This window comes from Kitasatospora sp. NPDC048545 (genome assembly GCF_040651155.1).
Classification (GTDB): Bacteria; Actinomycetota; Actinomycetes; order Streptomycetales; family Streptomycetaceae; genus Kitasatospora.
Genome location: NZ_JBEZIQ010000025.1, coordinates 63933 through 116363, shown reverse-complemented (window position 1 = coordinate 116363; position 52431 = coordinate 63933). Strand labels below are relative to the sequence as shown.

At 74.3% G+C, this 52431-nt stretch carries 40 protein-coding genes and 1 tRNA gene (1 of these 41 cut by a window edge); 28 read left to right on the top strand and 13 right to left on the bottom strand.

Annotation, left to right across the window (positions count from 1 at the left end; translation table 11 throughout):
* Window positions 1-1751 (bottom strand): DEAD/DEAH box helicase (locus AB0D10_RS23610; protein ID WP_360259649.1); only part of this gene is annotated, 1751 nt, incomplete at its 3' end.
* A 696-nt stretch (window positions 1752-2447) separates the two neighbouring features.
* On the opposite strand from AB0D10_RS23610, the gene AB0D10_RS23605 reads away from it, so the two are divergent.
* A complete protein-coding gene (locus AB0D10_RS23605) occupies window positions 2448-3176 on the top strand; it encodes a ferritin-like fold-containing protein (protein WP_360259584.1) in 729 nt (242 codons plus the stop codon).
* A 21-nt stretch (window positions 3177-3197) separates the two neighbouring features.
* On the opposite strand, the gene AB0D10_RS23600 is transcribed toward AB0D10_RS23605, so the two are convergent.
* The 3 genes from AB0D10_RS23600 to AB0D10_RS23590 form a co-directional block, all read right to left on the bottom strand.
* The gene (locus AB0D10_RS23600) at window positions 3198-3524 is read right to left on the bottom strand and encodes a hypothetical protein (RefSeq protein WP_360259581.1); all 327 of its coding nucleotides are present in this window, start codon (window positions 3522-3524) and stop codon (window positions 3198-3200) included.
* A gap of 136 nt (window positions 3525-3660) precedes the next feature.
* Window positions 3661-3888, bottom strand: coding sequence for a DUF3107 domain-containing protein (locus AB0D10_RS23595; RefSeq protein WP_360259579.1), 228 nt, complete (start codon window positions 3886-3888; stop codon window positions 3661-3663).
* Between the two features lie 131 nt (window positions 3889-4019).
* The gene (locus tag AB0D10_RS23590) at window positions 4020-4679 is read right to left on the bottom strand and encodes a TetR/AcrR family transcriptional regulator (RefSeq protein WP_360259576.1); all 660 of its coding nucleotides are present in this window, start codon (window positions 4677-4679) and stop codon (window positions 4020-4022) included.
* Between the two features lie 220 nt (window positions 4680-4899).
* Here AB0D10_RS23590 and AB0D10_RS23585 point away from each other — a divergent pair, with 220 nt between their 5' ends.
* The 5 genes from AB0D10_RS23585 (at window position 4900) to moeZ (ending at window position 11513) form a co-directional block, all read left to right on the top strand.
* Window positions 4900-5802 carry an alpha/beta fold hydrolase gene (locus AB0D10_RS23585; protein ID WP_360259573.1) on the top strand — a complete coding sequence of 301 codons (903 nt, stop codon included), beginning with the start codon at window positions 4900-4902 and terminating at the stop codon, window positions 5800-5802.
* Between the two features lie 418 nt (window positions 5803-6220).
* Window positions 6221-7825 carry a DUF3492 domain-containing protein gene (locus AB0D10_RS23580; protein WP_360259571.1) on the top strand — a complete coding sequence of 535 codons (1605 nt, stop codon included), beginning with the start codon at window positions 6221-6223 and terminating at the stop codon, window positions 7823-7825.
* On the top strand, window positions 7825-8934 hold the full coding sequence (locus tag AB0D10_RS23575) for a hypothetical protein (protein WP_360259569.1): 1110 nt from the start codon (window positions 7825-7827) through the stop codon (window positions 8932-8934). Before AB0D10_RS23580 ends, AB0D10_RS23575 begins: the two co-directional genes overlap by 1 nt.
* Before the next feature lie 156 nt (window positions 8935-9090).
* Window positions 9091-10101, top strand: coding sequence for an NAD-dependent epimerase/dehydratase family protein (locus AB0D10_RS23570; protein WP_360259567.1), 1011 nt, complete (start codon window positions 9091-9093; stop codon window positions 10099-10101).
* Window positions 10102-10334: 233 nt separating this feature from the next.
* Complete coding sequence (moeZ, locus tag AB0D10_RS23565; RefSeq protein ID WP_360259564.1) at window positions 10335-11513, top strand: adenylyltransferase/sulfurtransferase MoeZ; 1179 nt, start codon at window positions 10335-10337, stop codon at window positions 11511-11513.
* A gap of 77 nt (window positions 11514-11590) precedes the next feature.
* Here moeZ and AB0D10_RS23560 read toward each other — a convergent pair whose 3' ends face one another.
* Complete coding sequence (locus AB0D10_RS23560) at window positions 11591-14350, bottom strand: flippase-like domain-containing protein (RefSeq protein WP_360259562.1); 2760 nt, start codon at window positions 14348-14350, stop codon at window positions 11591-11593.
* Window positions 14351-14493: 143 nt separating this feature from the next.
* On the opposite strand from AB0D10_RS23560, the gene AB0D10_RS23555 reads away from it, so the two are divergent.
* The 4 genes from AB0D10_RS23555 to AB0D10_RS23540 all read left to right on the top strand — a co-directional run bounded on the left by AB0D10_RS23555 (window position 14494) and on the right by AB0D10_RS23540 (window position 23083).
* Window positions 14494-14862 (top strand): MGMT family protein, encoded by a 369-nt coding sequence (locus AB0D10_RS23555; RefSeq protein WP_360259560.1) that lies wholly within the window; start codon window positions 14494-14496, stop codon window positions 14860-14862.
* Between the two features lie 53 nt (window positions 14863-14915).
* Window positions 14916-18290: an ATP-dependent DNA helicase gene (locus AB0D10_RS23550; protein WP_360259558.1), complete on the top strand. Its 3375-nt coding sequence runs from the start codon at window positions 14916-14918 to the stop codon at window positions 18288-18290.
* 156 nt (window positions 18291-18446) lie between these two features.
* Window positions 18447-21704, top strand: coding sequence for a UvrD-helicase domain-containing protein (locus AB0D10_RS23545; RefSeq protein WP_360259555.1), 3258 nt, complete (start codon window positions 18447-18449; stop codon window positions 21702-21704).
* Window positions 21705-21898: 194 nt separating this feature from the next.
* A complete protein-coding gene (locus tag AB0D10_RS23540; protein WP_360259553.1) occupies window positions 21899-23083 on the top strand; it encodes a PP2C family protein-serine/threonine phosphatase in 1185 nt (394 codons plus the stop codon).
* A gap of 4 nt (window positions 23084-23087) precedes the next feature.
* Here the strand turns inward: AB0D10_RS23540 and AB0D10_RS23535 are convergent, their stop codons facing one another.
* Window positions 23088-24059: an endonuclease/exonuclease/phosphatase family protein gene (locus tag AB0D10_RS23535; protein WP_360259551.1), complete on the bottom strand. Its 972-nt coding sequence runs from the start codon at window positions 24057-24059 to the stop codon at window positions 23088-23090.
* A 79-nt stretch (window positions 24060-24138) separates the two neighbouring features.
* Here AB0D10_RS23535 and AB0D10_RS23530 point away from each other — a divergent pair, with 79 nt between their 5' ends.
* The 6 genes from AB0D10_RS23530 to AB0D10_RS23505 all read left to right on the top strand — a co-directional run bounded on the left by AB0D10_RS23530 (window position 24139) and on the right by AB0D10_RS23505 (window position 32088).
* Window positions 24139-24765, top strand: a complete 627-nt coding sequence (locus AB0D10_RS23530; protein ID WP_360259549.1) for a PadR family transcriptional regulator — start codon at window positions 24139-24141, stop codon at window positions 24763-24765.
* Between the two features lie 68 nt (window positions 24766-24833).
* Entirely contained in the window at window positions 24834-25598 is a 765-nt protein-coding gene (locus tag AB0D10_RS23525) for an ABC transporter ATP-binding protein (protein WP_360259546.1), read from the top strand.
* A complete protein-coding gene (locus AB0D10_RS23520; protein ID WP_360259544.1) occupies window positions 25595-28462 on the top strand; it encodes an ABC transporter permease in 2868 nt (955 codons plus the stop codon). Before AB0D10_RS23525 ends, AB0D10_RS23520 begins: the two co-directional genes overlap by 4 nt.
* A 133-nt stretch (window positions 28463-28595) precedes the next feature.
* Window positions 28596-29999, top strand: a complete 1404-nt coding sequence (locus AB0D10_RS23515; protein WP_360259542.1) for a dipeptidase — start codon at window positions 28596-28598, stop codon at window positions 29997-29999.
* A 69-nt stretch (window positions 30000-30068) separates the two neighbouring features.
* The gene (nudC, locus tag AB0D10_RS23510) at window positions 30069-31010 is read left to right on the top strand and encodes an NAD(+) diphosphatase (protein WP_360259540.1); all 942 of its coding nucleotides are present in this window, start codon (window positions 30069-30071) and stop codon (window positions 31008-31010) included.
* A gap of 238 nt (window positions 31011-31248) precedes the next feature.
* The gene (locus tag AB0D10_RS23505) at window positions 31249-32088 is read left to right on the top strand and encodes a GntR family transcriptional regulator (protein ID WP_360259538.1); all 840 of its coding nucleotides are present in this window, start codon (window positions 31249-31251) and stop codon (window positions 32086-32088) included.
* A gap of 29 nt (window positions 32089-32117) precedes the next feature.
* Here AB0D10_RS23505 and AB0D10_RS23500 read toward each other — a convergent pair whose 3' ends face one another.
* Window positions 32118-32375: a mycoredoxin gene (locus AB0D10_RS23500; RefSeq protein ID WP_030236313.1), complete on the bottom strand. Its 258-nt coding sequence runs from the start codon at window positions 32373-32375 to the stop codon at window positions 32118-32120.
* A 263-nt stretch (window positions 32376-32638) separates the two neighbouring features.
* Here AB0D10_RS23500 and AB0D10_RS23495 point away from each other — a divergent pair, with 263 nt between their 5' ends.
* The 4 genes from AB0D10_RS23495 (at window position 32639) to AB0D10_RS23480 (ending at window position 36458) form a co-directional block, all read left to right on the top strand.
* Window positions 32639-34807, top strand: coding sequence for an ATP-dependent DNA helicase UvrD2 (locus AB0D10_RS23495; RefSeq protein ID WP_360259646.1), 2169 nt, complete (start codon window positions 32639-32641; stop codon window positions 34805-34807).
* A 261-nt stretch (window positions 34808-35068) separates the two neighbouring features.
* Window positions 35069-35527 carry a hypothetical protein gene (locus tag AB0D10_RS23490; RefSeq protein WP_360259535.1) on the top strand — a complete coding sequence of 153 codons (459 nt, stop codon included), beginning with the start codon at window positions 35069-35071 and terminating at the stop codon, window positions 35525-35527.
* 218 nt (window positions 35528-35745) lie between these two features.
* Window positions 35746-36063, top strand: a complete 318-nt coding sequence (locus AB0D10_RS23485; RefSeq protein WP_360259644.1) for a WhiB family transcriptional regulator — start codon at window positions 35746-35748, stop codon at window positions 36061-36063.
* Window positions 36060-36458, top strand: coding sequence for a hypothetical protein (locus AB0D10_RS23480; protein WP_360259533.1), 399 nt, complete (start codon window positions 36060-36062; stop codon window positions 36456-36458). Before AB0D10_RS23485 ends, AB0D10_RS23480 begins: the two co-directional genes overlap by 4 nt.
* Window positions 36459-36586: 128 nt before the next feature.
* On the opposite strand, the gene AB0D10_RS23475 is transcribed toward AB0D10_RS23480, so the two are convergent.
* Both AB0D10_RS23475 and AB0D10_RS23470 read right to left on the bottom strand, forming a co-directional pair.
* On the bottom strand, window positions 36587-38017 hold the full coding sequence (locus AB0D10_RS23475; RefSeq protein ID WP_360259531.1) for an AarF/ABC1/UbiB kinase family protein: 1431 nt from the start codon (window positions 38015-38017) through the stop codon (window positions 36587-36589).
* 159 nt (window positions 38018-38176) lie between these two features.
* On the bottom strand, window positions 38177-38899 hold the full coding sequence (locus AB0D10_RS23470; RefSeq protein ID WP_360259529.1) for a TetR/AcrR family transcriptional regulator: 723 nt from the start codon (window positions 38897-38899) through the stop codon (window positions 38177-38179).
* A 156-nt stretch (window positions 38900-39055) separates the two neighbouring features.
* On the opposite strand from AB0D10_RS23470, the gene AB0D10_RS23465 reads away from it, so the two are divergent.
* Entirely contained in the window at window positions 39056-40606 is a 1551-nt protein-coding gene (locus AB0D10_RS23465; RefSeq protein ID WP_360259527.1) for an MFS transporter, read from the top strand.
* Window positions 40607-40716: 110 nt separating this feature from the next.
* Here the strand turns inward: AB0D10_RS23465 and AB0D10_RS23460 are convergent, their stop codons facing one another.
* Complete coding sequence (locus AB0D10_RS23460) at window positions 40717-41811, bottom strand: TOMM precursor leader peptide-binding protein (protein ID WP_360259525.1); 1095 nt, start codon at window positions 41809-41811, stop codon at window positions 40717-40719.
* Window positions 41812-42066: 255 nt separating this feature from the next.
* Here AB0D10_RS23460 and AB0D10_RS23455 point away from each other — a divergent pair, with 255 nt between their 5' ends.
* Complete coding sequence (locus AB0D10_RS23455) at window positions 42067-42804, top strand: YgjP-like metallopeptidase domain-containing protein (protein ID WP_360259523.1); 738 nt, start codon at window positions 42067-42069, stop codon at window positions 42802-42804.
* Window positions 42805-42942: 138 nt separating this feature from the next.
* On the opposite strand, the gene AB0D10_RS23450 is transcribed toward AB0D10_RS23455, so the two are convergent.
* Window positions 42943-43530: an NUDIX domain-containing protein gene (locus tag AB0D10_RS23450; protein ID WP_360259520.1), complete on the bottom strand. Its 588-nt coding sequence runs from the start codon at window positions 43528-43530 to the stop codon at window positions 42943-42945.
* Window positions 43527-45074: a zinc-dependent metalloprotease gene (locus AB0D10_RS23445; protein ID WP_360259518.1), complete on the bottom strand. Its 1548-nt coding sequence runs from the start codon at window positions 45072-45074 to the stop codon at window positions 43527-43529. The genes AB0D10_RS23450 and AB0D10_RS23445 overlap by 4 nt, the downstream gene beginning before the upstream one ends.
* A gap of 297 nt (window positions 45075-45371) precedes the next feature.
* On the opposite strand from AB0D10_RS23445, the gene AB0D10_RS23440 reads away from it, so the two are divergent.
* The 4 genes from AB0D10_RS23440 (at window position 45372) to AB0D10_RS23425 (ending at window position 48530) form a co-directional block, all read left to right on the top strand.
* Window positions 45372-46421 carry an NAD-dependent epimerase/dehydratase family protein gene (locus AB0D10_RS23440; protein ID WP_360259642.1) on the top strand — a complete coding sequence of 350 codons (1050 nt, stop codon included), beginning with the start codon at window positions 45372-45374 and terminating at the stop codon, window positions 46419-46421.
* A gap of 108 nt (window positions 46422-46529) precedes the next feature.
* The gene (locus tag AB0D10_RS23435) at window positions 46530-46970 is read left to right on the top strand and encodes a molybdenum cofactor biosynthesis protein MoaE (protein ID WP_360259515.1); all 441 of its coding nucleotides are present in this window, start codon (window positions 46530-46532) and stop codon (window positions 46968-46970) included.
* A 213-nt stretch (window positions 46971-47183) separates the two neighbouring features.
* Window positions 47184-47375 carry a hypothetical protein gene (locus AB0D10_RS23430; protein ID WP_360259512.1) on the top strand — a complete coding sequence of 64 codons (192 nt, stop codon included), beginning with the start codon at window positions 47184-47186 and terminating at the stop codon, window positions 47373-47375.
* 42 nt (window positions 47376-47417) lie between these two features.
* Window positions 47418-48530, top strand: coding sequence for a PDZ domain-containing protein (locus AB0D10_RS23425; RefSeq protein WP_360259510.1), 1113 nt, complete (start codon window positions 47418-47420; stop codon window positions 48528-48530).
* Window positions 48531-48559: 29 nt separating this feature from the next.
* Here the strand turns inward: AB0D10_RS23425 and AB0D10_RS23420 are convergent, their stop codons facing one another.
* On the bottom strand, window positions 48560-49132 hold the full coding sequence (locus tag AB0D10_RS23420; RefSeq protein ID WP_360259507.1) for a PPA1309 family protein: 573 nt from the start codon (window positions 49130-49132) through the stop codon (window positions 48560-48562).
* Window positions 49133-49311: 179 nt separating this feature from the next.
* Here AB0D10_RS23420 and AB0D10_RS23415 point away from each other — a divergent pair, with 179 nt between their 5' ends.
* Together AB0D10_RS23415 and AB0D10_RS23410 are read left to right on the top strand one after the other, a co-directional pair.
* Complete coding sequence (locus tag AB0D10_RS23415; protein WP_360259505.1) at window positions 49312-52296, top strand: UPF0182 family protein; 2985 nt, start codon at window positions 49312-49314, stop codon at window positions 52294-52296.
* 114 nt (window positions 52297-52410) lie between these two features.
* A tRNA-Met gene (locus AB0D10_RS23410) sits at window positions 52411-52431 on the top strand (it continues 153 nt past the right edge of the window).

The following is a 52431-nucleotide window of genomic DNA, read 5'->3' as shown; positions in this document are numbered from 1 at the left end:
ACCTCGGCAACAGCCTCGACGGCCTCGGCCTTCGGCTTGCGGGTGCGCTTGCGCGGGGCGGGCTTCTCCTCGGCCGGAGCCTCGGCGACGACGGCCTCGGCAACAGCCTCGGTGACGACGACCTCGGCAACAGCCTCGACGGCCTCGGCCTTCGGCTTGCGGGTGCGCTTGCGCGGGGCGGGCTTCTCCTCGGCCGGAGCCTCGGCGACGACGGCCGCGACGGCCTCGGCGACGACCGCCTCGGCGGCCTCCACGACCTCGACGGCCGCAGCCGCCTCGCCGGCGGCGCCACCGCGCGAGCGGCGACGGCGGCGGCGCGGGGCGGCCTCGCCCTCGGTGCCCTCGACGGCCGGGGCCGGAGCCGCGGCGGCGTCGGTCACGGTGACCGCGGCCGCGCCCTCGCCGACCGCCGAGCCCCGACGGGTGCGGCGGCGCTCACGGGTGCGGCGCGGCTTCTGCTCCTCGGCCTCGGCCTCGGCCGGGGCGGCGGCCGGACGGCCGGGGCCGCCCTGCGCGGGGCGACCGCGGCCGGCCCGGCCGGAGCGGCTGCCGCGTCCGCCGGTCTCGCCGAGGTCCTCGACCTCCTCCGCGTTGAGGCCCGCGCGGGTGCGCTCCGAGCGCGGCAGGACACCCTTGGTGCCCGGCGCGATCTTCAGCAGCTCGTACAGGTGCGGCGAGGTGGAGTAGGTCTCCTCCGGGTCGTTGAACGGCAGGTCCAGCGCCTTGTTGATCAGCTGCCAGCGCGGGATGTCGTCCCAGTCGACCAGGGTGACGGCGGTGCCGGAGGCACCGGCCCGGCCGGTGCGGCCGATCCGGTGCAGGTAGGTCTTCTCGTCCTCGGGGCACTGGTAGTTGATGACGTGCGTGACGCCCTCGACGTCGATGCCGCGGGCGGCGACGTCGGTGCAGACGAGCACGTCCACCTTGCCGTTGCGGAAGGCCCGCAGGGCCTGCTCGCGGGCGCCCTGGCCGAGGTCGCCGTGGACCGCGCCGGCCGCGAAGCCGCGCTGGGTCAGCTGGTCGGAGACGTCGGCGGCGGTGCGCTTGGTGCGGCAGAAGATCATCGCCAGCCCGCGGCCGTCGGCCTGCAGGATGCGCGAGACCATCTCGACCTTGTCGAGCGAGTGCGCACGGAAGATGTGCTGCTCGATGTTGGCGACGGTGGTGCCGGTGTCGTCCGGGGCGGTGGCCCGGATGTGGGTCGGCTGGCTCATGTACCGGCGGGCGAGGTTGATGACCTGGCCCGGCATGGTGGCCGAGAACAGCAGGGTCTGCCGCTTGGCCGGCAGCATGGTGATGATCTTCTCGACGTCCGGCAGGAAGCCGAGGTCGAGCATCTCGTCGGCCTCGTCGAGGACCAGCGAGCGGACCTGGGACAGGTTCAGCTTCTTCTGTCCGGCCAGGTCGAGCAGTCGGCCCGGGGTGCCGACCACGATGTCGACGCCCTTGGTGAGCGCCTCCACCTGCGGTTCGTACGCCCGGCCGCCGTAGACGGCGAGGACGCGCACGTTGCGGACCTTGCCGGCGGTCTGCAGGTCGTTGGTGACCTGGGTGCAGAGCTCGCGGGTCGGGACGACGATCAGCGCCTGCGGGAAGTCGGTGAGCTGCTCCTCGGTGGCCCGGCCGGCGTCCACGTCGGCGCGCACGGTGACGCGCTCGATCAGCGGCAGACCGAAACCGAGGGTCTTGCCGGTGCCGGTCTTGGCCTGGCCGATGACGTCGTGGCCGGTCAGCGCGACCGGGAGGGTCATCTCCTGGATGGGGAAGGGGTGGACGATGCCGACGGACTCGAGGGCCTCGGCGGTCTCCGGGAGGATCCCCAGGTCCCGGAAGGTCGTCTTGATGGGTTCAGCGGTGGTGGACAGGGTGCTGCCTCTTCCGTGTGGAGGGGCCGAGAGCGAGCGGCGGGCGGGCAGCCGCGCGGCTGCGTACGGGCCTGTGCGGCCCCGAATACAGCTGCGCGGACGCACAACCGCGCCGGTCCCTGCGGCCGGCCGGTGCGCGCTGCCCCGGTGCGGGGGCGCGTCGCCGGCGGCGTCGGGGAGGATTCCCGTGAGGGACCTGCGCGGGACCTCCGCCAGGGGGCGTGGTCTCGGCGGCCCTCGCTCGGCCACTGATGCGGTGCCAAGGCTTGAAGTCCAAGCCATGGTCGGAGCCGATCGGCTCTCCGACCGGGCATCCGCGTACGTGAGTACCCGTGCCTCCGGTGCGGACACGTCCGGCTGGACGGTGCCGCTTGGGAGCGGGCTTGCGCGGGTACCGAGACGGCGGTCACACCGTGCGAGCACGACGGGGCTCCGTACCACCATACAGTCAGGCGACGACTCGAACACGTGACGCGTCTGACATTGCCCCCGGCGACGACCGCGGGATCGGGCGATCCGGCCGGTCACCGGGCTGCGGCGGGTGGTGGGGGCGGCGGCCGTGCGGGACTAAGCTGGCAGGTCATGGAGACCCATGGTGAGACGCAGGACACCGCGGCCGGCTCGATCGGCGACTGGGCCGCGTGCTCGGCCGACCCCGGCTACCGGGCGGCGGTGCTGGATCTGCTCGGCGCGCTCGCCTACGGCGAGCTGAGCGCCTTCGAGCGGCTCGCCGAGGACGCCAAGCTGGCGCCAGACCTCGCCGACAAGGCGGCCCTGGCCCGGATGGCCTCCGCCGAGTTCCAGCACTACCAGCGCCTGCACGACCGGCTCGCCGAGATCGGCGCCGACCCGCAGGAGGCGATGCGGCCGTTCGTCGAGCCGCTGGAGCTCTTCCACCGGATGACGGCGCCCTCGGACTGGCTGGAGGGCCTGGTCAAGGCCTACGTCGGCGACGCCATTGCGACCGACTTCTACCGCGAGGTGGCCGTCCGGCTGGACGACGACACCCGCGACCTGGTGCTCGGCGTCATGTCCGACACCGGCCACGCCCAGTTCGCCGTCGACAAGGTGCGCGAGGCGATCGAGGCCGACCCGCGGTCCGGCGGCCGGCTCGCGCTGTGGGGCCGGCGGCTGATGGGCGAGGCGCTCAGCCAGGCGCAGCGGGTGGTCGCCGAGCGTGACGCGCTGTCCAACCTGCTGGTCGGCGGCGTCCGGGTGCAGGGCTTCGACCTGGTCGAGGTCGGCAAGATGTTCAACCGGATCACCGAGGCGCACACCAAGCGGATGGCCGCCCTGGGCCTGGCCAGCTGACCGGCCGCGCCCCGACGACGGCTACGCCGGCCGGTGCCGCCGCGGCGCGCGGTGGGCGCCGGTCCGGTGCGGGTGGTGCCGGTGCGCCGGGGCCCGCCCGTCGGCGAGGTCCGGCCGGGCCAGCAGCGAGGTGAGCACGCCGGAGGTCAGCGCCGAGGCCGCCACGGACACCGCGGGGTGGCGCCCGTCCAGGCAGAAGTGCGCCACCACCCCGCCGAACAGGGCGGAGGCCAGTGCGGTGCCGACCGTCAGCGCGCGGGCGGCCCGGTAGTACGAGGGCAGGGCCAGCAGTGCGGCGCCGGCCGTGGCCAGGCCGATCAGGGTGAAGACGATCGACTCGACCAGCAAGACTGCCTCCCCGGGGGACGGGCCGCGGCGCCGGTGCCGCACCTGTCGCCGTACCCCGCCCCACCCGGCCGTACACGCAGCGGTGCCCCGCTCCCTCGCGGGAACGGGGCACCGGAACGCGTGCTCGGGCGGCGCCTCAGAGGGTGCCGAAGCCGACCTTGCGGACGGCCTGCTCGCCGATCTCCACGTACGCCAGGCGCTCGGCCGGGACGATGACGCGGCGGCCGTGCTCGTCGGTCAGGGTGAGGAGCTTCTCGGGGCCCTCCAGCGCCTTCGCGACCGCGCTCTGGACCTCATCGGCAGTCTGCGAGCTCTCGATCACGATCTCGCGCGGCGCGTTCTGCACGCCGATCTTGACCTCCACGGCTTCCGTCCCTCCGGGGTTGCAGCCTCCACGCGCGGGCACCAGACCGCCTGGAACAGGCGTTCGCGGCGACCGCGCCGTACGGCTTCACCATAGAGCACCGGATCACCGCCCAGGCGAAGGTCGCCGGATCACCCTTGGTGGGCACCCTCGCCGGGCTGGTCGCCCGGGTGCATCGGGAAGCCCTTCAGACCGCGCCAGGACAGGCTGGCGACCAGGCGAACCGCCTCGTCGCGGGGGATCTCAAGACCCTGCGACAGCCAGTACCGGGCGGTGATCTGGGCCAGGCCGCAGACCCCGGCGGCGAGCAGCTTGGACTCCGCCTCCGGCAGGTCGGTGTCCTCCTGGATCACCTTGCTGACCAGGGTCGCGCTCGCCTCGGAGGCCCGCTCGACGCGCTCGCGCACGGCCGGCTCGTTGGTCAGGTCCGACTCGAAGACCAGCCGGAAGGCGCCCGACTCGCTGGAGACGTAGTTGAAGTACGCCTCCATGGTGTTGGCCACGCGCTGCTTGTTGTCGGTGGTCGTCGACAGCGCGTGGCGGGTCGACTCGACCAGGGCGTCGCAGTGCTTGTCCAGCAGCGCCAGGTAGAGGTCCAGCTTCCCGGGGAAGTGCTGGTAGAGCACCGGCTTGCTGACCCCGGCGCGGTCGGCGATGTCGTCCATGGCGGCCGCGTGGTAGCCCTGCGCGACGAACACCTCCTGGGCGGCACCGAGCAGTTGTTCACGGCGGGCGCTTCGCGGCAGGCGGGCACCGCGCGGGCGCTCCTGCGCCTCCTGGATGGCCGTCACGGCGCTCCTCACTTCGGGTCTGTTCGGGGCTGGCAAGATGGCCGATTCTACTTTTCGGTAACCGCGCCCGCGTTCGGCGAAGGCGAGAAAAGACGGTCGGCCTTGTTGTCAGGAGCCCACAATACGGCGCTGACCTCGGCCTCGGCAGTGGTGCGACAGAGGCAAGGAACGGCCGACCGTCCCGGGTGCTCCGGCCCTCGGCTCACTACCATCGTCCACCATGAGCAGCGCTGAGCAGCAGGTACGTACGGTCGAGGTCCCCGGGGCGGTGCTCGCGGTGCACCGCCCCGCCGACGACGGGCCCGCCGGCGGGCGCGAACCCGGCTTCTTCGTGCACGGGCTCGGCGGCTCGGCCGCCAACTGGACGGCCCTGATGGACCGGCTCTCCGGCCTGGTCGACGGCGAGGCCGTGGACCTGCCCGGCTTCGGCCGCTCCCACCCGCCCACCGACGGCAACCTCACCCTCTCCGGCCACGTCCGCGCGGTGATCGGCTGCCTGGAGGCCGCCGACCGCGGCCCGGTCCACCTGTTCGGCAACTCCCTCGGCGGCGCGGTCGCCGTGCGGCTCGCCGCGCTCCGCCCGGACCTGGTGCGCAGCCTCACCCTGGTCTCGCCGGCCCTGCCCGAACTCCCCCCGCAGCGCTCCGCCTGGCCGACCGGCCTGCTCGCGGTGCCCGGGGTGCCCGCGGTGCTGCGCCGGCTGGCCGCCAACGGGCGCGACATCGAGGCCGCCACCGAGGACCTGCTGCGGCTGGTCTACGGCGACCCGACCGGCCTGAGCCCGGCCGCCCGGGCCGAGGCCGTCGCCGAGTACCGGCGCCGGCTGGAGGTGCCGCACGCGATGCCGGCGCTGATCGGCTCGGCCCGCGGCATCGTCTCGGCGTACACCGAGCGCGGCGACCAGGCGCTGTGGCGGCAGGCCGAGCAGGTGAGGGTGCCGGTGCTGCTGGTGTACGGGCTGCGCGACAAGCTGGTCTCCTACCGCTCGGCCCGCCGTGCCTGCGCGGCCTTCGCGGACGCCCGGCTGCTGGTGCTGCCGGAGTCGGGGCACGTGGCGATGATGGAGCACCCCGACGAGGTCGCCCGCGCCGTGCGGGAGCTGATCGCGCACGCCGCCGGCTGAGCCCGCCGGGAGCGGGTATCACGGGCGGCCGCGCGTACCGCCCGGTAACGGCCCGGTTCGGGTCGAGGTCACGGCGTTTCACTCGTTCAGGTGGCAGCCAGGCATGTGACCGATGGATTGCCCGGGGCCGGTCCTACCTTTCTGCTGTCGGACCGAACAGGTGTGGGGGAACCGCGGCCGCCGGAGAAACCGGAGGGCGGCCGCGGCCGGGTTCCGGCGGGGCTCCCCAGGCCGCCGGAGCAGGCGGGCGCCCGGGGGAGCGGACCGCGGCACGGCCGCGGCCGCGCCGTCGGACCGCCGCGGCACCGGCCCGGCCGACCGGCTCCCCGGTCGCCGCGCGGGGGCGCCCCGGCCGCTCGGCCGTCCGTCGATCCGTCCGTGATCCGCCCGCGAATCCACTCTGCCCTGGAGGTCTCCCGTGCGCGTTGCCCTGCTCACCGAGGGTGCCCGTCCGTATTCCCAGCGTGGCGCCGGAGGCTGGTGCGACCGGCTGGCCCGGGGCCTGCCGGAGCACGACTTCGCGCTGTACCGGCTCAGCGGGGAACGGGGCCCGGGCGCCGTCGAGCGGCCGTCGCCGCTGTGGCGCGACGCCCGCGACCTGTCGATGTGGGGGCCCCGGCCGGCCGGGCGGGCGCCCGGTGCGCTGCGCAGACGCCGGTACGCCGGGGCGTACGAGGAGCTGGTGCGGGCACTGGTGCTGCCGGGGGAGCGGGCCGGCTTCGGCCCCGGGCTGTACCGGCTGGCGGTGCTGTCCGGCGAGGACGGCACGCTGCCCGCCTTCCTGGCCTCCGGGCACGCCCGCCGGATCCTGGAGCGGTCCTGGCGGCTGCCCGGCGCGGACACCTCGGCCGGACAGCCGCTGGTGTGCGACGTGCTGGTCGCGGCCGACCTGCTGGAGCAGTTCCTGCGGCCGCTGTCCGCGCCCTGGTACGGCACCGGCCCGGGCGGCCTCGGCGCGGCCGACCTGTGCCACGTGGTCGGCGGCGGGCTCGCCGCGCTGCCCGCGCTGGTCGCCCGGCACCTGCACGGGGTGCCGTTCGCCGTCACCGAGCACGGGCTGCACCTGCGCGAGCAGTACCTCGGCTACCGCGAGGCGCCCTACCGGTGGCCGGTGCGGGCGCTGCTGCTGTCCTTCTTCCGGGCGCTCACCGAGGAGACCTACCGGCAGGCGGCCGTGCTGACCCCCGGCAGCGTCCACGACCGGCAGTGGCAGCGCCGCTGCGGGGCCGACCCGGCGCGCACCCGGGTGGTGTACGAGGGGACGCCGGCGGTGGACCGCCCGGCCGCCGGGCCGGAGCCGGCCGCGCCGACCCTGGTGTGGGCGGGCGCGCTGGAGCCCGGCCGGCACCCCGAGCTGGCGCTGCACGCCTTCGCCCGGGTCCGCGAGGAACTGCCCGGTGTCCGCCTGGTCCTGTACGGCGAGGAGACGGCGCCCGGCTACCGGGCGTACTGCGCCGCGCTGGCCGAGCGGCTGGGGGTGGCCGCGGCGGTGGACTTCGCCGGGCGGCCGGCGTCGCTCGCGCAGGCCTGGGAGTCCGGCACGGTGGTCGTCTTCTCGGCGCTCTCCCAGCGCGCCCCCCGGCTGCTCGCGGACGCGATGCTCAGCGGCCGGGCGGTGGTGTCCACCGACGTCGGGGTGGCCCGCGAGGTGGTCGGGCCGACCGGTCTGCTGGTGCCCGCCCGCGATCTGCGCGCCCTGGCGGGCGCCTGCCTGGCGTTGCTGCGCGACGAGGAGCGGCGGGCCCGGCTCGGGCTGGCCGGGCGACTGCGGGCACAGGAACGCTTCGCCGTCGAGCCGGTCATAGGCGCCTTCCGGGAGATCTACCTGGAGCTGGTCTCGCAGTACCCGGCCTTCCCCGGCGGCGGGGGCGGCGGCGAGGGCGGTCCGGTGCCGCGGCCGTTCGCCCGCCCCGCCGAGTACTGGCTGGCGGGCGGACGGGCGGGCGCCCCCGGCGACGACGGGGACTCCGGCGCGCGGCAGCCGGCCGAGCGGGAGCCCGCCGCGCTCGCGGAGGCCGTCTGATGTCCGGCGCCGCGGCGCCCGGCAGCAGCGCGGACCCGGTGCGCGAGGTCATGACGGAGCACCGCGAGCTGTGCGAGCGCGCCGTCGACCCGCTGGAGATCGCCGCCGGGCTGGAGGAGGCCGGGCTCGGCCCGGACGCCGCCGCCCGTTGCCGGCATGCCGACCTGTTCTCGCTCGCCGACGAGCTGTACGCCCGGGTGCCCCGCCGCCCGCCGGAGCCCGGGCCGGTCCGGCCGGGGCGGCGCGGGACCGCGGGCCGGGCGGCGCTGACCGCCGCCGCGCTGGCCGCGCTGCCCTGCGCGGGGGTGGCCGCGCTCGGTGCGCGCTGGCCGGTGCTGCTGCCCGCCGCCGTGCCGCTGGTGCTGCTGCCCGCGCTGACCACGCTGACCACGCCGCGGGACGAGCCGGGACCGCCGTCCGCCGGGCCGTTCCGTCCGGCGGACGTGCTCGGGCCGGCGCCGCAGCCGGGCGGGCCGGCCGGCTCCCGCAGGGGACCGGCCGCGCCGGGACACGGGTCGGGACGGGGACTGGGGCTGGCCGGGCTGCTGCTGCTCCCGCCGGCCGTACCGGGCGGGGACCGGCCGTTGACCGTCGCGCTGGTGCTCGCGGCGGCGGTGTCGGCCGGGTCGGCCGAGTGGGCGGCCCGCTGGTACCGGCAGGTTGGCCGCGGTCACCTCGGCACGGCGGGGACGCTGGCGGAGTTCCGGTCCCGGATGCGGCCGGTGCTGCCGGTCGCGGTCGCCCTGCACCTGGCGGTGCTCGCGGTGCTGACCTTCGCCGCCCTGGCCGTGCTGGCCGTCGTCGCACCGCGCCCGGGGCCGGGGCACGACGGCGGGCTGCTGCACCTGGCGGCCGAGCGGGCCGGCCCCGCGCCGTGGGCGGCGCAGGGCGTGCTGGGCCTGCTGCTGGTGCTGCCCGCGCTGCTGGCGCGCTGCGACCGGCCGGCGGCGGCAGCGGTGGGCGCGCTGGCCGGGCCCGCCGCGACGCTCGGGCTGCTCGCCCTGGGCCGCTCGCTGCCGTCGGCCCTCCTGCTCGGCGGCGGTGCCGTCGCGGCGGCGCTGCTGGCGTACGCCTGGGCGGTGCTCGGCCGGGCCGGCGCGCACCGCTGACCCGCCGCGTCGTCCGCGGCCCCGATCCGTTCGGCGACCCCGGTCCGCTCCGTGGTCCCGGTCCCGAACTCCGATCCCCGATCTGCGTTTCGTCCGTTCGTTGATTTCAGTCCGCCAGGTCGTCTCCCGACCTCGCTTCGTGGAAGGACACCCCCGATGAGGGTGCTGCTGCTGGGCGCCGACGGCTTCATCGGCCGCCGGGTCACCGACCGTCTGCTGATGGACCAGGAGTTGCAGGTGACGGTGCTCGGCCGGCGCGACTCGGCCGACATCCGCTTCGACCTGACCGCCGGGAGCCCGGGTGCGCTGGCCCGCTTCCTGGACGCGGTCGCGCCACAGGTGGTGATCAACTGCGCGGGCGCCACCTACGGCAGCTCGCGCACCCTGATCCGGTCGAACACGCTGGCCGTCGCGACGGTCTGCGAGGCGATCCGGCGCAGCCGGGAGCCGGCCCGGCTGGTGCACGTCGGTTCGGCCGCCGAGTACGGGCCGGTGCCCGGCGGGGTGCCGGTGTCGGAGCAGGCCGAGCCGCGGCCGGTCGGCCCGTACGGGGTGTCCAAGCTGGCCGGGACGGAGCTGGTGCTGGCCTCCGGGCTGGATGCGGCGGTGCTGCGGGTGTTCGACGTGGTGGGGCCCGGCGCGCCGACCGCCTCGCTGTTCGGACGGCTGGCCGAGGGGCTGCGGCGGGCGCTGGAGCGGGACGAGAACCAGGTGCGGATGCCGGACCTGTCCGGATACCGGGATTTCGTGGACGTGCGGGACGTCGCGCGGGCCATCCAGGCGGCGGCGGTGTCGGCCGCGACCGGGGTGGTCAACATCGGCAGCGGGCACGCCGTCCGGGCCCGGGACGCGGCCCAGCTGCTGGTGCGGGCCTCGGGCTTCGAGGGGTCGATCGTCGAGGAGAACCGGCAGGTCCTGCTGCCCGCGCAGGCGGTCGGCGCGGGCGGCGACCACCTGTCCGGCCACCATCACCACCAGCCCGGCCCGTACCTGCCGGGCCACCGGGCGGAGGGTCAGCGGCCGGAGGGCCGGGCGGTGCCGGGCGAGCCGGTGCCGTGGCGGCAGGCGGACGTCCGCACCGCCCGGGACCGTCTCGGATGGCGGACGCAGGTGCCGCTGGAGGAGTCGCTGGGGGACGTCTGGCTGGAGACGGCCTGCCGGGTCTGAGTGGTGCCGCGGGGATGTCCCGGGCCCCGGAAACACAGGCTCGGGGCGTCTGCGGGGGGTGCGGTGACCGGTCCCACGATCCGGCGCCGCCCGTCTCGCCCATCGGACGAGCTGTCTCGGAATACCGGTCGGGCGTGACACTGTTGGCCTAGACAGCCACCCGAGTGGCGGCGCAACAACCCCACACCGCGGCTGGCCCCGGCCACCCGAACAAGACACCCATCGGAGTCCCCGTGTCGTTGCCACCCCTGGTCGAGCCGGCCGACGAGCTCACCGTCGATGAGGTCCACCGGTACTCCCGCCACCTGATCATCCCCGACGTGGGCATGGCCGGGCAGAAGCGGCTGAAGAACGCCAAGGTGCTCTGTGTCGGTGCCGGCGGCCTCGGTTCGCCCGCCCTGCTGTACCTGGCCGCGGCCGGTGTCGGCACGCTGGGCATCGTCGAGTTCGACGTGGTGGACGAGTCGAACCTGCAGCGCCAGATCATCCACGGTCAGTCGGACGTCGGCCGCTCCAAGGCGGAGTCGGCGCGCGACTCGGTCAAGGAGATCAACCCCTACGTCGACGTGGTGCTGCACGAGGAGCGCCTCGACAACTCCAACGTCATGGAGATCTTCTCCGGCTACGACCTGATCGTGGACGGCACCGACAACTTCGCCACCCGGTACCTGGTGAACGACGCCGCGGTGCTGCTCGGCAAGCCGTACGTGTGGGGCTCGATCTACCGCTTCGACGGCCAGGCCAGCGTCTTCTGGGCCGAGCACGGCCCCTGCTACCGCTGCCTGTACCCGGAGGCCCCGCCGGCGGGCATGGTCCCCTCCTGCGCGGAGGGCGGCGTGCTGGGCGTGCTGTGCGCGTCCATCGGCTCGATCCAGGTCAACGAGGCGATCAAGCTGCTCGCGGGCATCGGCGACCCGCTGGTCGGCCGGCTGATGATCTACGACGCCCTGGAGATGAACTACCGCCAGGTGAAGGTCCGCAAGGACCCGAACTGCGCGGTCTGCGGGGAGAACCCGACGGTCACCGAGCTGATCGACTACGAGGCCTTCTGCGGCGTCGTGTCGGACGAGGCGCAGGCCGCCGCCATCGGCTCGACCGTCACCTCGCAGCAGCTGAAGCAGTGGCAGGACGACGAGGAGGACATCTACCTCATCGACGTCCGCGAGCCCGGCGAGTACGAGATCGTCAACATCCCCGGCGCGGTGCTGATCCCCAAGAACGAGTTCCTGATGGGCAACGCGCTGGAGAAGCTGCCGCAGGACAAGAAGATCGTGCTGCACTGCAAGTCGGGCGTGCGCTCGGCCGAGGTGCTGGCCGTGGTGAAGGCGGCGGGCTTCGCCAACGCCGTCCACCTCGGCGGCGGCGTGCTCGGCTGGGTGAACCAGATCGAGCCGCACAAGCCGGTCTACTAGGCCGCGCACGCGTAGGACGTGTACACGACGGAGGGCCCTGCCGATCGGCAGGGCCCTCCGTCGTGCGCCGGGGACCTTCAGAGCGCGTTCCTGCGCTGCAGCACGTTGTAGGCGATCCAACCCGGCAGGACCGGCAGCCAGAAGGTCAGCGCCCGGTAGAGGAAGACCGCCGGGGTGGCGACCGCGGGGGACACGTCCGCGACGGTGAGGGCGCCGATCAGGGCGACCTCGACCGGGCCGATGCCGCCCGGCGTGGGGATCGCCGAGCCGGCCGCGTTGGCGGTCAGGAAGACCACCGCGACCGCCGAGAAGCTGATGGTGCCGCCGAAGGCCTGCACCGAGAAGTCCAGGCAGGCGGTGAAGGAGAGGGTCAGCAGCAGGATGCCGCCGAAGCCGGTGACCAGTTTGCTGGGCGTCTGCATCAGGTCGAGCATCCGCGGCACCACGCCGAAGAACAGCGAGCGCAGCCGGCCGAGGACGAACCGGCGCAGCGGGGCGACGGCGGCCACCACCAGGGCGAGCACGGCGGCGCTCAGCACACCGATGATCACCGCGCGGGAGGCGGAGAGGTCGCCGTTGGTCTGGCTGCCGGTGATCAGGCCGAAGCTGAACAGCAGCAGCAGGTGCCCGGCCAGGCCCGCCAGCTGGGAGGCGCCGACCGAGGCGACCGCCTGGCCGGAGCGGATGCCGGCCTTCTGCAGGTAGCGGGTGTTCAGGGCGATGCCGCCGATCGCGGCGGGCGCGACCAGCTTGACGAAGGAGCCGGCCAGCTGGGCGGCGACGGTGCGCCGGAACGGCAGCCGCTCGGGGACGAAGCCGGTCAGGCTCATCGCGGCGGCGACGTAGCTGAAGGCGGCCGCGACCAGGGCGGCGGCCGCCCACGCCCAGTTCATCTGGGACAGCTTGAGCTGGGCCGGCTTGAGGGTGGTCAGGGCCAGGTAGGCGGCGAAGGTGAGCGCGATCACCATGATCAGCGTCTTCGGCTTCAGCCGTTCCAGCTTGGCCGGCTCCATCGGCGCCTCGGGGGCGATCTGCAGGATCTGGCCGCGGATGCGGCTCAGCAGGTCCTCGCCGGCCGCCGCGATGTCCTCCTCGGCCTGCTGCTGGGTGCGCTCGCCGGCCGCGACCTGCTCCAGGGCCCTGGCCCGGGCCGTGGCCTTGCGCTCCTTGCTCTGCTTGGCGAGGTCGACCCTGGTGGAGCGGCTCATCCCGACCGGCTGGAGCAGTGGCAGGGCCTGGGCGACCCGCTCGGCGCCGAGCACCGCGTTGGCGGTGGCCACGGCCCGCTCGGGGCCGATCCGCAGTGCGAAGGTGGTGAGCAGCTGGGCGACGTCGATGCGCAGGGTGAGGTCGGTGGCGGCGATGTCGCCGCCGGAGAGGTTGACCAGGCAGCCGGTCCGGTCGTCCACCACCAGCAGGGACTCGCCGGTCAGCCGGCGGTGGGCGATCCGCCGCTCGTGCAGGGCGCCCACCGACTGCCAGATCGAGGCCATCACCGGGTCGGTGACCTCGTCGTCGGCCAGCTCGTCGAGGGTGCGGCCCTCGACGTTCTCGTACACCAGGATCGCGGCGTCCGGGCCGAGTTCGGAGGTGGCGACCAGCTGCGGCGCGCAGGCGCCCGAGGCGGCCGCCGCGTACGCGATCAGGGCCTCCTGCTCCAGCGCCTGGCGCAGCGACTGCGGGCTGCGGCGCACCGCGACCGAGCGCAGCCGCAGCCGACGCCAGGCCCGGTAGAAGAAGCCGGAGGCCTGCTGCTCGCGGTCGACGATGTGGACGTCCAGGGGCGGGCCGCCCTGCTGGGTGACGTAGTAGCGGCGGGTGCCGCCGGGGGCGTCGGGGGCGCGGTGGGCCCCGTCCGGGGTGAAGCCGACCTTGCGCAGGCCGATCATCAGGTGCTGGCCGGTCGGGCGGATGTTGGGGGAGCCGATGGCGTACAGCGTGCCGTAGGCGACGGACCAGCCGATCAGCACCGTGAGCATCAGCGACAGCGGGGTGGTGTAGCCGCCGAGGAGTTCGGTGATGCCGCTGAAGACGACCACCACCCACAGGGCGACCCGCCAGCGCGGTCTGCTCGACATGCCGACGGCGGTCATGTAGGCGATCACCGGGGCGAGGTAGCCGTGCACCGGGTCGGTGAGGGTGCCGTTGCTGTCCAGCGGCAGCCGGGTCAGCGCGTCGCGGATGTGTTCGGAGGCGCCCTCGGCCACCCACCAGTCGATGCCGAGCGAGACGCCGTACGCGAGCACCGAGGCGAGCACGCCGTCGGCGACCCGCAGGCCGTCGCGTTTGATCAGCCGCTCGACGGCGAACGCCAGCGGTACGGCGAGCACCGCGACGCTGGAGACCAGGCCGGTGATGGTGGAGAGCACCGCCGAGAAGTGCGGCGCGTTGGTGGCGATGTCCTGTTCGATGCCGGTGGTGGTCGAGGTGGCGATGCCGGCGAGCACGAAGACGGCGACTATCCCGAAGACCCCGGCCAGGAAGCGGATCAGGTCGGACGGGCGGTGCGCGCGGGCGGCGAGCAGCGGCTCGTCGACGTCCAGGTGGGGGGCGTCGTCCAGCGGCTCCTGGTGGTCGGGCAGCGGTTCCGGGGCCGGGGCCGGCACCACCGGCTTCGGGGCCTCCGGCTCGGTGGCCTCCGGCGGGGCGGGCCGTTCGGTCGGCTCGGGGGCCGGCGCGGGCACGGGGGTCTTGATCGTCAGGTCCTTGATCAGGGAGACTTCCGGCGTCGGCCCGTGCTCGGGCCGGCCTTCCGTCCCGGCACCGGGTGCCGGGGGCACGGCGGCGGAGGACTCGTCGGAGTCCTTGTCCACGCCCACGTCAGCCGTCCCGGTCATCTGGTCTTGTCCTCGTATCACCACTCACCGCCCCGAAGATGGTGGCATGCCCCGACCCCCCGTGCTGGACAGGGGGCGGATCGGGCGCGGCGTTCCGTTCGCCCCGGACCGCGGGTACGCCCCTGTGAGGAAGAATGCCCCAGGTGACGGACGTAACAGACGACGGCCTCCAGGACGCCCTACCACCCTTCGCCGAACTGGTGCTCGACCTGACCGAGCGGATTCCACCCGGCAGGGTGATGACCTACGGCGACGTCGCCGAGTACCTCGGCCAGGGCGGTCCCCGGCAGGTCGGCCGGGTGATGGCACTGTACGGCGGCTCGGTGCCCTGGTGGCGGGTCATCCGCGCGGACGGCCGCTTCCTGCCCGGGCACGAACAGCGTGCCCTCGCCCACTACGGCGACGAGGGCACCCCGCTGCGCGAACTCGCCGACCCGCCCCGGGTCGACCTCCGCCGGGCCCGCTGGGACGGCCGGGAGACTTCCCCGAACTCCCCGCACGGACGGGATTGACGGGGGAGGATCGTAGGCTCGATGTGGGCGGGCCCGGCGGGCCCGCCCCCGCCATGCCCCAGCCCGACCCCCAGGAACGGTCCGTGACGTCTCCCTACCGGCTCGTGCGCAGCCAGCTCGTCCAGCCCGACCCACCCACGCTGGACGCCTACCAGCGTGCCGTGGTCGAGCACGGCGACGGGCCGCTGCTGGTGCTGGCCGGACCGGGCACGGGCAAGACCACCACCCTCGTCGAGGCCGTCGCCCGGCGGATCCAGGACGGCACCGACCCCGAGCGGATCCTCGTCCTCACCTTCAGCCGCAAGGCCGCGATGGAACTGCGCGACCGGATGTCCGGCCGGCTCGGCAGCTCCGCCGCCGCCCCGCAGGCCACCACCTTCCACTCCTTCTGCTACGCCCTGCTGCGCGCCCACCAGGACCCCCGGGACTACGCCGAGCCACTGCGGCTGCTCTCCGGCCCCGAGCAGGACGTCATGGTCCGCGAACTGCTGGCGGGCGGAGCCGAGGACGCCCGCCTCGGCAGCTCCCGGATCGCCTGGCCGCTGGACCTGCGGGCCTGCCTGACCACTCGCGGGTTCGCCGACGAGGTCCGCGCCGTCCTTGCCCGCAGCCGCGAGCTCGGCCTCGGCGAGGCCGAGCTGGAGCGCTTCGCGCAGGGCGTCCAGCGCCCCGACTGGGGCGCCGCCGCGCACTTCCTGGCCGACTACCTCGACGTGCTCGACCTGCGCGGCGTCCTGGACTACGCCGAACTCGTCCACCGTGCCGTCCTGCTCGCCGAACGCCCCGAGGTCGAGGAGGACCTGCGCCGGCGCTACGACGTCGTCTTCGTCGACGAGTACCAGGACACCGACCCCTCCCAGGTCCGGCTGCTGCGCCGGCTCGCGGGCGGCGGACGCGACCTGGTCGCCGTCGGCGACCCCGACCAGTCGATCTACGCCTTCCGCGGCGCCGACATCAACGGCATCCTCGACTTCCCGCAGGCCTTCCGCCGCGCCGACGGCGAGCCCGCCGAGGTCAAGGTGCTGCGGGTCTCCCGCCGCTCCGGCGCCCTGCTGCTCGCCGCCTCCCGGGAGCTCGCCCGGCGGATGCCGATGGGACGGCTGCCCGCCGACAAGCTCGCCCAGCACCGCGCCCTGCTGCCCTCCCGCGAGGGCGGCCGGGTCGAGATCTACACCTACCCGACCCCCGGCGCCGAGCTGGACTCGATCGCCGACCTGCTGCGCCGCGCCCACCTGGAGGACGGCGTGCCCTGGGGCGAGATGGCCGTGCTGGTCCGGGCCGGCGCCCGGTCCATACCGGGCGTGCGGCGGGCGCTCGGCGCGGCCGGCGTCCCGCTGGAGATCGACGGCGACGACCTGCCGCTGCGCGAGGAGCCGGCCGTCGCCCAGCTGCTGCTCGCCCTGCGGGTCTGCGCCCAGCAGGCGGCCCGGCAGAGCGCCCGCGACCGGCACGGTGAGGACGACCCCGCCGCCGACACCCCCGACCCGCTCACCACCGACCTGGCGCACGCCCTGCTCACCGGCCCGCTCGGCGGCCTCGACGGCTCCGACCTGCGGCGCCTCGGCCGCGCCCTGCGCGAGGAGGAACGGGCCGCCCTGCGCGCCGAGGGCCTCCCCGCCACCGCCCCGCGCCCCGCCGACGAGCTGATCCGCGAGGCCCTCGCCGAGCCCGAGCGGCTGATCGCCCTCGACCCCGCGCACGCCCGCCGCGCCCGCGACCTCGGCACCCTGCTGCGCAAGGTCCGCGAACTGCTGGCCGGCGGCTGCACCGCCGAGGAGGCGCTCTGGGAGCTGTGGGACGGCAGCCGCCGCTGGCGCGAGCGCCTGGAACGGGCCGCCCTGCGCGGCGGCGCCGCCGGCCGCAACGCCGACCGCGACCTGGACGCGCTGTGCGCCCTGTTCGAGACCGCCGCCCGCGCCGAGGAGCAGGTCACCGGCCACCGCAGCGCCCTCGACCTGCTCGCCGAACTCGAAGCCCAGGACATCGCCGCCGACACCCTCACCGTCCGGGCCGTGCGCCCCGAAGCCGTCCGGCTGATGACCGCCCACCGCTCCAAGGGCCTGGAGTGGCGCCTGGTCGTCGTGGCCGGCGTCCAGGACGGCCTCTGGCCCGACCTGCGCCGCCGCGGCTCCCTGCTGGAGGCCGACCGGATCGGCCGCGACGGCCTCGCCGAACCGCTCTCCCCGGCCGCCCTGCTCGGCGAGGAGCGCCGGCTCTTCTACGTCGCCACGACCCGGGCCAAGGAGCGGTTGATCGTCACCGCCGTCAAGGCCCCCGCCGACGACGGCGACGAGCCCTCCCGCTTCCTGCGCGAGCTCTACCGGGAGGACATCGACATCCGGAGCGGAAAGGTGGTGCGCCGCACCCCGCCGGTCACCGTCGAGGACGTCACCCACCGTCCGCGCCGGCCGCTGTCCGTCGCCGCGCTGGTCGCCGAACTGCGCGCGGTCACCGTCGACCCCGCCTGCACGCCCGCGCTGCGCCGCGCCGCCGCCGAACGGCTCGCCACCCTGGCCGCCGCCACCGACGAGGACGGCCTGCCGCTGGTGCCCGCCGCCCACCCCGAGCGCTGGTGGGGCCTGGACGACCCGACTGCCGCGCCCGAGCCGCTGCGTAGCGCCGTCCTGCCGGTGCGGCTGTCCGGCAGCGGCCTGGAACAGCTGGAGAGCTGCTCGCTGCAGTGGTTCCTGGACAAGGAGGTCAGGGCGCGCGCCGCCGGCTCCGCCGCGCAGGGCTTCGGCAACGTGGTGCACGCGCTCGCCGACGAGGTCGGCTCCGGCCGGACCCCCGCCGACCTCGCCGTCCTCATGGAGCGCCTGGACACCGTCTGGGACGCGCTGGCCTTCGACGCGCCCTGGAAGTCCCACCAGGAGAAGAACGAGGCCCGCGCCGCCCTGGAGCGCTTCCTCAACTGGCACGTCCTGGAACGCGGCCGGGACGTCGTCGCCACCGAGCACGGCTTCGACGTCACCCTGGACGTCGGCGGCGTCGCGGTGCGCATCCGCGGCTCGATGGACCGGGTGGAGAAGGACCAGGCCGGGCGCGCCTACGTGGTCGACTTCAAGACCGGCAAGCAGATCCCCACCGACAAGTCCATGCCCGACCACAAGCAGCTCGCCGTCTACCAGCTCGCCGTCCGGGCCGGCGCCCTCAACGAGCTGCCCGGCTTCGCCGAGCGGCCCCCGGCCACCGGCGGCGCCGAACTGGTGCACCTGCGCGAGCCCGCCGCCAAGGCCTCCCGGGACGCCCCCAAGGTGCAGCGGCAGGAGCCGCCGGAGGGCGAGCCGTGGATCGAGGGCCTGCTGGCCCAGGCCGCCGGGAAGGTCCTCGCCGAGCGCTTCGTCCCGCAGACCGGCGGGGGCTGCGACCGCTGCGCCTTCCGCCGCAGCTGCTCGGCCCAGCGGGACGGGGCGCAACTGGTCGAGTAGCGGCCCCCGGCCCCCGGCCCCCGGCCCCAAGCCCCAAGCCCCGACGGCCCCGGCTGCCCGGAGGGTCCCGGCCGTCGCCGCCGCCCCGACGGTCCGAGCCGTCCCGCCGGACCCGGGGAGGCACGGCTTGTCCGTCGCTCCGGTTACGGTTGCGTGGTGACCGCCGTGCTCAGCCATCCCGACCAGCTCAAGGAGTTGCTGGGGATCCCCTTCAACCGGGAGCAGATGGCGGCCATCGGCGCCCCCCTGGAGCCGGCCGTGATCGTGGCCGGCGCGGGCTCCGGCAAGACCACCGTGATGGCCGCCCGGGTCGTCTGGCTGGTCGGCTCCGGCTCGGTGCGGCCCGAGGAGGTGCTCGGCCTCACCTTCACCAACAAGGCCGCCGGCGAGCTCTCCGAACGCGTCCGGACCGCCCTGCGTGTCTGCGGGCTGGGGGCACCCCCGGCCGAAGGCTGGGGGAGGGCGTCCGACCGGGACGCCGCCGAACCGCTCGGCGACCCGGAGATCTCCACCTACCACGCCTTCGCCGGCCGCCTCCTCAAGGAGCACGGCCTGCGGATCGGCATCGAGCCGGACGTGCGGCTGCTCGCCGACGCGACCCGCTTCCAGCTCGCCGCCAAGGTGCTGCGCACCGCCCGCGGCCCGTTCCCGGCGCTCACCGGCACCTTCGCCAACCTGGTCGCCGACCTCACCGCGCTGGACGGCGAACTCGCCGAGCACCTCGTCGAGCCGCAGACCCTGCGCGACTTCGACGAGGACCTGCTGGACACCCTCGCCGGCGTCAAGCTGACCAACGACGACCTGCGGGCCGTCCCGGCCACCGCCCGGGCCCGGCTGGAGCTGCTGCGCCTGGTCGAGGACTACCGGCGCCGCAAGCACGCCGCCGGGCTGATGGACTTCGGCGACCAGATCGCGGCCGCCGCCCGCCTCGCCCAGCAGCGCCCCGAGGTCGGCGAGCTGCTGCGCGGCCAGTTCCGGGTCGTGCTGCTGGACGAGTACCAGGACACCTCGGTGGCCCAGCGCCTGATGCTCGCCGGGCTCTTCGGCGCCGGCCCCGACGGCGCGGGCGGCGGCCACCCGGTGACCGCCGTCGGCGACCCCTGCCAGGCGATCTACGGCTGGCGCGGCGCCTCCGTCGCCAACCTCGACGAGTTCCCCCGGCACTTCCCCCGGTCCGGCGGCCGCCCGGCCGAGCGCTACGCGCTCAGCGAGAACCGCCGCAGCGGGGGACGCCTGCTCGCCTTCGCCAACGAACTGGCCGCGCCGCTGCGCGCGATGCACGAGGGCGTCGAGGCGCTGCGCCCGGCCCCCGGCGCCGAACTGGACGGCTTCGTCCGGACGGCGCTGCTGCCCACCCACGCCGAGGAGGTCGACTGGCTCGCCGACTCGATCGCCCACCTGGTGCGCACGGGCACCGCGCCCGGCCGGATCGCCGTGCTGTGCCGCGGCGGCGCCGCCTTCCCGGACGTCCACGCGGCGCTGGTCGCCCGGGAGGTGCCGGTCGAGGTGGTCGGCCTCGGCGGGCTGCTGCAGCTGCCCGAGGTGGCCGACCTGGTGGCGGTCTGCGAGGTGCTGCAGGACCCGACCGCGAACGCCGCGCTGGTGCGGCTGCTGGTCGGCCCGCGCTGGCGGATCGGCCCCCGCGACCTCGCGCTGCTCGGCCGCCGGGCCGCCGAGCTGGTCCGCACCGACCGGCCCGAGGGCGTCGAGGCGCTGGCCGCCGCCGTGGCCGAGGCCGACCCGACCGAGGTGGTGTCGCTGGCCGACGCGGTGGAGAGCTTCCTGGACTCCCCGTACGGCGAGGAGGGGAAGTCCGACGACCTGCCGTTCTCCGCCGAGGCGCGGGTGCGCTTCGCCCGCCTCGCCCAGGAGCTGCGCGACCTGCGCCGCTCGCTGGCCGACCCGCTGATGGACGTGCTGCACCGGGTACTGGCGGTCACCGGCCTGGAGGTCGAACTCGCCGCCTCCCCGCAGGCGCTGGCCGCCCGGCGGCGGGAGACCCTGCACGCCTTCCTGGACGTCGCCGCCTCCTTCGCCGACCTCGACGGAGACCCGGGCCTGGCCGCCTTCCTCGGCTTCCTGCGCGCCGCGCAGGAGTACGAGCGCGGCCTGGACAGCAGCCTGCCCGGCGGCGAGGACACCGTGAAGGTGCTCACCGCGCACAAGTCCAAGGGGCTGGAGTGGGACGTGGTCGCGGTTCCCGGGCTGGTGCGGGGCGCGTTCCCCTCCTCCACCCCGCGCGAGCGCTGGACCAGCTCCAAGCGGGTGCTCCCGCACGCCCTGCGTGGTGACGCGGCCACCCTGCCCGACGTGCGCGGCGGGTGGAACGGCAAGGCGATGACCGCCTTCAAGAAGGAGCTCACCGAGCACACCACGACCGAGGAACTGCGCCTCGGCTACGTCGCGTTCACCCGCCCCCGCTCCTTGCTGCTGGCCTCCGGCCACTGGTGGGGGCCGAGCCAGAAGACCGTCCGGGGCCCGTCCGCCTTCCTGGAGGGGCTGCGCGAGCACTGCGAGCGGCCCGGCGCGGGCGAGGTCGAGCACTGGGCCGAGCAGCCGGAGAAGGAGGCCGAGAACCCGGCGCTGGCCGCCCCCGCCGAACGCCCCTGGCCGCTGCCGCTGGACCCGGCCGCGCAGCACGCGCGCCGCCGGGTCGCCGAGGTGGTGCGCGCCCGCCTCGCCGGCGCGCCCGAGCCGGAGGCGGAGCCGATGGCCCCCGAGGACCAGCGCCGGCTGGCCTCCTGGGACCGCGATCTGACCGCGCTGCTGGGCGAGTTGGAGCGCTCCCGGCGCACCGAGCGGGAGGTGCCGCTGCCCGCCGCGCTGTCCGCCACCCAGCTGCTGCGGCTGGCCGCCGACCCGGACGGCTTCGCGCACGACCTGGCCCGCCCGATGCCGCGCCCCCCGCAGCCCGCCGCCCGGCGGGGCACCCGCTTCCACGCCTGGGTGCAGTCCCGGATCGAGCCGCTGCTGCTGGTCGAGCCCGGCGCGCTGCCCGGGGCCGACGACGACGGAATCGAGGACGAGCAGGACCTGGAGCGGCTCAAGGAGGCGTTCCTGCGCACCCCGTACGCGCAGCGCAAGCCCCACCGGGTCGAGGCGCCGTTCCAACTGGTGCTGGCGGGGCGGGTGGTGCGCGGCCGGATCGACGTGGTCTACCGTGACGATGACGGGTTGTCGGGATCCGGTGGTGCGTCACGCTACGAAGTGGTGGACTGGAAGACCCACCGGGAGGAGACCGCGGACCCGTTGCAGCTCGCGGTCTACCGGCTGGCCTGGGCCGAGCAGGCGGGCGTCGATCCCGAGCAGGTGACGGCGTCGTTCCTGTACGTCCGCAGCGGACGGATCGTCCGTCCGGCAGGACTTCCCGGCCGAAAAGAGTTGGAACGGCTCCTGATCGGGAACAGTGACTAATGAGTCACGCAGAGCACCCAAGTCATCACGCCAGTGCCCGAAACCTGTGCGTCGTGCACGTTTCGCGCCTATTGTGGGGTCGGTAACCGGTCAACCCCCGTGCTCCGGCCGCCAGCGAGGCCCGTATTCCCTGACCCTCAGTCATCACCGCAGGTGCCCCCGGGCATCGGCGCCTTCTGCTGGAGAAACCGACGTTGAGCGCGACCGGATGGATCAGAGAGCGGTTCACCGGGCCGACCCCGGGGCCCGCTCCGGGCGCGACCGGCACCTGGCCGAGGACGGCGCTGGCGCTGCCGTTCATCGGCATGGGGCTGATCGTCGTCCTCGACTACCTCAGCGGCACCGGCGTGACGGTCGAACCCGCCCTCACCGCCGTGCCCGCGCTGGCCGCCGTGGTCAGCCGACGCACCTGGTACCCGTTCGTCATCGGCCTGTGCACCGAGGCGGCGGCCTTCCTGATGGCCTTCCGCAGCGACACGCTCGGCTCGTCCGTGCACGCCGCCAGCGTCATCGCCGTCCTGCTCGTCGCCACCATCGGCTGGGTCAGCGCCACCTTGCGGCTACGCCAGGAACGGGCGCTGGCCGACGCCCAACTGGTCGCCTCGATCGCCCGCCGGGTCCTGCTGCGGCCCGTCCCCGAGCGGGTCGGCACCGTCCGGGCCGCCGTCCACTACGAGGCCGCCGCCGCGCACGCCCGCATCGGCGGCGACCTCTACGAGGTGGTCAACACCCGGCACGGCGTGCGGGCCGTGGTCGGCGACGTGCGCGGCAAGGGCCTCGGCGCGGTCGAGACGGCCGCCGCGGTGCTCGGCGCCTTCCGCGAGGCCGCCCACCAGGAGCCCGCACTGGACCGGGTGGCCGGCTGGCTGGCCGTCAGCCTCGACCGCGCCCTGCACGAGAACGACCACCCCGGTGTGGAGGAGGAGTTCGTCACCCTGGTGCTGATCGGCGTCGGGCCCGACGGTGCCGCCGAGATCGTCAACTGCGGCCACCCCGCACCGCTGCTGCTGCGCGGCGGTGAGGTCCGGCCGCTCGAACTCGCCGAGACGGTACCGCCGCTGGGCGTCCTCGACCCGGCCGACGTCAGCCCGCCGGTCCACCGGGTGCCGCTGCGGGGCGGGGACCGGGTGCTGCTGTTCACCGACGGGGTGATCGAGGCACGCGACCGCGCGGGCACCTTCTATCCGCTCGCCGAACGGTTCCCGCGCTGCGCCGACGGCTGCCCCGCCGACGTCCTGCAGCGCCTGCACGAGGACGTGGTGCGGCACGTCGGGCGCCAGCTCGGCGACGACGCGGCCATGCTGCTCCTGCAGTACGAACCGCCGCCGACACCCGGCGTCCACGTGCCGCAGCAGGCCGGGGTCCTGGCGCGGCACTGAGCCCCTACAGCGACACCTCGACCAGCAGCGGCCGGTGGTCCGACACCGCCGCGCGCGGCGCGGCCGCCGGGCCCACCGCCGTGCGCGGCACGCCGACCGCCAGCACGTGGTCGAACTGCACCGCAGGCCGGTGCGCGGGGTAGGTCGGCGTGCGCGCCAGGTCGTACCAGCCCTGCATCCTGGGCCGGGGTTCGCGCACCCGCCGCCGGCGCGGCTCGGCCGACAGCGGCCGGGCCCGCCGGGCCGCCCGCAGCTCCCGCACCCGTACCCGCGGCGCGGTGCGCTCCAGCGCCGTCGCCCCGCCGAGCACCGTGCGCGGCAGCGCGCCCACCAGGTTGAAGTCGCCCAGCACCAGGTACGGCTGCGGGAGGTCGGCGATCCACCGCCGGATGCCCGCCAGCTGCGCCATGTTCCAGCCCGGGACGAAGGACAGGTGCGCCGCGACCACGGTGAACGGCCCGCGCTCGCCCTCCAGCACCGCCGCGAGCGCCGCCCGCGGTTCGTCCGGCACGGGGGTCAGCCCGCGCCGCCCGGCGACCCGCAGCGGCAGCCCGAAGGGCGCCGGGGCGAAGCGCCGGGCCCGCCAGTGCCGCACCGGCAGCCGGGTCAGCAGCGCCGTCCCGTAGGAGGGCGGGGCGTCGTCGCCCACCTCGTCGGGCCCGTACACCTGCAGGCCGTTCGGCTCGGACGGGTCCGGCACCCAGCCCGCCACCGGTGCCGGGCGGCCGTGCAGCGCGGCGGCGAAGCGCCAGTCCTTGGCGCCCATCGCCGCGGCCGCGACCGCTGCCTGGTCGGTGCCGCCGGAACGCGCCTGGTGCCGGTCCACCTCCTGCAGGGCCAGCACGTCGGCGTCCAGTGCGGCCACCGCCCCGGCCAGCGGTTCCCCGGCGTCGGCCGGGTAGGGCCGCGGCGCGCCGTCCGGGGCGAGCGGCTGACCGTGCAACAGGTTGAAGGTGGCGATGCGCAACTGGCTCACACCGCACGACGGTACCCGGTCGCCGGGGGAGGGGGGTGCGGCTTGAGGCGGTGGGGCATACCGGGTATACATACTCGGTATGTCCATCCGTCACGGTCTGCTCGCCCTGCTCGACCAGGGCCCGCGCTACGGCTACCAGCTGCGCACCGAATTCGAGGCGCGCACCGGCGCCACCTGGCCGCTCAACGTCGGACAGGTCTACACCACGCTGTCCCGGCTGGAACGGGACGGCCTGGTCGAGGCCGCGGGGGAGGACGACGAGGGCCACCAGTTCTACGCCGTCACCGACGCCGGCCGCACCGAGCTGCGGGCCTGGTTCGACACCCCGGTGCCCCGGACCAACCCCCCGCGCGACGAACTGGCCATCAAGCTCGCCATGGCCGTCACCGTCCCCGGGGTGGACGTCTCCGCCGTCGTCCAGGGCCAGCGCCGGCACAGCATCAAGGCGCTCCAGGACTACACCCGACTCAAGGGCCGCGCCCTGGCCGGGGAGGCCCGGCCCGGCGTCGTGCCCTCGGCGAGCAACGACCTCGCCTGGCTGCTCGTCCTGGACCAGCTGATCTTCCAGACCGAAGCCGAGATCCGCTGGCTCGACCACTGCGAGACCCGGCTCGCCCAGCAGGCCGAACTCCTGCAGACCCGTACCGCCGAGGTCGCCCGCGACGGCGGCGCGCCCGCCAAGCGAGGCCGCCGCCTGCGCACCTGAGCGCCCGGCACCGAACCACCGGCCCGGGCCCCCGACCCCGGGCCCACACCCAGTACAAGGGGGGAATCGTGTCCCACACCCGAGAGTCCCGGCAGACGCCGGTGCTGCACCTGGAGAACGTCACCCGCGTCCACGGCCACGGCGCAGCCGAGGTCCAGGCCCTGCGCGGCGTCGACCTCAAGGTCCACCCCGGCGAGTTCGTCGCCGTGATGGGCCCCTCCGGCTCCGGCAAGTCGACCCTGCTCACCCTGGCCGGTGGCCTCGACACGCCGAGCGGCGGCCGGGTCCTGGTCGAGGGCGTCGCCCTCGGCGACCTCAACCGCAAGAAGCTCGCCCAGGTCCGCCGCCGCTCCGTCGGCTACGTCTTCCAGGACTACAACCTGATCCCGGCCCTCACCGCCGCCGAGAACATCTCGCTGCCGCGCGAGCTCGACGGCCTGTCCGCCCGGGCCGCCCGGCGCGAGGCCCTCGCCGCCCTGGAGGAACTCGGCATCCCCGAGCTCGCCGACCGCTTCCCCGACGACATGTCCGGCGGCCAGCAGCAGCGCGTGGCCATCGCCCGCGCCCTGATCGGCGACCGCCGCCTGGTCCTCGCCGACGAACCCACCGGCGCCCTCGACTCCACCACCGGCGAGGCCGTCCTCGCCGTCCTGCGCGCCCGCTGCGACGCCGGCGCGGCCGCCATGATGGTCACCCACGAGGCCCGGCACGCCGCCTGGGCGGACCGCGTGGTCTTCCTGCGCGACGGCCGCATGGTCGACGAGTCCGTCAGCCAGGACGCCGCCAGCCTGCTCGTCAGCGCCGCCACCAACAGCATGAAGGTGGACGAGTGAAGCTCAGCGCCTGGCGGCTCGCCCTGCGCATCGCCCGCCGCGACGCCCTGCGTGCCAAGGGCCGCAGCGCGCTCGTCGTCGCGATGGTCGCCCTGCCCGTCCTCGGCGTCACCGGCGCCGACGTGGTGTTCCGCAGCGCCGACCTCTCGCCCGCCGAACACGCCGTACGGGTCATGGGCCGGGCCGCCGCCGAACTGGAGATGGTCGAGCGCGGCTCCGCCGTCAAGCAGGCGCCCGACCCGGAGAAGGGGTTCAGCGTCGAGAACCCCAAGGACAAGGCCAAGGACGGCGCCGCCCCGCAGTACACCCCCGCGCAGCAGCGCTCCCTCGACACCGAACCCGCCAAACTGGCAAGCCAGTTGCTACCGGCGGGCGCCACCCTGGTGCCCGAGCGCCAAGGCCCGTACACCGCGGCGAGCAGCGCCGACGGCCTGCTCTCCACCCGCGTCACCGAGGCCGACCTGAACGACCCGGTCTGGAACGGCCGCGTGGACCGGGTCAAGGGCCGCGCCCCCGCGAACGACCACGAGACCGCCGTCACCCCGGACTTCCTCAAGCGCTCCGGCCTCAAGATCGGCGACCGGACCGCCGTTCGCGGCCTGGAGGCCACCCCGTTCACCATCACGGGCGTCTACGAGTACCCCGGCGACCTCACCGCCACCGAGCTCATCGCCCCGCCCGGCTCCCTGGTCGACCGGCTCGCCGCGGCCCCCGGGGCCTCCCGCGGGCCGTCCTCCGGCAGCGGCGAACCCACCACCTGGCTGGTCAAGCTCCCGGCGGGCGTCGACCTCGACTGGCCCAAGGTCGTCGAGCTCAACGGCCACGGCTTCACCGTCACCTCCCGCGCCGTCCTGATCGACCCCCCGGCCCGCGCCGACGTCCCCTTCTTCGCCGAGGAGGACCTGCACGGGACGACGGTCTCCTATTTCGACAAGACCAGCGTGGTCATCCTCGCGACCGTCGTCGGCATGGCCCTGCTGGAGATCGTCCTCCTCGCGGGCCCCGCCTTCGCCGTCGGGGCCCGGCGCTCCCGGCGGCAGCTCGGCCTTCTCGCCGCCGCCGGCGGTGACCGCGCCAACGTCCGGGCCGTCGTGCTCGGCGGCGGCATCGTCCTCGGCGTCACCGGCGCCGCGGTCGGCCTCGCCCTCGGCGTCGGCCTGGTCGCCCTGCTGCGCACCCAGGCCGAGGAGTACTCGGGCCGCCGCTTCGGCCACTTCGCCCTCCAGCCGCTCGACCTGGCCGGCGTGCTCCTGGTCGGCCTGGTCACCGGGCTGCTCGCCGCCGTCGTTCCCGCCGTCCAGGCCTCCCGCCAGGACGTGGTCTCCGCGCTCACCGGCCGTGACTCGCTCAAGCCGCCGAACCGCAAGCTCGCCGTGCTCGGTCTGCTGATGCTCGGCGGCGGCGCGGCCCTCGCCCTGTTCGGCGCCACCAGCGGGATCGGCAACCGCAGCCTCGCCGTCCTCGGCGGCTCGGCCGTCGCCGAACTCGGCATGGTCGCGCTCACGCCCTACCTGGTCGGCCTGTTCGGCCGGCTCGGCCGCTGGCTCTCGCTCGGCCCCCGGCTCGCCCTGCGCGACTCCGTGCGCCACCGCGGCCGCACCGCGCCCGCCGTCGCCGCCGTCATGGCCGCCGTCGCCGGCTCGGTCGCCGTCAGCGTCTACACCGCCAGCTTCGAGGAGCAGTACCGGCGCGAGTACGTCGCCCACGGTCCCTCGGGCGCCGTCCTGCTCGGCAGCGGCTGGCTGTCCGGCACCGACGGCAAGCTGCTGCCGCAGATGCGCGAGGCCGTCGAGCGCAGCATCCCCGACCTCGGCCCGCGGGCCGACGTCCAGAACGTGCACTACAAGGGCGACTGCTCCGACGGCGGGCCGTGCGGCTACATCAGCGTCGACCTGCCCAAGGAGATCCGCTGCCCGGTCCTCGACGACGACCGCGAGTTCGGGCCCGGGGAGGCCGAGCGGATCCTGTCGACCGACAAGCGCTGCCAGACCGACGACCGTCGCGGCAGCCCCTTCGGGTCGCTGACGGCCGGCGACGCCGTCCTGCTGCACAACCTCTACGGCGTCACCGACCCGGCCGCCGGCCAGGCCCTCGCCGCCGGCAAGGCCGTGGTCTTCGACGCCCGGTACCTCAAGGACGGCAAGCTCGCCCTGAACTACAACGAGCCGACCGACTTCAACGTGAGCGGCGGCCCCGCCCGCAAGCCCGTCCGTCACGAGGTCGCCGTCGACGCGGTCCTCGCCGACGCGGTGCTGCCCGCCCCCGGGCAGGCCGTGATCAGCCCGGACACCGCCGCCAGGCTGGGCTTCACCACCGCGACGTCCGGCTCGGTCTGGCTCCCCGGCGCGGCGCCCTCGGACGGCTCCCAGCAGAAGGCCGACGGCGCGCTCGCCAGGATCACCGACCGGGGGCTCCTCACCGTCGAGCGCGGCTACCAGTCCAGGGCCGGTCTCATCACCCTCGGCCTGACCGTCTTCGCCGGTCTGGTCGCCCTCGGCGCGGCCGGGATCGCCACCGGACTGGCCGCCGCGGACTCCCAGCGGGACCTGACCACCCTCGCGGCGGTCGGCGCCGAGCCCCGGATCCGGCGCTCGCTGTCCGGCTTCCAGTGCGGGGTGATCGCCGCCATGGGCGCCCTGCTCGGCGTGGTCAGCGGCATCGTGCCGGGCGTGGCGCTGCGCAAGGTCGAGGGAGCGGCGAACAACTACCCCGGCATCAGCCCCGAGAAGCTCGCCGACAAGGCGCTCGTGGTCTTCCCGTGGCCCACCATCGCCGCCATCGTCGTGGTGCTCCCGCTGCTCGCGGCCGCCCTCGCGGCGGTGCTCACCCGCTCGCGGATCACGATGCTGCGCCGCTCGGGCTGAGGCCCCGTCCCGCCCCCGTCACCCCCGTCCGCGCCCGTGCCGCGGCGGGGGTGACGGAGGTTACAGCCCCGGGAGCGCCCGGCACCCGGACGGCCGGGGCGGGCACCCGCACGGGCGAACTACAGTCGTCGGTATGACGAGAACCCCGGACAGCGCCGTCCGCTCCTACATCGACCGGCACCAGGCCGCCTTCCTCGCCGACCTGGCGCAGTGGCTGGCCATCCCCTCGGTCTCCGCCGACCCGGAGCGCGCCGGCGACGTGCGGCGCTCCGCCGAGTGGCTGGCCGCCAAGCTGGGCGAGACCGGCTTCCCGGTCGCCGAGGTGTGGGAGACCGACGGGCTGCCGGCGGTGTTCGCCGAGTGGCCTTCCGGGGACCCGTCCGCGCCCACCGTCCTGGTCTACGGGCACCACGACGTGCAGCCCGCCGCCAAGGAGGACGGCTGGGACACCGAGCCGTTCACCCCGACCGTGGTCGGCGACCGGCTGTACGCGCGCGGCGCCGCCGACGACAAGGGCCAGGTGTTCTTCCACACCCTGGGCGTGCGCGCCCACCTGGACGCGACCGGCCGCACCGCGCCGGCCGTCAACCTCAAGCTGCTGATCGAGGGCGAGGAGGAGTCCGGCTCGCCGAACTTCGCCGACCTGGTCCGCCGCGAGGCCGACCGGCTGGCCGCCGACGTGGTCGTCATCTCCGACACCGGCATGTGGTCCGCCTCCACGCCGACCGTCTGCACCGGCATGCGCGGTCTCGCCGACGCCCAGATCGACCTGTACGGGCCGGACACCGACATCCACTCCGGCTCCTTCGGCGGTGCCGTCCCCAACCCGGCCCAGGTCGCGGCCGAGCTGGCCGCCGGCCTGCACGACGCCGACCACCGGGTGGCGGTCCCGGGCTTCTACGACGGCGTGGTCGAGCTGACCGACCGCGAGCGCGAGCTGTTCGCCGAACTGCCCTTCGACGAGGAGCAGTGGCTGAAGGTCGCCAAGTCGTACGGCACCCGGGGCGAGGCCGGCTACTCCACCCTGGAGCGGATCTGGGCCCGCCCGACCGCCGAGGTCAACGGGATCTGGGGCGGCTACACCGGCCCCGGCGGCAAGACCATCGTCCCCGCGTCGGCGCACCTCAAGCTGTCCTTCCGGCTGGTCGCCGGGCAGGAGGTGGAGAAGGTCCGCGAGGCGGTGCGGGCCTGGGTGGCCGAGCGGGTGCCCGAGGGCGTCCGGTACGAGCTGGTCTTCCCGGGCGCGACCCGGCCCTGCCTGACCCCGTTGGACCACCCGGCGCTGCAGTCCACCGTCCGGGCGATGGGCCGGGCCTTCGGGCAGAAGATCCTCTTCACCCGCGAGGGCGGCTCCGGCCCGGCGGCCGACCTGCAGGACGTGCTGGGCGCGCCGGTCCTGTTCCTCGGCATCTCGGTGCCCTCGGACGGCTGGCACTCGGTCAACGAGAAGGTCGAGCTCGACCTGCTGGCCAAGGGCGTGGAGACCGCCGCGTACCTGTGGGGCGACCTGGCCGAGAACTTCCGGCCCGGCGCGTGACCGACGCTCCGCACACCGAGGCAGTCAGATCACTCATCCGGATGATTCACCACGTGGGGATGGAACGACGTGAGCACCGTGCCTGAGACCGAGCGCCCGCTGCACCTGGCCCTGGCCAGGGCCGGGGTGGACCGGGCGGCCGAGCACCGGTTCGACGAGCCCTGGCTGGCGGCGGCCTGGAGCCACCCGAACACCCGGGTGCTGCCGATCGCCGGCGGCGAGGCGTTCGTGGTCGACACCGCGAAGGGCACCGAACTCGTGCTGCTGCCGTCCTTCGAGGCGCCGCAGACCGGCGACCGGTACTTCCTCGGCACCGACCAGGACGGCGTCTCGTACTTCGCGCTGGCCGGCGAGAGCCTGCCGGGGCGGCTGGACGGCGACGCCCGCCCGGCCGGGCTGCGCGAGGTCGGCGGGCTGCTGTCGGACCGGGACGCCGGACTGCTGGTGCACGCGGTCGCGCTGGAGCACTGGCACCGGCTGCACAGCTTCTGCTCGCGCTGCGGGCACCCGACCGAGAAGGCCGGCGCCGGGCACGTGCGGCGCTGCACCTCGTGCGCGGCCGAGCACTACCCGCGCACCGACCCGGCGGTGATCATGGTGATCACCGACGAGCAGGACCGCTGCCTGCTCGGCCGCCAGGCGCTGTGGCCGGAGGGCCGCTGGTCGACCCTGGCCGGCTTCGTCGAGCCGGGGGAGTCCATCGAGCAGGCGGTGGCCCGCGAGGTGCACGAGGAGGCGGGCGTGCGGGTCGGCGAGGTGCGCTACGTCGCCAGCCAGCCGTGGCCGTTCCCCTCCAGCCTGATGCTCGGCTTCGCGGGCAAGGCGGTGCCGGGCGGCACCGACATCACCGTGGACGGCGAGGAGCTGGCCGAGGCGCGCTGGTTCTCCCGCGAGGAGCTGAAGGCCGGGATGGAGGCGGGCGAGATCCTGCCGCCGTCCGGCATCTCGATCGCGCGGCACCTGGTCGAGCTCTGGTACGGCGAGCCGCTGCCCCCGGCGGCGCGCTGGTAATTCGGTGCGGGGGGTTCCGCCGGGCGGGGCCTCCGGGGAAAGGGGGCGTGCGACCAATGTCGCGCGCCCCCTCCTTTCTTTTCAATCCCTTCCCGAATTCCACACCACCTTCTGTTCGTATCCGGACGGGCCAGTTCTGCTACCGGAACGCGGTCCGGGAGGGTCGTCGTCGACCCGCACGGACGACATTGCCGGAAACGGCTGAAACCGCGTCACCGCGCTCGCTACATTCACTCGGGTGACAATCCCCCGGGGCACCGCCCAATCGCCCAAATACCAGCGCCTCGCCGCCGACCTCCGCCGTCGGATCGCCGAGGGCGAGTTCACCGCCGACGCCGCCCTGCCGGTCGAGAGCGAACTGGAGCGCCAGTACGGCGTCGCCCGCAACACCGTCCGCCTCGCCGTCGACGTCCTGGTCAACGAGGGCCGCCTGGTCCGCCTCCAGGGAAAGGGCACCTACCTGCGCGAACACCCGGTCCTGGACCACCGCGCCTTCGGTCCGACCTCGACCCCCGCGCCGCGCGACTGCCTGGCCGCGCCCTCCGCCGTCTACCTCGGCGAGGCCGCCGAAGCCGGGCGCGAACTCAGCACCGACTTCGAGATGATGATCGTCCGGGCCCGGGTCGACATCGCCGAACGCCTCGGACTGCGCCCCGGCGAGGCCATCGTGGTCCGCCGTCAGCTGCGGCTGCTCGACCGCGAGCCGTACTCCATCGAGGAGAGCCACTACCGGGCCGGCCTCGCCGCCGGCACCCCGCTGATGGAACCCGACCCCGTCGAGGGCGGGGACGAGGCCGTGCTCGCCACCCTCGGGCGCACCGAGGTCGGGGCCGTCGACCACCTCGTCGCCCGGATGCCCGGCCCCGAGGAGGCCCAGTGGTTCCAGGGCGGCCCCGGTGTGCCGCTCATGGTGCAGACCCGCGTCACCTACGACCGCCGCGGGCCCGTGCGGGTCATCGAGACCCGCTACTCGGCCGACCGCAGCCGGCTCGTCTACGGCGTCGGCGACCTCGACGCGCGCACCAGCCTGCCCGCGCCCGCCGCGCCCGTCGACCCCGCCCGGGCCGACGCGACGTGACGCGCGCCGGCCCGGGCGGCCCGGCCGGATCAGGCTGCCAGGGCCTTCTTGACCTGCAGCAGGCTCGGGTTGGTCATGACCACCCGCTCGCCGCCGCCCACCGGCGTCACCAGCACCGTCGGCACCGTCTGGTTGCCGTTGTTCACCGACTCGACGAAGGACGCCGACGCCGGGTCCTCCTCGATGTTGATCTCGGTGTAGCCGATGCCTTCACGGTCCAGCTGGCTCTTGAGCCGGTTGCAGTAACCACACCAGGTCGTGCTGTACATCGTCACGGTGCCGGACATCGAGGGGGCTCCTTAGGAAGAGGGGTGCGTTCGGTCTCCGGGACGAACGTCCACCGGACGGCGGGCATTCCGGCCCGCCACCGACCACACTGCGGAGCGATCATCCTGCGATCACACCGGGCCTGTGGACAACCCCGCCCCCGTTGTCCCACCGGGCTGAGAGGATGGAACGCATGCAGGAAGACCTCTTGAGCGGCAGCCCCCACGACGCCTCCCACGGCTCCCCCTGGGCCGACCCCGGCGCCGCCACGGGCCCGGACGCCGTGCTCGCCGGGCTCGACCCCGAACAGCGCGCCGTCGCCACCGCCCTGCAGGGCCCCGTCTGCGTCCTCGCCGGCGCCGGCACCGGCAAGACCCGCGCCATCACCCACCGCATCGCCTACGGCGTCCGCAGCGGCGTCTACCACCCCCAGCAGGTGCTCGCCGTCACCTTCACCGCCCGCGCCGCCGGCGAGATGCGCGGCCGGCTGCGCCAGCTCGGCGCCGAGGGCGTCCAGGCCCGCACCTTCCACGCCGCCGCCCTGCGCCAGCTCCACTACTTCTGGCCCCGCGCCGTCGGCGGCCCCGTGCCCCAGCTCCTGGAGCGCAAGGTCCAGCTCGTCGCCGAGGCCGCCGGCCGCTGCGGCCTGCGCGTCCAGCGCACCGAACTGCGCGACCTCACCGCCGAGATCGAGTGGGCCAAGGTCACCCAGACCGCCCCCGAGGACTACCCCGCGGCCGTCGCCAAGTCCGGCCGCGAGGCCCCCCGCGACCCGGCCGAGACCGCCCAGGTCTACCGCGTGTACGAGGAGACCAAGAGCCGCCGCGGCACCATCGACTTCGAGGACGTGTTGCTGCTCACCGCCGCGATCCTGGAGGACCGGCCGGACATCGCCGACCAGGTCCGCTCCCAGTACCGGCACTTCACCGTCGACGAGTACCAGGACGTCTCCCCGCTCCAGCAGCGCCTGCTCGACCAGTGGACCGGGCCCGGCGGCGGCGCCAGCCTCTGCGTCGTCGGCGACGCCAGCCAGACCATCTACTCCTTCACCGGCGCCACCCCCGACTACCTGCTGAACTTCCGCGGCCGTCACCCCGAGGCCACCGTCGTCAAGCTCGTCCGCGACTACCGCTCCACCCCGCAGGTCGTCCACCTCGCGAACGGACTGCTCTCCCAGGCCCGCGGCGAGGCCGCCCGCCACCGCCTCGAACTCGTCTCCCAGCGCGAGGCCGGCCCCGAGCCCGTCTACACCGAGTACGAGGACGAACCCACCGAGGCCGAGACCACCGCCCGCCGGATCAAGGACCTCATCGCCACCGGCGTGCGCGCCAGCGAGATCGCCGTCCTCTTCCGCACGAACGGCCAGTCCGAGGTCTACGAGCAGGCCCTCGCCGACCTCGGCGTCCCCTACCAGCTCAAGGGCGCCGAGCGCTTCTTCGAGCGCCCCGAGGTCCGCGACGCCGGCGTCCTGCTGCGCGGCGCCGCCCGGGCCGCCTCCGACCCCCTCACCGCGGACGCCCCCGACCTCGCCGGCCAGGTCCGCGCGGTCCTCGCCACCCGCGGCTTCACCGCCGAGCCGCCGGCCGGCTCGGGCGCGGTCCGCGACCGCTGGGAGTCCCTCGCCGCTCTCGTCCGCCTCGCCGAGGAGTTCGAGCGCACCCGCGCCGCCGAGGGGCTGGGCACCGACCTCGCCGCCTACGTCGCCGAACTCGACGCCCGCGCCGCCGCCCAGCACGCCCCCGCCGTCGAGGGCGTCACCCTCGCCTCCCTGCACGCGGCCAAGGGCCTCGAATGGGACGCCGTCTTCCTCGTCGGCCTCACCGAGGGCACCCTGCCGATCATCTACGCGAAGACCGACGAGCAGGTCGAGGAGGAACGCCGCCTCCTCTACGTCGGGGTCACCCGCGCCCGCAAGCACCTCACGCTCTCCTGGGCGCTCTCCCGCTCCCCGGGCGGGCGCGCGAGCCGCAAGCCCAGCCGTTTCCTCGACGGGCTGCGCCCCGGCTCCTCCGCACCCGGCGCGCGGACCGGCGCGCGCGGCGGCCGCGGGGGCGTCGAGCACGGCGAGCGCTCCGCCGCCCGGCGGGTCCGCGGACCGGTCACGTGCCGGGTCTGCGACCGGGTGCTCACCGATGCCGTCGAGCGCAAGCTGCGCCGCTGCGAGAGCTGCCCCTCCACGATGGACGAGGCGCTCTACGAGCGGCTGCGCGAGTGGCGGGCCCGGCAGGCCAAGAAGCAGGGCGCCCCGGCCTACGTGGTGTTCACCGACGCGACGCTGATGGCGATCGCCGAGGACGTGCCCGCCAACCGCCAGGACCTGGCCTCGATCTCGGGGGTCGGTGCGATGAAGCTGGACAAGTACGGGGCGGCCGTGCTCTCGTTGTGTGCGGGGGAGGAGCCCGAGGAGGATCCGGACGGCGTCGAGGACGACGGTCCGGTCGATCCGGCGTGAGCCGGCGCGGGCGCGGTCCAGGGGACTGCTCGGGGACTTCCGAACCGGCTGCGGAGCGCGCCGTGGAACTCACCGCGAAAAATAGTTTGCGCGGCGTACCGGGAGCGCAATAGCCTGCCGGGGCGGTCAAGGGGACGCGATCGCACGGGGTCACACCTGTGCCGAATCCCCCGCACCCACACAGCTTCACCGAGACAGACATCCGAACATTCGGAGCCGGGGCGACCTGGCTCCGCGAGACGCCGAGAGGAGGCGAAGACAGTGGGAAACATCATGATCACCAAAATGACTGGCCAGACCGTTGTCGCTGCCTCCCTGCGTGCCGCCCGTCTGCGGGCGCTCGCCGAGCTCGGTGGAACCGGTCTGGGTCTCGACACCACCGGTGTCTCCTTCGCCCCCGTTGTCAGTGGTCTTGGACACACTGATCTGTGCCTCACGGGCAGCAGGAGCGTCGAAGGCACCTCGGTCGAGACCGGTCTGTCCCGTGGCTGGGCGTCGTTCGGCACGCCGCGCTCCCTGCGCGACGAGCGACCGACCCAGGCACCGAAGGCGGCCGTAGCCGCCGCCATGCATGGCGGCTATGAGCAGGTCATCGGTGCCGGAAACCCCCAGAAGCAGAACGAGCAGCAGATTAACCAGGCCATGGCCGCCTTCAACGGCGCCAAGGCCGTCCGGATGTGGGCCTTCCGCGGGCCTGAACCCTGGAGAGAACGAACCTGAGTCAGCCTCAGGTCGGCACCTCCAGGGCCGCGGAACCCGTCACACCGGGATCCGCGGCCCTTCTGTTTTGTCCGGTACGCAAGACCACCCAGGCCCTCCGGGGCCTCCGGCCCAGCACCACCAGTCACCTGGGCCGGAACCACTGAGAAGACGAGGAAGACGCCACAGTGTCCACGGTCATCACGCCGCCCACCCCGTCCGTACCGCCGACAAGCCAGATCACCAAGGCCGACCAGGCCGACCCCCCGGAGGTTCTTTCCATGCAGATCAGCTCGATCGAGCAGGCCGAAGCGCTCGGTCTCCCCATCCCCTGCCGCGCGTTCGACCCCGAGGTCTTCTTCGCCGAGACGCCGGCCGACGTCGAGTACGCGAAGTCCCTCTGCGGCACCTGCCCGGTGAAGGACTCCTGCCTGGCCGGCGCCCTGGAGCGGCGCGAGCCGTGGGGCGTCTGGGGCGGCGAGCTGTTCGTCCAGGGCGTCGTCGTGGCCCGCAAGCGTCCCCGTGGCCGTCCGCGCAAGACCGAGGTCATGGCGTGAACCCCGCCGACCAGGCCAGGGTCGTCCGCCGGGGAGAGCAGCCCCCGCTGGACAGCGCCCTCCGCCGTTCCGTGCGGATCGCCGCCGCCAAGGCCGATGCCGCAGCCCGAACCCCATTCCCGAGCACGCACCACGAGCAGGACCACCACATGACCCCCGCCGTCGTCGATCCCACCGCCCGCGCCGAGCAGGCCGCAGAACTCCAGACCCAGAACAGGATCCTCGAAATGCAACTCCTCCACGAATCCCTGGCCCGTGCCCATATGCAAGACAGGCTCCACGAGGCCGAGAACCAACGGCTCGTCAGCCGGGTCATCCGGGCCCGCAGGCTCCGGCAGCGGGCCGAGCGGGCCTCGCTGCGGGCGCGCAAGGCGCTCGCCGTGGCGCTGATGTAGAACCCGTGGGCCCGTCGGGCCTCTTCCGTCCGACCCCCGTCGTGCCGCAGGCCGCTCCCCATCCAGGGGGAGCGGCCTGCGGCCGTCGGGGCCCGGTGGGCGGTGGCCTCCGCCGGTGCCCGGCGCCGTCAGCCCTTCGTGAGGCGGGCGGAGCCGGTGCCCTTGCGGGCCTTCGGCTGCTCCGACCGCTCGGGCCCCGCGGGGTGCCCGGGCCGGTGCGACGGCCGCGTCCGGTCGGCGAACTCGGGGAGCCAGTCCAGCATCTCCGCGCGGAACGGCGCCTTGGCGCCCAGCTGGCACAGCACGCCGATGGTGCTCAGCGTCACCCGGTGGATCAGCAGGTACGCGGGCGGCAGGTTGAGCTGCTTGCCCAGGTTGTAGGCGGGCGAGCGCGGGTCGGCGATCCGGGCCGCCTGGGAGCGCATCCAGGCCCGGGTGAAGTGGAAGCTCTCCACCGCGGCCGGCTCGATGATCGGCAGCAGGTAGTCCAGCACCGCGTCCGGATCCAGCTGGATCGAGGGCTTCACGAAGCCCTCCTCGCGCAGCATCTGCAGCACGCCCGCCGCGTCCCCGGCCAGTGCCATCCGCAGCGACGCCCCGATCGGCGCGGGCAGGCCGCCCGGAAGCCGGTCCACGGTGCCGAAGTCCAGGACGCCCAGCCGCCAGCCGGACACCGGGCCGTCGTCCTTCAGCAGCCGGAAGTTGCCCGGGTGCGGGTCCGCGTGCAGCAGGCCGGTCCGGGACGGGCCGGCGAACAGGAACCGGGCCAGCAGCTGCCCGGCGCGGTCGCGCTCCTCCTGGGTGCCGCGCGCGATCACCTCGGCCAGCGGGGTGCCGTCCATCCACTCGGTGACCAGCACCTGGTCGGCCTGCGCCACCACGCCCGGCACCGCGATGTCCGGGTCGCCCGCGAACTCCTCGGCGTGCCGGCGCTGGGCCTGCGACTCCAGCTCGTAGTCGAGCTCCTCCGACACCCGCTCGCGCAGCTCGGCGATCAGCGGCTTGATGTCCAGCCCGGGGATCAGCGGGCCCAGCAGCCAGGCCACCCGGCTCAGCTGCGACAGGTCCGCGAGCAGCGCGTCGCCCGCGCCCGGGTACTGCACCTTGACCGCGACCCGGCGGCCGTCGTGCCAGACCGCCCTGTGCACCTGCCCGATCGAGGCCGCGGCCGCGGGGCGGTCATCGAACTCCAGGAACAGCTCGCGCCAGTCCTCCCCGAGCCGCTGGGCGAGGGCGGTGTGCACCGTGGCGGCGGGCATCGGGGGAGCGGCGTCCTGCAGCTTGGTGAGCGCCGCCCGGTACGGACCGGCGACCTCCTCGGGCAGCGCGGCCTCGAAGACGGACAGCACCTGCCCGAACTTCATCGCCCCGCCCTTGAGTTCGCCGAGGACCTTGAACAGCTGGTCCGCGGTGGCCTGTTGGAGCTCGGCGGTGACCACCTCGGCGGAGCGGCCGCCGATGCGCCTGCCCAGGCCGAGCGTGGCGCGACCGGCTATTCCCAGCGGCAGGGCGGCGAGCCGTGCCGTGCGGGTCACTGCCTTGCGCGGAAGATCGCTCACCCGGGCCTCCAATCCCTGGCCCCCCGACACCGGACGGCCGACCATCACTACGCCATTGTGCCCGCTCCCCGCCCCGGGCCCGGCGGAATTCCGCGGGGCGGGGTGGGGAACGACGTCCCCTTTGCGGGGACTTGGGCGGCTTGGTCCGGTCGGCCGGGGTCAGCGGGGCAGGCGCAGGGCGAGGCCGTCCAGGACGACCTCCAGGCCGTAGCCGAACTTGCTGTTGCGGACCTCGACCGGGTCGGGGCTGGCGGCGGCGGCCGCGTAGGCGTCGGCGAGGTGGGCGTAGTCGGCGCTGGCCTGCCGGGCGGCGGGCATCAGGCGGGCGATGAAGTCGGCCTCGCTCTCCCCGGAGCGGGCGACGGTGGTGAGCCAGGCCGCCTCGGTGGTGCTCATCCCGACGACGTAGGAGATGAGCGTGTCGATCGCCCGGACGGGCTCGGGGAATCCGACGGCGGTGAAGAACGCGGTCAGTCGCTCGCCGTAGGACGCCAGATTGGGGCCGAGGTAGGCGAGGCCGGCCTGGCCCAGCACGGAGGAGAGCCAGGGGTGGCGCAGGGCCGTCGCGCGGAAGGCCTCGGCGGCCTCGGTGGCCGCGGCGCGCCAGTCGGGGCTGTCGGCGGGCGGCAGGGCCATCTCGCCGAAGACCTCGTCCACGGCGAGCTCCATCAGCTCGTCCTTGGTGGCCACGTGCCGGTAGAGGGAGGTGGCGCCCGCGTTCAGGCGGGCGGCGAGCTTGCGCATGCTCAGGGCTTCTATGCCCTCGGCGTCCAGTACGACGATCGCCTCGCGGACGATCGCGGTCCGGCTGAGAGCCGGCTGGTCGGGCTCGCTCTGCCGTCGGGCCCACACGGACGGGATCGGGTTCGTTCGGGCGGCCATGGCGGCTCCTCCTCCTACACGCTGCGGACACCGTTCGCAGTGAGCGTACAGGAGTCGGATGTTGCGCACACCGTTCCGATGTGCGTACAGTGTTCGCACCGAAGGAACGCAGTGCGCACCCGGGGAACGGTGTGCGCAGATGGGGAGGAGTGGCCGATGTCAGCCGACGACGTGACCGCGGGGAGCGACACCGGGAACAGCGACACCGGGGGCCGCAACCCGCACCGCTGGTGGATCCTGGTCGTGCTCTGCCTGAGCTCGCTCGTGCTGGTGGTCGACAGCATGGCCCTGACCGTCGCGGTGCCCTCGATGACCGCCGACCTCGGCGCGAGCGCCCAGGACACCCAGTGGATCCTCGACTCCTACGTCCTGGTCTTCGCCGGCCTGCTGCTGACCTCGGGCAGCCTCGGTGACCGCTTCGGCCGCCGGAAGGTCATGATCATCGGGTTGCTGCTCTTCGGGGCGGCGTCGCTCGCGGCGGTCTTCTGCGCCAATCCCGGCGAGGTCATCGCGGCCCGGATCGCGATGGGCGTCGGCGGGGCGCTGATCATGCCCTCGACGCTGTCGATCCTCATCACGGTCTTCGACGAGGAGGAGCGCAACAAGGCGATGGCCGCCTGGGGTTCGGTGGCGATGCTGGGGCTGGTCGGCAGCCCGGTGCTTGGCGGCGTGCTGATCGACCACTTCTCGTGGCACTCGATCTTCTTCATCAACGTCCCCGTGGTGGTGCTGGCGATCCTGGCGGGCCTGCTGCTGATGCCGGAGTCCAAGGGGCCGTGGCAGAAGCCCGACCCGCTCGGTGCGGTGCTGTCGGCCGTCGGCATGACCGCCCTGATCTGGTGGATCATCGAGATCCCGCTGCACGGCGCGTTCACCGGCCGCGCGCTGGTCACCCTCGCCGTCGCGGTGGTCGCGCTGGTCGGGTTCGTGGTCTGGGAGAACGTCACCGCCGCGCCGATGGTGCCGCTGTTCCTCTTCAAGGCCCGCAACTTCAGCGGGGGCTCGCTCTCGCTGACCCTGGTGCAGATCGGCAACGGCGGGCTGCTGCTCGTGCTCACCCAGTACCTGCAGTTCGTGCTCGGGTACTCGCCGGTCAAGGCGGGCCTGGCCTTCCTGCCGCTGGCCGTCGCGGCGCTGGTCGGCAACGGGGCCGGCGCCAAGTTCGCGGCGAGGACCGGCAACCGGGCGCTGATCCTCACGGGGATGCTCGTCATGTCCGCCTCGTTCGCCCTGCTGACCACCGTCTCGGCCGACACCGGATTCGCCGTCCCGGCGGTCGCTCTCGGGCTGCTCGGCCTCGGGGCGGGCCTGGCCATGCCGGCGGCGGTGGGCGCGCTGATGGGGACGATCCCGCCGGAGCAGGCGGGCGTCGGCTCGGCGCTGAACGACACTATCCAGCAGGCGGGCACCGCGCTCGGCATCGCCATCCTGGGCTCGCTGCTGTCGAGCGGCTTCGCGAGCGGGATGCCGGCCGGGACGCCGGAGCAGGCGAAGCACTCGATCGCCGGGGCACTGGCGATCGCCCACGGGGACGCCGGACTCGTCCGGACCGCCCGGGAGGCCTTCACCGGGGCGATGGCGACGACCTTCACGGTCAGCGCGATCGGCGTGCTGGCGGCGGCGCTGGTGGCCACCCTGGTGATGCGGGACCGGAAGGCGCCGGCGGGTACCGAGGCGGAGGCGGGGGAGGCCGCGATCGCCGCCTGAGGTCCGGTCCGGCCCCGGTCGGGCCGGTGAGGGCCGCGGTGAGGACCACCGGGAAGGCCGGCGCCCCGGGGCGCCGGCCTTCGGCGTTCCCCGGAGCTGTCGCCGCCCCCTCACCCCGGCGGCAACGGCTGCCACAGGCACCCGCAGTCCGGGTGCCCCCGCAGTCGCAGCCGCCGGGCCGTCCCGTCGCCCGCCGACACCTCGCACCACCCGTCCACGCTCGGCGGCCGGCCGCCGTCCAGGTACACCTGGACGTGCAGCGCGGCCAGCCCGGCGACCGCCGTCGCCAGGGCCGTGTCGCAGGCCGGCGTGCGGGCGCGTCCGGGACCTCCGTGCGCCAGCTGGGTCAGGACCCGCGGCCAGGCCGCGTCCTCGTCCTCCCGCCGCAGCACCAGGCAGTGCCCGCACGCCGACATCCCCGGGACCACCAGCGGCCCGACGACACCGAACTCCTCGACCACGCCCACGTACAGGTGCGGCACCCCGGCCCGGAGCAGCAGCCGGGCCTCGTACGTCCCGCCCGCGAAGGCGGCGCTGCCGTCCCGGGGCGCGAGGACCACGAAGTCCGGTGGCGGGTCGCCGGGCCGGCGGCGCGGTGCCGCTGCCGGGGCCGCCGGGCGGCCCGCGGCGCGCCGCACGGCCTCCCGCGCCGCCGTCGAGCGCAGCCGGCCGACGTCCCCGGGCGGCAGCCCCGCCGGGGAGCAGTCACCCGGCCTCACCCGGCCGCCGTCCGCGACGGTGACCGTGCCCGCTCCGCCGGCGGCGAGCACCGCGGCCACGGCGGCGCCGACCCGGCCCGCGCCGCGCACCTCGATCCGGGCGTCGGCCCGGCGGGCCAGGACGGCGGGGGCGGCGCCCGGGCCGGAGTGGACCAGGGAGAGCGAGGCCAGGTCGGGCCCGAGCAGTTCGCGCTGCGGCTGGGGGAAGCGGGCCAGCGCCCGGTCGGTGGCCTCCGCGTCGTCCAGCAGCCCGGTCTCCGCGAGTTCGGTCAGCAGGGTGTCGGCCGGCTCGCGGCCGAGCCCGATCCGCTCGCCGGCCTCCACCAGCTCGGGTCGGTCGCGGGTGCCGTCGAGCAGCCCGAGGAACTCGCACAGGGCCGGGTCGGCGTTGCCGAGCATCCCCGCGTGCCGGGTGACGGTGCCGAACTGCAGGGTCTCGGAGTCCCGCCAGCTGCGGGACAGGGCGGGCTTCAGAGCGAGGCGCACGGCGATCTCCCTTCCGATCGTTTCCGGACGGTCGACCGCAGCATGCCCCACCGGACCGGCGGCCCGCCGACCGTTGTCCACAGGCCCGCACACATGATCGGAAGAGCAGTTCGCGCACCCTGTGGATAACTGGCCATCCTCTCCGGCGTCGGTTTCCGGACACCCGCCGTCGACTTTTCGTTCCCGATCACTCCATGAAAGATTCCGGCCATGGCAGCGGACTTCTGTCCGTGGCACCGGGTAACGTCGGGTGGCATGGCAGCCGAGCGGGACTCCCATCCACCGGCGTCGCGTCGGCGTGCCCGTGCAGCGTCCGGGTCGCAGATCGCGACGCCGAACACGCGCGGGCGCCCGGACCAGAAGCACCCCGAGCAGCAGTCGAGGCCGGCGCCGTCGCAGCACCCGCACGTCGGGGCGGTCTCCCCGGAGGCGCACGACCGCAGCCGGGTCGAGGTCCGCCGCAGCGCCCGTCGCAGTCGTACGGTCTCCGCCTACCGCGAGGGCGACCGCACCGTCGTGCTGATCCCGGCCCGGATGTCGCACGCCGAGGAACAGCGCTGGGTCGCGCAGATGCTGGAGAAGCTCGCCGCCCAGGAGTCCCGGCGGATCCCCGGGGACGAGGCCCTGATGACCCGGGCCCGCGAACTGTCGGCCGCCTTCCTGGACGGTCGCGCCCATCCCAGTCAGGTCCGCTGGGTCACCAACCAGAACTCGCGCTGGGGCTCCTGCACCCCGAGCGAGGGCACGATCCGCCTCTCGCACCGCCTCCAGGGCATGCCGGAGTACGTGCTGGACTACGTGCTGCTGCACGAGCTGGCGCACCTGCTGGTGCCGGACCACGGTCCGGCGTTCTGGGCCCTGTTGGAGGCCTACCCCCGTACCGAGCGGGCCCGCGGCTACCTGGAGGGCGTGGTTTCGGCGGCCCGTCTGCCGCACATCCCCGGGGCCCGGCACTCCGACCAGCGCCCGGACCCGGCCGCGTCCTGCGGCTGAGGCCCGCGGCGGCCGAGCCGGCCGCGGCCCGAGCGGACGGCCCGGAAGGGACGGACGGAGCGGTGGCGGGGCCGACCGGAGGACGACAAGAAGGGGGCGCGGGCCGATACGGCCCGCGCCCCCTTCTCGTGTCACACCTCAGCCGGTCAGCTGCCGCGCCCGGGCCACCAGGTCGCGCACCGAGTGGTCGGTGAGCTCCGGCAGCCGCTCGTAGTCGAACCAGCGCAGGTCCAGCGACTCCTCGCTGATCAGCGCCTGCGCGCCGGCCGGGGCCACCGCGACGTACTGGACGTCCAGGTGGGTGTTCTCCGGCCGGTCCTTGCCGGTGCAGCGGACCTGGTGGCGGTCCAGCTTGGCCGGGACCGGGACGCCGTCCGCCTCCAGCAGGACCAGGTCGGGGATGCCGGACTCCTCGACGGCCTCGCGCAGCGCGGCCGAGGCGAGGTCGCGGTCGCCGGGCTCGCAGTGCCCGCCCATCTGCAGCCACATGCCGACCTTGGGGTGCAGGGTGAGCAGCACCCGCCCGGCCACCGGGTCGACGACCGCCGCGCTCGCGGTGATGTGCGCGGGCAGGCAGGAGCGGAACATGCCCCCGGGCTGCTCGGCCAGGTGCTCCAGGTAGTCGAGCCGCAGCCGTTCCTGGTCCTCGTCGGCGGGGTGCCACCCGGACAGCGTGCGGACGGCGTCCGCGTGCAGGGTGGACGCGGACGTGTCGGTGTCCGTCATGCGGTGGGCTCGCCCTTCCCGTCGGTGCCGTCGGCCTTCGGCCCGTTGCCGCCCTGGCTGGTGCCGTCCTCGCCGGAGTCGCCCTTGGTGAGGTCGGGCTTGCCGGCCGCGGCCTCGCCCAGCAGCTTGTCGAGCGCGTCGAAGTCGATCCCGCCCTCCAGGTCGTCCCCGCCGCCCCGGTGCACGAAGGCGTCCGGGTCGTCGAGGTCGGCGGCCGTGGGCAGCATGTCCGGGTGTCCCCAGAGTGCGTCGCGGCCCTCGACGCCGCGGGCGTCGGCGAGCAGCGCCCACAGCCGGGAGGCGTCGCGCAGGCGGCGCGGGCGGAGCTCCAGGCCGACCAGGGTGGCGAAGGTCTGCTCGGCGGGCCCGCCGGCCGCGCGGCGGCGGCGGACGGTCTCGCGCAGCGCGCCGGCCTGCGGCAGGTGCGGTTCGGCGGCGGCGTGCACGACAGCGTCGACCCAGCCCTCGACCAGCGCGAGCGCGGTCTCCAAGCGGGCGAGCGCGGCCTTCTGCTCGGGGGTGTCCTCGGGCTGCAGCAGACCGCCGGCCAGCGCCTCCTGGAGCGCCTCCGGGTTGCTCGGGTCGAGCCGGCCGACGAGCTCCTCCATGCGGGAGGTGTCGACCTTGATGCCGCGCGCGTAGGCCTCGACGGCGCCCAGCAGGTGGGCGCGCAGCCACGGCACGTGGGCGAAGAGCCGCTGGTGGGCGGCCTCGCGCAGGGCGAGGTAGAGGCGGACCTCGTCGGCGGGCACGCTCAGGCCCTCGCCGAACTCGGCGACGTTCTGCGGCAGCAGCGCGGCCTTGCCGGCCGGGGCGAGTGGCAGGCCGACATCGGCGGAGCCGACCACCTCGGCGGCGAGGGCGCCGAGCGCCTGGCCGATCTGGGTGCCGAACATGGCGCCGCCCATGGAGCGCATCATGCCCATCAGCGGGCCGGCCATGGCCTGCATCTCCTCGGGCAGGATGCCGCCCATGGCGTTGCCGACGCGCTCGGCGACCGGGTCGACCAGGTCCTTCCAGACCGGGAGGGTGGCCTCGATCCACTCGGCGCGGCTCCAGGCGACGGCGGTGCCGGCGCCGGAGGGGAACTCGGTGACGCCGTCGAGCCACAGGTCGGCCAGGCGGACGGCCTCGGCCACGGCGGAGCGCTCGGTGGCGCTGACCGAGCGGTCCTTGCTCTTGCCCTCGGCGGGCTCGGCGACGACGCTCTGGCGGGCGATGTTCTGCGCGAGGTCCCAGTTCACCGGGCCGCCCTCGAACGAGAGCATCTGCCCGAGCTGCTGGAAGGCGGCGCCGAGGTCGCCGGGGTTCATGCCGCCGAACATCGCGGCGAAGGGGTTGTCGGCACCGGCGCCGCCGGGGCCGCCCGGGGCGCCGGGCATGCCGAACATCGCACCGAAGGGGTTGCCGCCCCCGAAGCCGAAGGGGTGCGGGTCGCCGGCGGCGGGGTCCTGGTCCTTCTTCTTCTGCGCGTCGTCGGGCTTGGCCTTGCCGTCCTCGGGCTCCTCGGGCGGAACGCCGAATCCGAAGGGAAGGTCGCTCACGGGGTCCTCGATCCGGTCGGCCGTCATGCGGGTGTGGCGGGGAAGTCTGCGCCCGGGGCGGTGGCGGAGCGGGGAACTCGGGGGCGGCTCCCGCGCGGCAGGCCCGCGCCGGGTGCACCGCCGGGCCTTCGCCTCGGGCAGGATGGACGTACGTGACACACGTCCGTACGCACATAAGCTAACCGTGGAGGATGGCCGGTGAGTTCCCCGCCCTCGGACGTTCGCTCTGGGCTGACCGGAGGAGAGGACGCGTCGGACACCACGGCGTCGCCGCCTCCAGCCTACGGCGGACGGCCGCTGACCGTGGCGGTGACGGGTGCCGCGGGTGTCCTGGGGGAGCGGGTCGCGACGCGACTGGTCTCCTCCCCCCACGTGCGCCGGGTCCTGGCGGTCGACGACCGGCGCGGCGAGGCCCCAGGCGTGCAGTGGCGGGTGCTGGACGTGCGGGACCCGGCGGTGGCCGAGCGGCTGGCCGGGGTCGACGTGGTGGTGCACCTGGCGATGGACTTCGGCATGGAGTCCGACCCGCGCGCCCGCAGCGCCTACAACGTGCGCGGCGCCCAGACGGTGCTGACCGCGGCCGCGGCCGCCGGTGTGCACCGGGTGGTGCTGTGCACCTCGGCGATGGTCTACGGCGCACTGGCCGACAACGAGGTGCCGCTGGCCGAGGACTCCGAGCTGCGGGCGACCGAGGAGGCCTCGCTGGTCGGGGACCTGCTGGAGATCGAGCGGCTGGCCCGCCGTGCGCCGCGCGCCCACCCCGGGCTGCAGGTGACGGTCCTGCGTCCGGCCGTGGTGGTGGGCCCCGGCGTGGACACCGTGCTGACCCGGCACTTCGAGGCGCCCCGGCTGCTGGTGGTGGCCGGCTCCCGCCCGTGCTGGCAGTTCTGCCACGTGGACGACCTGGCGGCGGCGCTGGAGTACGCGGCGCTGGGCCTGGTCGAGGGCGAGGTGACGGTCGGCTGCGACGGCTGGCTGGAGCAGGAGGACGTGGAGCGGCTGTCGGGGATCCGGCGGATGGAGTTGCCGGCCGCGCTGGCGCTCGGGACGGCGGCGCGGCTGCACCGGCTGGGCCTGACCCCGGCGCCGGCCGGGGACCTGGCGTACACGATGTACCCGTGGGTGGTGTCCGGCAGCCGGCTGCACGAGGCGGGCTGGCGTCCGGTGCACACCAACGAGCAGGTGCTGGCCGAGCTGCTGGCCCAGGTGTCCGGCAAGCACGCGGTGGCCGGGCGCCGGCTGGGCGGGAAGGAGGCCGCGACCAGCCTGGGCGCGGCCGGGGCGACGGTGGCGCTGGTCGGTACGGCGGCGCTGGTGCGCCGGGCCCGCAAGCGGCGCCGGTTCTGAGGCGGTGCCGGTCGGCCGACCGACACCGTTTCTCACGATGCGAAATTCCCACATCGTGATGCGGAAGACACTTGCCTCCGGCCGGGCCGGATGGGGAATCATGGGGTCATGTCCGAGAACCACGACCCCATCCGCCTGCTCGCCGTGCGCGACACCCCGCTCTCGCTGGACGAGGTGTACGAGGCGGTCGGCGACGACGCGGCCGGCGGCACCACCGTCTTCGTCGGGACGGTCCGTGATCACGACGGCGGCAAGTCGGTCGCCGCGCTGGAGTACAGCTGCCACCCCACCGCCGAGGCGGAGATGCGCCGGATCGCCGAGAAGGTCGTCGCGGACTTCCCGGTCCGGGCGCTGGCGGCCGTCCACCGGATCGGCCGGCTGTCGATCACGGACAAGGCCGTGATCGTCGCCGTCTCCTGCGCCCACCGTGGCGAGGCCTTCGCGGCCGCCCGCCGGCTGATCGACGACCTCAAGCACGAGGTGCCGATCTGGAAGCACCAGGTCTTCGCCGACGGCGAGGAGGAGTGGGTCGGCGCCGGCGGCTGCTGACGACCGGTCTTCGCACCCTGCAACCGCCCGCACGTCCCGCACGTCTGTCGGGTCAGGCGCGCCGGGGTCTCACTCGAACGGGTTCGCGGCGCTGCCCCGAATACTCCCTGGAAGTTGAGCCGATCGGCCGTTCCGTAACCCGGACGGCGCCGGCCGCGTTGTCCGCCGGAGTGGTTAATCTGCTCATAGACACGACGAGCTGGGAGTACTGACATGGGTGCGCTCGCCTGGTTGATCATTCCGGTTGTCGCCGCCCTGGTCGCGGCCCTCTGGGCGGGCTGGGCCCAACGGGCCCCGCGGGCCACCGGGGACCCGGCCTCCCTCGCCGAGCACCAGCGCTTCATGGCCGCGATGGAACGCACCACCGCCGGCGCGGCGGCCCCCGGCGAGGGATCCGGCCGGTAGCCCGCCGGGCGGCGCGTCACCCGCGTCCCGTACTGTCGAGGCATGCCACGCCGCTCCGCGACGATGCTCGCTGCCACCCTGCTGCTCATAGCGCTGCTCTGCGTCTCGGTGCTGATGAAGGTGCCGTACACGGAGATGAGCCCGGGGCCGACGTACAACACGCTCGGCAACCAGGGCGGCAAGCCGGTGATCAGCATCTCCGGGCGCGACTCGTACCCGACGACCGGGCACCTCAACATGACGACCGTCCAGGTCACCGGTGCCAAGTACGAGCCCAGCCTGGTCAACGCGGTGGTCGGCTGGCTGCGCGACGACGTGATGGTGGTACCGCACGACAACGTCTACCCCAAGGGGCAGTCGGACGCGGACGCCAAGAAGCAGAACGCCGAGGAGTTCGCCTCCTCCGAGGACAGCGCCCGCACCGCGGCGCTCAAGCAGCTGGGCGTCCCGGTCGGCAGCGAGCTGATCGTCAAGTCGGTCACCGCCGGAGCGCCGGCCGAGGGCAAGCTGCACGCGGGCGACCAGATCGTCGCCGTCGACGGCGCCCCGGTGACCACGGTCGACCAGGTGGTCGCGGCGGTCACCCGGCACAAGCCCGGCGAGCCGGTGGTCTTCACCGTCGTCCCGAGGGTCAAGGACGCGGCCGGCAACGGCGCCGCCGACCCGGGCGCCAGGACGGACGTGTCGGTCCCGACCGTCCGGGCCAAGGACCTCGACCCGAAGGCCCCGGCCGAGCGCGCCGAACTCGCGGTGGTCGGCATCGGCACCGGGATCCGGCACACCTACCCGTTCCAGATCGACATCGGCCTGCAGGACGTCGGCGGCCCCAGCGCCGGCCTGATGTTCTCGCTCGGCATCATCGACAAGCTCACCCCCGGCGGCGACCTCACCGGCGGAAAGTTCGTCGCGGGCACCGGCACCATCGACGACGACGGCAAGGTCGGCCCGATCGGCGGGATATCGATGAAGCTGATCGCCGCCCGGGACGCCGGGGCCGAGTACTTCTTCACCCCGTCCTCGAACTGCGCCGAGGCCACCAAGAACATCCCGTCCGGGCTGACCCTGATCAAGACGGACACGCTGGACGGAGCGCTGAAGTCGCTGGAGCAGATCCGCTCCGGGCAGACCTCCGCGCTGCCGTCCTGCGCCAAGTAGCCCGCGGGCCGGGGCCCGCGCAGGCCCGCCTACGAGAAGGTCGCGAGCAGCGCCTCGGTCAGGCCGGGCACCAGGTCAGGGCCGGTCAGCACCTCGCGGGCGACGTCCTTGGACCGCAGCCGCAGGGCGATCTCCTTCCGGCCGTCGCGCAGCACCGCCGCGGTGATCCGCACCTCCTCGCGCTTGGGGTGGTTGGCCACCCACTCGGCGAGCTGGGCGTCGCTGGCACCCCGCGGGCGGGACTGCTCGGCGCCCGGGGGCAGCATCAGGCGCTCGACGACCAGGGCGCAGCCGGCCACCGCGTCGGGCCAGGCGATGGTGCCGAGGAACTTGTCGAGCTCCATGCCGGCCGGCAGCTCGTCCTGCTCGACCGGGGTCAGGCCGGGCTCGTCGCTGTCGGCGAGGCCGAGCTGCTTGGCGATCCTGGGATCGGCCTTGCGCAGGGCGGCGCTGTCCACCAGGGCGAACAGCCGGGCCGGGAGGTCCCAGCCGAGGGTCGCGGCGTACTCGTCGATCTCCAGGGCGGCCCGGGTCAGCGGGGAGGCGGCCGGGAGCTTGGAGACGTCGTCGGGGGAGTTGTTCAGATCAGGCGCGTCGGACATGCCTCAATCCTCACACGCCGGGCGGGGCGTGCTCGCCGGGCGGGCGGGCCGGACGGCCGGGGGCGGGGCGTCGTCGTAACCGTCTGCTAACGGTGGGAACTCGGCCGAAGCCTGGTTTAGTTGCTCTGACGACCGACCTATCCAGACGACACAGCTGAGGTGCCACCGTGGTATTCCAGATGCCGGAACGCTCAGGGCCGGGTTTCCGGCGAAGGGTGGGCCCGCCCTCCCGGCGGGCGCGGGTGGCCCTGCTGACCCTGGGCGTGCTCGCGGTGCTGTTCCTGCTGTTCGTCATGTTCGCGGGCTTCTGGACGGACTGGCTGTGGTTCAGGTCGGTCCACTACTCCTCGGTGTTCACCACCCAGTTGTGGACCAAGATCGGGCTGTTCGCGGTCTTCGGCCTGCTGATGGCGGCGACCGTCGGCTTCAACATCTGGCTGGCGCACCGGCTGCGGCCGCCGCTGTCGGCGATGTCGGTGGAGCAGCAGAGCCTGGACCGCTACCGGGCCGGCCTGGCGCCGTTCAAGCGCTGGGCACTGATCGGCGTCTCGCTGGTGATCGGCCTGGTGGCGGGCGCCGCCGCGTCCGGCCAGTGGCGGACCTGGCTGATGTGGACCAACTCGACGTCCTTCGGGGAGAAGGACGCCCAGTTCGGGATGGACGTCTCCTTCTACGCGTTCGACCTGCCGTTCTACGAGTTCGTGCTGGGCTTCGCGTTCAGTGCGGTGATCGTCTCGCTGCTGACCTCGGCGCTGGTGCACTACCTCTACGGGGGACTGCGGCTGCAGGGCCCGGGCCGGCGGGCCAGCGCGGGCGCGCAGGGGCACCTGGCGGTGCTGCTGGGCGTGTTCGTGCTGCTGAAGGCCGTCGCCTACTGGCTGGACCGGTACGCGCTGGCGGTCAAGACCGGTGCGTACAAGGGCGTCTCGGGCTGGACGGGCCTGCGTTACGTGGACGCCAACGCGTTCCTTCCGGCCAAGACCATCCTGTTCTTCGTCGCGATCATCTGCGCGGTGCTGTTCTTCCTCACCCCGATCCGCCGCACCTGGGCGCCGGCCCTGATCGGCCTCGGCCTGATGGTGCTGTCGGCGGTGCTGATCGGCGGCCTGTACCCGGCGATCGTGCAGCAGTTCCAGGTCAAGCCGAACGAGCAGGCCAAGGAGACGCCGTACATCCAGAAGAACATCGACGCGACGCGGCAGGCGTACGGGATCGCCGACGCGCAGACCACGCCGTACAGCCCGCAGGGGTCGACCAACGGTGACGCGCTCAAGCCGGACGCGCAGACCATCGCCGACGTGCGGCTGCTGGACCCGAACATCGTGTCGCAGACGTTCCAGTCGCTGGAGCAGCAGCGCAACTACTACGCCTTCCCGAGCACGCTGGACGTGGACCGCTACGGCAGCGGCGCGACCAAGCAGGACACCGTGATCGGCCTGCGCGAGCTGGACCTCAACGGCGTCCAGCGCAACTGGATCAACGACCACTTCAAGTACACCCACGGCTACGGCGCCGCGGTCGCCAAGGGCAACCAGGTCGACGACAAGGGCGGCCCGGTGTTCACCGAGTCCGGCCTGCCGGCCACCGGAGCGCTCGGCGACTACCAGCAGCGGATCTACTACGGCGAGAAGACGACGACGTACTCGATCGTCGGCGGCTCGAACAAGGAGATCGACTACACCGACACCAAGACCGGCCAGAACGTGGAGTACACGTACGGCGGTGACAGCGGTGTCTCGCTGGACAACCCGGTGACCCGGGCCGCGTACGCGGTGCGCTTCGCCGAGCCGCAGATCCTGTACGCGGGGGCGATCACCGACGGCGCCAAGGTGATCTACAACCGCACGCCGAAGGAGCGGGTGGAGAAGGTCGCCCCGTGGCTGTCGATCGACGCCGACCCGTACCCGGTGGTGCAGGACGGCCACGTGGTGTGGGTGGTGGACGGCTACACCACCTCGGACGGCTTCCCGTTCTCCTCGAAGACGACGCTGGGCACCGCCACCAAGGACTCGCTGACCAACCAGCGCGGTGAGCTGCTGACCGTCGCCAACCAGGTCAACTACATCCGCAACTCGGTCAAGGCCACGGTGGATGCCTACACCGGCGAGGTGAAGCTCTACCAGTGGGACGAGAAGGACCCGGTCCTGAAGACCTGGATGAAGGCCTTCCCGGGCACCGTCGAGCCCAAGGCGGACATCCCGCAGTCGCTGCTGCCGCACCTGCGCTACCCGCAGGACATGTTCAAGGTGCAGCGCGACCTCCTCGGCCAGTACCACGTGACCGACTCCAACTCCTTCTTCAACGGCAGTGACATCTGGCAGGTCCCGGTGGACCCGACCAGCGACACCAAGCAGGTCCAGCCGCCGTACTACGTGACGGTGCGGACGCCGGACGCCGCCAACGCGAGCTTCTCGCTGACCAGCACCTTCGTGCCCAACGGCCGCCCGAACCTGGCGGCGTTCATGGCCGTCAACGCGGACCCGGGAGACGACTACGGCAAGATCCGCGTCCTGAAGATGACGGGCGAGTCCGGCGCACCCGGCCCGGGCCTGGTTCAGTCGAAGTTCAACTCCCGCCAGGAGGTGGCCTCGCAGATCTACGCACTGAAGACCGGCGGTGACACCGAGCTGGAGTACGGCAACCTGCTGACCCTGCCGGTCGGCGGCGGACTGCTCAACGTCGAGCCGGTGTACGTGCGCGGTCGCGGCGCCAAGTACCCGACGCTGCAGAAGGTGCTGGCGGTCTACGGGGACGACAACGTGGCGTTCGAGGACACCCTGGAGGCCGCGCTGAAGAAGCTGTTCGCCGGGCAGGCCCCGCCGGCCACGCCGGTCGCGCCCTCCTCGCCGGGCAGCGGGTCGGCCCCGACGTCGCCGACGTCGCCGACGTCGCCGACGTCCCCGGGGACGACGCCCACCGCGCCAGCCCCGGGCGGGACGATCTCGCCGGAGCTGCAGAAGGCGCTGACGGACGCGGCCAAGGCCTACAACGACAGCCAGGCCGCGTTCAAGAACGGCGACTGGGTGGCCTACGGCAATGCCCAGAAGGCGCTCGGCGACGCGCTGAAGGCGGCCGACGCGGCCCGCGGTGCCGGCCCGGCGCCGACCCCGGGCGGCACGCCCGCCCCGGGGGCCACCGGCGGGTCTCCGAGCCCCCAGCCGTAGGCCAGGGGCCCCGCCGCGGGCCGCCCTCGGTGGCGGCCCGCGGCGGCGACCCCGGTGAGCTGCGGCAACCGTTTTCCCTTCCGCCCCGCATCGGTGCTACGGTTCACCTACCGACGCGGGGTGGAGCAGCTCGGT

What these genes read in the sequence shown, in the direction of transcription:
- AB0D10_RS23415 (WP_360259505.1), top strand. Translation starts at nt 49,312, where the DNA reads ATGCCGGAACGCTCAGGGCCGGGTTTCCGGCGAAGGGTGGGCCCGCCC.
- AB0D10_RS23430 (WP_360259512.1), top strand. Translation starts at nt 47,184, where the DNA reads ATGGGTGCGCTCGCCTGGTTGATCATTCCGGTTGTCGCCGCCCTGGTC.
- AB0D10_RS23455 (WP_360259523.1), top strand. Translation starts at nt 42,067, where the DNA reads ATGGCAGCCGAGCGGGACTCCCATCCACCGGCGTCGCGTCGGCGTGCC.
- AB0D10_RS23515 (WP_360259542.1), top strand. Translation starts at nt 28,596, where the DNA reads ATGACGAGAACCCCGGACAGCGCCGTCCGCTCCTACATCGACCGGCAC.
- AB0D10_RS23450 (WP_360259520.1), bottom strand. Translation starts at nt 43,530, where the DNA reads ATGACGGACACCGACACGTCCGCGTCCACCCTGCACGCGGACGCCGTC.
- AB0D10_RS23470 (WP_360259529.1), bottom strand. Translation starts at nt 38,899, where the DNA reads ATGGCCGCCCGAACGAACCCGATCCCGTCCGTGTGGGCCCGACGGCAG.
- AB0D10_RS23530 (WP_360259549.1), top strand. Translation starts at nt 24,139, where the DNA reads ATGTCCATCCGTCACGGTCTGCTCGCCCTGCTCGACCAGGGCCCGCGC.
- AB0D10_RS23425 (WP_360259510.1), top strand. Translation starts at nt 47,418, where the DNA reads ATGCCACGCCGCTCCGCGACGATGCTCGCTGCCACCCTGCTGCTCATA.
- AB0D10_RS23435 (WP_360259515.1), top strand. Translation starts at nt 46,530, where the DNA reads ATGTCCGAGAACCACGACCCCATCCGCCTGCTCGCCGTGCGCGACACC.
- AB0D10_RS23550 (WP_360259558.1), top strand. Translation starts at nt 14,916, where the DNA reads ATGCCCCAGCCCGACCCCCAGGAACGGTCCGTGACGTCTCCCTACCGG.
- AB0D10_RS23570 (WP_360259567.1), top strand. Translation starts at nt 9,091, where the DNA reads ATGAGGGTGCTGCTGCTGGGCGCCGACGGCTTCATCGGCCGCCGGGTC.
- AB0D10_RS23420 (WP_360259507.1), bottom strand. Translation starts at nt 49,132, where the DNA reads ATGTCCGACGCGCCTGATCTGAACAACTCCCCCGACGACGTCTCCAAG.
- AB0D10_RS23575 (WP_360259569.1), top strand. Translation starts at nt 7,825, where the DNA reads ATGTCCGGCGCCGCGGCGCCCGGCAGCAGCGCGGACCCGGTGCGCGAG.
- AB0D10_RS23465 (WP_360259527.1), top strand. Translation starts at nt 39,056, where the DNA reads ATGTCAGCCGACGACGTGACCGCGGGGAGCGACACCGGGAACAGCGAC.
- AB0D10_RS23605 (WP_360259584.1), top strand. Translation starts at nt 2,448, where the DNA reads ATGGAGACCCATGGTGAGACGCAGGACACCGCGGCCGGCTCGATCGGC.
- AB0D10_RS23585 (WP_360259573.1), top strand. Translation starts at nt 4,900, where the DNA reads ATGAGCAGCGCTGAGCAGCAGGTACGTACGGTCGAGGTCCCCGGGGCG.
- AB0D10_RS23560 (WP_360259562.1), bottom strand. Translation starts at nt 14,350, where the DNA reads ATGACCGGGACGGCTGACGTGGGCGTGGACAAGGACTCCGACGAGTCC.
- AB0D10_RS23500 (WP_030236313.1), bottom strand. Translation starts at nt 32,375, where the DNA reads ATGTCCGGCACCGTGACGATGTACAGCACGACCTGGTGTGGTTACTGC.